The sequence below is a fragment of the Nitratidesulfovibrio oxamicus genome (genome assembly GCF_015731765.1).
GTDB classification, from domain to species: Bacteria; Desulfobacterota; Desulfovibrionia; order Desulfovibrionales; family Desulfovibrionaceae; genus Cupidesulfovibrio; species Cupidesulfovibrio oxamicus.
In genome coordinates this window covers 1-50,074 of the sequence record NZ_VRYY01000221.1, presented here as the reverse complement: position 1 = coordinate 50,074, position 50,074 = coordinate 1, and the positions used below count along the sequence as shown (strand labels likewise).

Below are 50,074 nucleotides of genomic sequence, written 5' to 3'. Positions count from 1 at the left end.
GCGAGCGCGGCGTGCAGGTGCTGGGGCCAGCCCCTTCGCCGCTGCCGCTGCTGCGCGGACGCAAGCGCTTCCAGTGCCTGCTGAAGGCCGACGACTGGCCGAGCATCCGTTCGCTGTTCGGGGCGGCGGGGGCCACGCCGGGCATCGGCCACCTGCGCATCTCGCTGGATCTGGATCCCGTCAATATGCTGTAACCCGCGCCGAGGCGCGGCGCCAAGGATACCCTCATGATCATCGTCGTCCGCAAGTGCAGCGACTGTCCCTTCTGCAGCCAGGGCGAACCCGCCCGCTGCAACCTTTCCACGCCCAAACACCGTCCGCTGGACATCGCGCTGGACCGCCCCACATGGTGCCCGTTGCGACGGGAGCAGGCCATCGTGCGCGAAGCCTCTTAGCCGTCTGGCGCGGAGGATTCTGGCGCGTCTGCGTGCAACGCCCCTATGCGCGCGCGGGCAGGCACGCATTCGGGCGTTGCACGCAGTGCCGCGTCTGGCATATGATGTATCCGGCGATCGTTCTTCAAACAGCGGTCGCCTGTTCCAAGAAGAGGCGCACCGGGCGGGGGAAGCATAGGGCAGTACGGGGTAGTTATGAACAATGCCGACATCCTCATTCTTGTGGTGGATGACGAAGAGATGGTGCGCGAAAACCTCGAGGCGTACCTCGAGGATGAAGGGTTCCGGGTGGTTACGGCAGGAAGCGGCGAAGACGCGCTTGATCTGCTGGAACGCCATAGGCCAGACGTGGGCATCATTGACATGCGCCTGCCGGGAATGAGCGGCAACGATTTCATCATTCGTGCCCATCAGGCGCTGCCCGCGTTGCGCTACCTCATCCACACCGGCTCGACCAACTACAAGCTGCCGTCGGAACTCATTGCCATCGGCGTGCAACGCGCCGACGTGTACATCAAGCCGTTGCAGAACATGGACGATCTGGTGCAGGGCATCATCCGCCGTCTTTCCGCGCCGGAGCGGGCATGAGTTCCGCCAACGGCTTTTCTGCCCCATCCGCTCCGCCCGGTACCTCCGGTTCGACATCCCCACCCGCCCCCCCCACCGTTGTCGTCATCGACGATGACACCATGGTGCGGCGCAGCATTACCGCCTACCTCGAAGACCTTGGCTACGACGTGCACGAAGGCACAGATGGCCGCACCGGCCTTGCGCTGGTGCGCGCGGTGCAGCCGGACGCTGTGCTCGTGGACCTGCGCATGCCCGGCATCGACGGCCTGGACGTGCTGCGCGAACTGGCGGTCGAGAGGCCGGACATGCCCACCATCGTGGTATCCGGCACCGGGGTCATGCAGGACGCCATAGAGGCGGTGCGCCGGGGGGCCTGGGACTTCATCCTCAAGCCCATCATGGATCTGGATGTGCTGGGCCATCGGGTACGCCTGGCCATCGAACAGGGGCGGCTGCGTGCGGAAAACCGTCGCTACCAGCAGAACCTGGCCGCAGAGGTGGCCGTGCGCACCCAGGAACTGGAGCAGGCCAGGATAGAGGCGGAATCGGCCAACCGCGCCAAGACCCAGTTCCTTGCCAACATCAGCCACGAACTGCGTACCCCGCTAAACGGCATCATCGGCCTGACCGAACTGCTTCTGGCCGCAGGACCGGCTGGCGAGCAGGAGGAGTGCCTGGGCATGGTGCGCCAGGCCGGGCTGGACTTGCTGTCCATCGTCAACAACCTGCTGGACATGTCCAGCATAGAGGCCGGTCGCATCACCCTCAACGAGGCCCCGTTCAACCTGCGCGAGACGGTGGGCGACCTGATCCGCGTCCTGGATGTGCAGGCTCGCTGGAAGAACCTGACCCTTGCCTGCCATGTGTCCCCGGATGTGCCCGACCGTTTGATGGGCGACGCCGCGCGGTTGCGCCAGGTGCTGACCAACCTGGTCATCAACGGCATCAAGTATACCGAGGTGGGCGGCGTCGCGCTGTCGGTGGAACTGGACGACGCTGCTCCAGGGGCGCCTGGTGCAGGGCAGGGAGCGCAGGCGGCACACGCGGGGGGAACGGTGGGGCTGCGCGTCACCGTTGAGGACACCGGGGTAGGCATTGCCGCCGAGAAGTGGGAGCGCATCTTCGAGCCGTTTACCCTGGCCGAGAATTTTCTTACCAAGAAGTACGGCGGCGCCGGGCTGGGCCTTGCCATCTCACGCGAGATAGCGCGGATGATGGGCGGCGACATCTCGGTGCGCAGCCAGGAAGGGGCGGGCAGTTCCTTCGCGCTGACCATGCGCTTTACCTTGGGGGAATCGGTCGCCCCGCGCCTGCGCGACGCCAGCCTGCCGGTGATTCGGGGCCTGAGCCGACGGCTGTGCATCATGGTGGCCGAAGACGACGTGATCAACCGCAAGTTGGCGGTGTATTTTTTCGAACGCATGGGGCACGACGTCATCACCGTGGCCAGCGGCATCGAGGTGCTTGCGGGGCTGGAACGCGAAGCCTGCGACCTGCTGCTGATGGACATCCAGATGCCCGAGATGGACGGCCTGGAAACGATACGCGCGTTGCGTGGCCGCAAGGGCGTTCCGTCGCAACTGCCTGTCATTGCCATGACGGCACATGCCATGGCGGGGGACCGGGAGCGCTTCCTGGCCGAAGGCATGGATGGCTACGTCTCGAAACCCGTGGATTTCGGGTGCCTGGTTGCCGAGATAGAGAACGTGCTGGGCGCGCGGGGCCTGCTGGACGGGCCTTTGGACAATCTGCGCGACGGCGCGCGGGATGGGACTGTGAACCGGCAGGACTGCCACGCCGAACCCGAATAGCGAAAGCACGTGGATGCCGCGCGCGCGGCATGCCGGGGCGCCGGGAAGGGACCAGGGGTCCGATTCCGGCGCCCCGATGTTTTGCGGGCGGGTAGGCCGCGGGGATGGCGGGTGGAGGGTGCAACGCTGCACCCGGTGCCGGATTGCAGGTGTGCAGTTTGGGCCGGGCCGGGGGCGGGACGTGCCAGAGATGTGCAAGAGCGCCGGGGTAGCACGGGCGAGCGTTACTTCTGTCGTGTTTCCGGGACGTTTCCGAATTGTTGCAAATCGTTGGCGAATCGGATAGCTAAAACCGATTGTGCTTAAGGGGTGCCGTGCTCCGGTACGTGCGTTCGGCCATTGGCCGAGAGGGAACGCGCGGGGGAACGGCAATCGTCATCCTGCCTGAAAAAGTCGGAACGTTCCGTGTGTACTCCCTTGGACGGTCAGCCGCGCCGGGGGGCTCTCTTCGCGCGTGCGCATCGTTCGGCGGCAGGCATACAAAACTCTAGGGGAGATCCATGAAGCGACTGAAATCGTTGGCTATGTCGTGCCTGCTGGTGTGCACCGCCATGGCGGGCACCGCGCAGGCCGAGGGCTTTGCCCTGTACGAATGGGGCGCGCGCGGCAACGCGCTGGCCGGCGCCATGGTGGCCCGCAAGCCCGATGCCTCTGCCGTGGCCTACAACCCGGCCCTGATGACCCAACTGGAAGGCACCCAGGTCATGGCTGGCGTGAGCGCCATCATCCCCAGCGCCAAGGTGGACGTGAAGTCCGGCGGCCAGACCTACACCGGTGAAGGTGCCGACAACGTGTGGACGCCCCCGCACGGCTACCTGACCACCCAACTCAAGGACAACCTGTGGCTGGGCATGGGCATCTACACCCGCTTCGGCCTGGGCACCGAATACGATGATGATCGCTGGGCTGGCCGCTACAACATCTACAATGCCGAAATCCAGACCATCTCGTACAATCCCAACATCGCGTTCAAGCTGACGGACAAGCTTTCCGCCGCCGTGGGGGTCGAGTTCATGACCCTGAAGCTGAACATGGACAAGAAGAGTGATCCCTCCGGCGGCAACAATCCCCTGAGGCCCGCCGCCGCCGAGGTGGATTCGAACCTTGAGGCCGACAGCTACGGCTGGGGCCTTACCGCCGGCCTGCACTACCAGTTCAACGACCAGTGGGCTGCGGGCGTGAGCTACAAGAGCCAGATCGAGCAGGAAGCCCGTGGCGACAACAACTTCACCATCGGGTCTTCGCTTACCAGCATTCCGCAGGTGGTTGGTGTCTATCAGGACTGCGACGTGAAGGGTTCGGTGACCCTGCCCGACATGGTGGCCTTCGGCGTGTCCTACACCCCCATTCCCGAACTGAGCATTGAAGTGGGGGCGCTGCTGACCCGCTGGTCCCTGTACGACAACCTGGCCATCTACCACGAGCCGCCCTTTTATGGCGGCCAGGGGGCGCTGGTAAACCAGGAGAAGGACTGGCGTGATGCCTGGCGCTATAGCATCGGCGTCGAGTACGCCGCCACTCCGTGGATGGATCTGCGCGCGGGCTACGTCTACGACGAATCGCCTGCCCGCAGCGGCAAGATCGACTACCTGATTCCCACCGATGACCGCCAGCTGTACAGCGTGGGTACCGGCTTCCACTGGGACAGCTACACCGTGGACCTGTCCTATACCTACATAGTGGCGTCCGACGCGGAATACGACAACCAGGGCGGCGGGATTTACGAAGGTTCCTCGCGCGATGGCCGTACCCACGTGTTCGGCCTTTCGCTGGGCTACAAGTTCTAGGCCGCCTTTTCACGCATGCACGGGGCCGCTCCTTCGGGGGCGGCCCTTTTGCGTTCGGGGTGGGGCAAGGCGGCAGACGGGCGCTGCACGCGTGGCGGCATGTACGAGGGGGGAAGGGATCGGCCTTTACCGCAGCGTGCAGGGGAGGAATCGGCGTGCACCGGGCGAGCAGTGGCGAAGTGGGCGTTTGTCGGAGGGGGGGCTGTCCTGCGCGTTTCAGTCACATGGCGCACTCCCATTGGCCGGTGCACGGCAGCGCGGGCATGAAGTCGCTGGTCTGACCGCCGCACATGGCCTTGGGACTCCCTGGCGGCGGGCAGGCACAGTGGCCAGTGCGGCGCCAGGCCGGTGACTGACCGCGCGTGGCATGGCGAATGCGTACGGAGCAGCGTCAGGGCATATGCTTGCACGGCAAACGGCACGCGACAGGCGGGCAAGGCCCTGCCGCCGGGGATATGCTGAGACGCTCCAGTAGATGCAGCACTGGGAGCCCCACTGGATGCGCTGGTGGAAGCGTGGGGGGGGGGCGCGACATGCGCCGCGTGGCGAGGCGGCCTTTCAGTAGCCTGCCGCACATGCATAAGGGCCCGTGCCGATACGGCACGGGCCCTTTGCGATCAGGTCGGGTCAGAACAGCGGCTAGAAGGTGCCCGCTTCCTTCTTCACGTCGAGGGCGATCTTCCACAGCACGGAAAGCACCATCAGGCCGATGGCGTAAACGCCCACGGTGACGAGAATTTCCGGGAAGGTGGGCGCGTACTCGGTCACCGTCTCGAAGGGGTTGGGGGTAAAGCCGCCGATCAAGAGGCCCAGGCCCTTGTCGATCCAGCTGGCGATGACCAGGATGCCCAGCGCCCAGGGCAGCACGCGCTCGTTGTCGCGGAACTGCGGGGGGATGAGCAGGCACAGCGACAGGATGGCCAGCACGGCCGCCGTCCACATCCAGCCCACCACCCACGAGGCGTGGCCATCGTGGCCCACGAACAGGAAGGTGAGCGGGTGCTGGTGGCCCGGCATGCCGCTGTAGAAGGCCGTGAACACTTCCAGCAGGAAGAAGAACACGTTGATGGCCATGGCGTAGGTGATGATCTTGGTCAGGGTCTGGATGGCTTCGCGGCCCGGATCGAACCCGGTCAGGCGGCGCAGCGCCATGACCAGCAACAGCAGGATGGCCGGACCGGAGGCAAAGGCCGAGGACAGGAAGCGGGCAGCCATGATGGCCGTCAGCCAGTAGTGGCGACCGGGCAGGCCCGCGTACAGGAAGGCGGTGACGGTGTGGATGGAGAACGCCCACACCACCGACAGATAGATGAAGAACTTGATCCACTTGGGCGGGTCAACATCGTGGCGCTCGGCTTCAAGGGTAACCCAGCCGACCAGTGCGTTGATGAACAGGTACCCCATCAGCACCATCATGTCGTAGAACATGATGGAGTTCGGCGTGGGGTGCAGGATGACGTTCAGCATGCGCTGCGGCTGCCCCATGTCGGTGACGATGAAGAGCATGCACATCAGCACGGCGGAAATCGCCATGAACTCGCCGAGGATGATCATCTTCTTGAACTTCTTGTAGTGATGGAAGTAGGCGGGCAACACCAGCATCACCGCCGAGGCCGCCACGCCGACGAAGTAGGTGAACTGCGAGATGTACAGCCCCCACGAAACGTCGCGGCTCATGCCGGTGATGGTCAGCCCGTACTGGAGCTGGAAGATGTACGCGAAGACGCCCAGGCCCGCGATGCTGCCGAGGAACAGCAGCCAGATGTAGAACGCCGGGGAGCCTTTCAGAACCTTCTCGATCATGGCTTCTCCTCCTACACGATGTAGTAGACGCCGGGCTGGGTCCCGATGGAGGGCTTGCGGCGAATGCTGAAGTTCTCGGCAAGGGCCTTGCGAACCGGCGAATTCGGGTCGTCGAGGTCGCCGAACAGGATGGCCCCGTTCGAAGCTTCGACGCAGGCGGGCAGCAGACCCACCTCAAGCCGTTCGGAGCAGAAGGTGCATTTTTCCACCACGCCGCGCATGCGGGTGGGGAAGGCGGGGTTCACGTCCTTCAGGTAGGGGCGCGGATCGCCGAAGTTGAAGCTGCGCGCGCCGTAAGGACACCCGGCCATGCAGAAGCGGCAGCCGATGCAGCGGTGGTAGTCCATCACCACGATGCCGTCGGCGCGCTTGAAGGTGGCCTTGGTGGGGCACACGCGCACGCAGGGCGGGTTTTCGCAGTGGTTGCAAAGCAGCAGGTAGTCCTTTTCGCGCACGGCGGGGGACAGGTGCTGGCTCATGTCGTCGGTGAACACCCGGTCGTACTTGTCGGTCCAGATCCACTTGATTTCCTGCTTGGTGGGAATCGAGGGGACGTTGTGGACGGAATGGCAGGCGTGGATGATGCGATCGTAGTCCTCGCGCGATTCCAGCTTGCGGGTGTCGATGACCATGGCCCAACGCTTGGCGGCAAGGTGCTTGCCGCCCACATCGTACTTGGCGCCCGGCATGTCCTTGGCGACGGCTTCGGCAGCGTCGAGCGCGCTCGAGGTGCCAAGGCCGAAGGCGGCAAGCCCGGCGATCTTCAGGAATTGTCTTCTGGTGGTGCTCATTACTGGTTCCCCCTCGGCGCCACATGGCAATCCCAGCAGTAGGGGCTCACGCTGTTGGAGTTGTGGCACTTGTCGCAGAAATCGGCCTTGTTGGCGTGACACTTCATGCAGGTGTTCTGCAGGCTGATGTCCCAGACCTTGCCGTTGGAGGCGACATAGGCGCGCTTGCCTTCGCGCAGGGCCTGGTCGCGCCACACGTCGAGAATGTGCATGTGCTCGGCGCGCATGTATTCGGCCGGTTCGATGCATTCCTTCTGGTCTGCGGGCATGGCCAGCTGCGGACGCTCGTACTTGGGCGTCAGCAGGTTGGACCAGAAGGGAAAGGTGAACAGCCCGACGAAGATCACGATGCCGGGGATGATGTATTTGCCGTTATACATGGTTATTCATCCTCCATACCGGGCAGTTCTTCCTGCCGCAGGTCCATGGTGCGCTTCTGTTCGCCGCGCATCACGAGGGCGTTGGCCACCAGCTCGTGGGTACCGTAGACCGTGACGCCGGGGGCCCAGTAGTTGGCCAGCGGGGGCAGGGTGGCCCGGTCGATGGCGCAGATGCAGGCCATGGTGTTCACGCCGTGCTTCTGCTGCACGTACCGCAGGGCATTGCCGCGGGGCAGGCCGCCGCGCATGCGGATTTCCATGATTTCGTCGGTGTTCAGGCCGGAGCCGCCGCCGCAGCAGAAGGTCTGCTCGCGGATGGTGTTCTCGGGCATGTCAACGTAGTTGTTGCACACGTTCTTGAGCACGTAGCGGGGTTCTTCAAGCAGGCCCATGCCGCGCGCCGGGTTGCACGAGTCGTGGAAGGTCACGGTCAGGTGGTCGTTGCGGCTGGGGTCGAGGCGCAGCTTGTTGTGCTTGATGAGGTCGGCCGTGAACTCGGCGATGTGCACCATCTTGGTGGACGCCGCGTTCTTGAACACCGTGCCGGTGATGGGCGACCTCGGCACTTCCATCTTGGGCGGGGTGGGGCCGTTGAAGGTGTCCATGTACTGGTGCACCACGCGCCACATGTGGCCGCATTCGCCGCCCAGGATCCACTTGGAGCCAAGGCGCTCTGCTTCGGCGTACATCTTGGCGTTCAGCTTCTTCGCCATGTCGAAGGTGGTGAACGAGCCGAAGTTGCCGCCTTCGGAAGCGTAGGTGGACAGGGTGTAGTCCAGCCCGATTTCATGGAACAGCATCAGGTAACCCATGAACGTGTAGATGCCGGGGTCGGCGAACACGTCACCAGAGGGCGTGATGAACACGATCTCGTGGCCCTTTTCGTTGAAGGGCGGGTTGATCTTGATGCCGGTCACCGTCTCGATGTCCTCGCAGAGGAACTCGACGATTTCCTTGAAGGCGTGCGGCTGGATGCCCAGGTGGTTGCCGGTGCGGTTGCAGTTGAACACCGGCTCCATGATCCAGTGGATGCCAAGGCCCAACTCGTGCAGCAGCTCACGCGCGATGGCGGTGATTTCGGCGGTGTCGATGCCGTAGGGGCAGAACAGCGAGCAGCGGCGGCATTCGGTGCACTGATAGAAGTAGTAGAACCACTCCTTGATGACATCCTTGTCCAGCTTGCGGGCGCCCGCCAGCTTGCCCAGCAGCTTGCCCGCCGTGGTGAAGTCGCGGCGGTAGACCGAGCGCAGCAGTTCGGCGCGCAGCACGGGCATGTTCTTGGGGTCGCCCGTGCCGATGAAGAAGTGACACTTGTCGGCGCAGGCGCCGCAGCGCACGCAGATGTCCATGAACACCTTGAGCGAGCGGTGCTTGGCCAGACGCGCCTTGAGGCCTTCGTAGATGATCTCTTCCCAGTTCTCGGGCAGGTTCCAGTCTTCCTGGTCGGCCGACCACTCGTGCGGGTTCGGCATGCCGAGGGCCTTCATGTTGTCGACCTTGGCCGGATAGCACCACGTGCCGGGCTTGAAGTCCGGCTTGGTGTCCATCCACCCTTCCATGGGGAAGGCGGGGATGGTCGCGATCAGCTTGTCGGGAGTTGGCAGTTTGGACATGTCGGCTCCTTACTCGGCGGCAGCGGCTTCTTCAGAGGTTTTGTCGACAGGCAGCCCCGCTTCTTCCATCAGTTCCCGGAACTCGTCTTCGTATTCCGCGTAGGTGCGGTACTTCTTGGGCGGATTCCAGGGGTTCACGTGGCGCACCGCGCGCGTGTTGTTGGGCAGGTTGCGCGTGGGGCTGAGGAAGACGCCGCCCATGTGCATCAGCTTGCTGAACGGGAAGTACGCAAGCAGGCACGAGAGCAGGAAGATGTGGATGAAGAACGCCGCACCGATGCCTTCCGGCAGCACGGGGTTCATGGTCACGAGGCCCATGGTCAGCACCTTGACCGCGGCGATGTCCACCTTGGCGAAGTAGCGCATCCAGATGCCGCTGCCCACGAGGCCCAGCAGCAGGAACAGCGGGAAGTAGTCGTTGGCCAGCGAGATGTAGCGTACCTTTTCGCTGAACAGGCGGCGGGCCAGCAGGAAGCCGAGCGCCGCTACTACCAGCACGTCGGACATGAACATGCGGGGCACGCCGATCTGCATGATGCCGTCAACGAACTCGATGGCCGTCAGGGCAAAGGGCACCGGCTCGAGGAAGAACCGGAAGTGCCGGATGAAGATCAACAGGAAACAGTAGTGGAACAGCAGCGCGAAAAGCCACAGCCACTTGGCCGAATAGTAGACCACGCGGGGGCCTTTCTGGATTTCGACCGAAGTGTTCCGGAAAAGCGACCGGAACAGCAGCACTTCGAGAAGCATGCGCCCCACGGTGCCAGCGGTGGTGAAGGGGCTGTCGAGCCGGGCGGGCTTGATCCAGTCCAGCGACTTCTGCTGGCCACCCGTGGTCGGGATGCGGAAGGGCACGGGCGATTTGGCCCAGTCCACCATCCGCCAGACGAAACCGCCGATGAACACGAGCACCGCGGCATACGGCAACACCACCCCGATAAGGTACTGGAAGCCTGAGGCCGCTCCCAGCCAGGCGATGCAACCCAGCGCAATGACCGCTAAAAGTGAAATGAACATTCCGTTACCTCGCTGCTAGGCTATCGGTTTCTGCGTGTCCGGTTCCCCTACCGGCTTGTCCAATATACGTTCAGCCCTGCGCAGGAGCTGGGCGTATCCACGTTTGAAGTCGTCTACCTTCATCATGTGCAGGCGCTCGCGACATGCGGCATACTTGCCGAAGGCCAGAAGCGCCACGGTGTCGATGCGCGATTCCACCTCCAGCTGCCCGTCGTGCAGCCCGTGCCGCACGATGGCGGACCGCAGCATCTGGCGGATCACCGTCTTCAGCACGAACAGCACGCCCACGGCCTGCTCGGGGGTGAAATTCTGGATGGCCCGGATGCGGATGACATCCTCTATGGCCTCGGAAAGGCGGGCCTCGTCCACGTCGTCGCCTGCGACGGCGTCGAAGATGACAACGGCGGATGCCGCGGTGGTGTGGCCCACGGGATTGGAGAACTGGTCCCTGCTGCTGCGCAGGAAACCCACGGTGTCAAACGGATAGGTGCCATACATGGCGTCTATCCATTTGTGGATGATGGCGTCCTTGTGCTCGGTGAGCAGGTCCCTGATGGTCATGTGAACTCTTTGCCGTTGCGGTTAGCGGGCACGCCTCTTTCGGCGCAACCCCCTATACGGCGTTTTTTACGCTTTGTCCAAGCGAAAAGGGGGGATGCGTCGCCTCCCCGGACAACCCCCGCGTACGGTGCGCGCGAGTGCGATGTCTGAAAAAATGATTTTTTTCACATAGTCTGAAACACCCGAAAGGTCAACAAATCTTGCTGGTTCTGATTGGTTGATCAATTTACTGGGGGCAACTTGGGGCGAGGGCGTCGGCGCCCTGTATGGACGCTCTGTGTCGACTGTGGTGCTGGTGCCTGCCGGAGGGGCGCGGCCAGGGAAAAGCCCGGTCGTTTCACGACCGGGCTTCTGGCGAATCAGCCTCGGGAGGCGGGAAGGGGGATGTGCTTTTGCCATCCCCACGAGGTGCGTGGGGACGGCAAGCCCCGCGCGACGCCTAGTTGCAGGTGGCGTTGCTGGCTGGTGTCTGCCCGCAGCCCGCGAAATCGTTGGTCAGGAACGGCAGGGCGGTGTCCTGTCCTGCGGGAACGGGGGCAGGCTTGCCTGCATGGCCCTGCACCGGAGATGACGGTCCCTGCTGCGGGGCCGCAGGGCGCGGAGCCTGCGAAGAGACGGGGCCGGACGCGGGAGGGGTGCCGTCTGCACCGTGGCCGAAGGGCAGGCGGGGCATGCCCGCGATCTGCATCACCGGCAGGCGGTCCGCGCCGGTGGAAAGCACACGGGCCTTGTTGCGCAGGAGCTTCCAGCGCAGCCTGGCCTGCTCGAACAGGGGCATTGCCGGGTTCGTCGCGGTGGTCGGCGCATCCACCACCTTGCGCAGGGCGTCCGCCACGGACGCGCCCTGTTCGACGGCACGCCGCATCTGTTCGATGGCCAGGATGTCGTCGTCGTTTTCGGCCACCGGGCGATAGGCCACCGTGTCCGGTGCCGCACCGGCCAGGGCGGCGATGGCCTGGCGGCAGGCCGGGCACGACGGCGAGAAATACAGGGTGACGGGGGCGTTGTCCGGTCCCTGAAGGTTCCAGGCGCCCGTGCGTTCCGTGGCCAGGGCCGCGCCGTTGGCAAAGAACAGGCCGCCCCACACCAGAAGCAGGATGGAGACGCGCTGTTGCCGGTCGCGGCGCAGTTCGCCGGGAATGGCCACGAAGGCCCCCGCGATGAGCGCGGCCACCACCAGGCAGGCCGCGCAGGGTGCGGTGAGGGCCATCAGCGCCAGCAACGCCGTATCGGCGGCCAGCATCAGCCAGACGAAACCGCGCGCGGCGGCCTGCTTGCCGAAGATGCAGAACAGGGCTAGGAGCGAGAACGCGCCCGTACCGTACCACCACAGGGGCAGTCCCCAGAAGGTCAGGTCGCGGTACAGCGAGCAGCCGGAGCTGACGCACAGCGACTCGGCAGGGGCGATGGCAGCCCAGGCGCAGAAGGCCGCGCCCAGCGCGGCGAGCAGAAAGCCGCCCCAGATGGGGGCGGAACGGTTTGACGCGAGCATGTCTCGAATCTCCAGTGCGGGTCTTGCGTAAAGGCCAGCCCGAGGCGACGCGATACTATGCGCTAAACAGGCACAGGTAAAGCCCCGTACCCATGAGCCCAATGTCCCCCCTGAAAGAGTTGATGCGGCGGTTTGCCGGAATCCGGTCCGGATGGCCGGAATCGGCGTCTGATACGGTGAGCGGCGCCGTGCCTGATGCCGCGCCTGATGCCGTTCCTGATGCCGTTCCTGATGCCGTTCCTAATGTCATGTCTGGCATCGTGTCCGGGGTAGTGCCCGACACCGGAAACGACTCCGGGCGCGAAGCCGGACGCGGCGACGGTGACGCCGACGTCGTCCCTTCGCCCTGTGACGTTGCCTGGCCGCCCCGGCATGACGTGCGCACCAGCCCACGGGCCCGGCGGGTGCGGTTGCGCATCGTGCCCCGGCGCGGGCTTGAGGTGGTGATACCGCCCGGATTCAGCGCCACGCGCATTCCTGAAGTGCTGGAAAGGCACCGCACATGGATCGTGCGAGCCCTGCTGCGGGCCGGGCTGGCCGAGGCGGTGCCCGGGGCTGACGGTGCGGCTGAAGGGTCTGGCGTCGGGGCTTTTCACGGCATGCCCTCCGGCGTCGGGGCGTTCCTGGGGCCGGGCGGCATCCGCAGCGTGCCCGGCGAGGTGCTTCTGCCCGCCGTGCAGGCGCGTTATGCCGTGGTCCGCGCACCACTTGCGCCGGGCATGCGCCCGGAATTGCGCGAGGTGGACGCAGCACTGCGTCTGCGCGTGCCGGAAGGAGGGGCAGGCGACGGTGTTGCCGTGGATCTCTTGCGCGACTGGCTGCGCGCCGTGGCTCGGCGGCGCCTGGCCCCGTGGCTGCACGGACTGGCCGTGGAGCACGGCTTTCACTACCAGCGCTGCGTGGTGCGCATGCAGCAGACCCGCTGGGGCAGTTGTTCCACGCGGGGCACCATCAGTTGCAACGCCAGCCTGCTGTTCCTGCCGCGTGAACTGGCCCGCCACGTGTTGCTGCACGAGCTTTGCCACACCGTGCACATGGACCATTCACCACGCTTTCATGCCTTGCTGGACGCGGTGGACCCCGATGCGGCGCTGTGGCGCGAGGGGCTGCGTTCCGGGTGGTCGCATGTTCCGTGGTGGGCCCGCTAGAAGTCTTTTGTTTTGCCTTTGGGCCGGAACAACCTGACGGCCATTCTGCGTGGCGTCAGCGTCTCGGTTCACACCACCCGTCTCCATCACGCGCAAGGGAACGTGGCCGCCTCCGGAGTCCATACGGGCGGCCATTTTTCCTGCGCGCAGGGCAGCCATCGCGTCCGCGCCGGGCGGCGCATCCACGAAAAAGGGGAGGCGCCTTGCGGCGCCTCCCCGATGTAGCGAGCGTTGAAGTAGCCGGAGCCTACTTCATCACGGAGCCGGAAGCGGCCTGCTGCATCTTGACCTCGACCTTTTCGGTCAGGCCTTCGTAGTAGGCGCGCAGGATTTCCAGCACTTCGTCGCGGCCGAAGTGGTCGGCAACCGGGGCGCCGTCGGACAGGGCCTTGCGCAGCTTGGTGCCGGACAGGATGACGCGGTCTTCCTTGCCGTGCGGGCAGGTACGCAGGGAGGCCATGCCGTCGCACTTGTAGCAGTAGAAGGTCCAGTCGATCTTCAGCGGGGTGCAGATCAGGGCCTTGCCGGGTTCGGGGCAGGCTTCGTTGGTGTAGGGGATCTTGTCGAAGATGGTCTGGGCTTCGAACATGCCGTAGAAGTCGCCCACGCCAGCGTGGTCACGGCCGATGATCATGCGGTTGATGCCGTAGTTCTGGCGGAAGGTGGCGTGCAGCAGGCCTTCGCGGGGACCGGCGTAACGCATGTCCAGGGGGTAGCCAGCCTGGATGACGTTCTGCTTCACGAAGTACTTTTCGACCAGGGTGTCGATGCACTTCACGCGCACTTCGGCGGGAATGTCGCCGGGTTTCAGGGCGCCCACCAGGGAGTGGATGACCACGCCGTCGCACACTTCGATGGCGATCTTGGCCAGGAATTCATGCGAGCGGTGCATGGGGTTGCGCAGCTGCAGGGCGGCAACGTTGGCCCAGCCGCGTTCTTCCATTTCGGCGCGCAGTTCGGCGGGGCGCTTGTACACGCCGGCGAACTTGGTGGGGAAGTCACCTTCGGACAGCACCTTCACGGTACCGGCGACGTTGAATTCCTTCTGTTCCATGACCATCTTCACGCCGGGGTGGTCTTCGAGGGCCACTTCCCAGAACTTCTGGGAGTCGGGGCCTTCGCCCTTGAAGACGAGTTCGCATTCCCACTTCTTGTCGGCTTCGGTCATTTCGTAGATTTCTTCGATCTTCATGGTGGCGAAGGTTTCACCCTTGCGCACCAGGGCCACTTCGTCGCCCACCTTGACGGCGGCGGCGTCTTCCTTGGAGATGTCCATGGTCACCGGCACGGGCCAGAAGGTGCCGTCGGCGGTGGTCATCTTTTCGCAGACGCTCTTCCAGTCGGCCTTCTTCATGAAGCCGTTCAGCGGAGAGAAGCCGCCGATGCCCATCATGATAAGGTCGCCCTTGGTGCGCGAGCTGATTTCGATCTGCTTCAGGCCAGCGGCCTTCTTGAGTTCGGCTTCGCGGGCGGCACCTTCGAGCAGGCAGCAGACGAGGCCCTTACCACCATGAGGGGGAACCAGCTTGGACATACCTTCCATCCTCCAAATGAATGTGTTGTTGCCATGGCGCGCCGCTCCGGGGGCGGCGGCGTACGAAAAAAGCTGTTCTCGTGCGAGAAGCATGCGGGAGCGGCGGTGCATTCGGGAGTGCATCTCGCCGTTCACGCATCCCTCTTGTGAAATATTTTACATAATGTCAAGCGGCAAATGGGAGAAAAGCGTCAGGCGGCTGATTTTGCCGTGGCGGGGGCGCGTACCCTGCGGCACAAGGGCGGCGGGGGATGGGCGGCGCAGGGGCGCAGGCAATCGCACTGGCGTCGGGATGACGCCCAGTGGCGCCACGTCCAGGAAGACGCTGTGCCCAGGTGGCGGCAAGAGGGGCGTGGCTTTGGATGAGCATGACTGGATGATGTTAGCTGTTTTTCTGTGAATATACTGTGTTATCACGTGGTTGATCCGGCAGGAGTGTGCGCCCGGGCGGCCATGCCGGGGCGGTGGTTGGGCATGGCGCTTGCCGCTTGAGCGAGCAGGAAGGTGACGATTGTCTGTCAACTTGGTTGTGATAAAATGACCAAGGGGCGGCGCGCGCGGGGTAGGGCGTGCGGCGCGTGCGGATGCATCATATATATATGCGGCATGCCCCGTGTCAGGGGGGGCGACTGGAGAACTGTGCTCCGTGAGGGCGGAAGGCGCGTGGGGGGGGGCATGCACGAAGGGTCACCCTGTGGTGTCGAAAAAACTTGTCCATCCGAAGGAAAAGGGATACAGAGACTGGGTTCAGGACCATGGTGGGCGATTTTGCGGGGATGCTTGGCTGCTGGAACCCCGCCCCACCGGAGCACTTGCGGTGCGTCCGGTAGCCCGTGTGACCGTGTGTTCGGCGTGAACCTGCCCGTAGGTGATGGGCGGGTTCCGTATCATGTTGCTTGACAACGGTCAGGCGCTGGGCTATGCCCATGCGCCTTTACCGATTGTTTCCGATCCACTTTCACGGAGGAGCAGAATGCCCACTATCAACCAGCTCATTCGCAAAGAGCGCAAGGCAGTGCTGAAGCGGAAGAAGACCCCCGCTCTTCAGGCCTGCCCGCAGCGCCGTGGCGTGTGCACCCGCGTGTACACCACCACCCCGAAAAAGCCGAACTCCGCCTTGCGTAAGGTTGCCCGCGTGCGCCTCACCAACGGTATCGAAGTTACCGCCTACATTCCCGGTGAAGGCCACAACCTGCAGGAGCACTCGGTCGTCATGATCCGCGGCGGCCGCGTGAAAGACTTGCCCGGTGTCCGCTACCACATCGTGCGCGGCACCCTCGACACTGCCGGCGTGCAGGATCGTCGCCAGGGCCGTTCCAAGTACGGCGCCAAGCGTCCCAAATAGCAAGGGAGTATTTCGATGCCTCGTAAAGGTCCCGTCCCCAGACGTGAAATTCTGCCCGATCCGGTGTACAACAGCCGGCTGGCCGCCCGTTTCATCAACCGCTTGATGTACGACGGCAAGAAGGGCGTTGCTGAAAAGCTGTTCTACAAGTCGCTCGAAACCCTGGGCGAAAAGACCGGTGAAGAGCCTCTGAAGGCGTTCGAACGCGCCGTCGAGTCCGTGAAGCCGCACCTTGAAGTGAAGGCCCGCCGCGTGGGCGGCGCCACCTACCAGGTGCCCATGGACGTGCGGCCCGATCGCCAGGTCTCTCTGGCCATCCGCTGGCTGATCAACTATGCCCGCTCGCGCGGCGAGAAGGGCATGTCCGCGAAGCTTTCCGCCGAGCTCATTGATGCCTTCAACAGTCGCGGCGGCGCCGTGAAGAAGAAGGAAGACACCCACCGCATGGCCGAAGCCAACAAGGCCTTCGCCCATTACCGCTGGTAGGGCGCCGGAGTACCCATCGTGTCCAGAACCGTCCCCCTCGAACGGCAGAGGAACATCGGGATCATGGCCCACATTGATGCGGGCAAGACCACGACCACCGAGCGCATCCTCTATTACACCGGCGTCTCCCACAAGATCGGCGAAGTCCATGACGGCGCGGCCACCATGGACTGGATGGAGCAGGAGCAGGAGCGCGGCATCACCATCACTTCCGCTGCAACCACGTGCAGCTGGAAGGATCACACCATCAACATCATCGACACGCCCGGCCACGTCGACTTCACCATCGAAGTCGAACGTTCGCTGCGCGTGCTTGACGGTGCCGTGGCCGTGTTCGACGCCGTTGCCGGCGTCGAGCCGCAGTCGGAAACGGTGTGGCGCCAGGCCAACCGTTACGGCGTTCCGCGCATCTGCTTCGTCAACAAGATGGACCGGATCGGCGCCAACTTCTTCCGTTGCGTCGACATGATGGTCGAGCGCCTGCGCGCCAAGCCCATCCCCATCCAGCTGCCCATCGGCAGCGAAGACAAGTTCGAAGGCGTGGTCGACCTCATCAGCGGCAAGGCCATCAAGTTCGACAAGTCCAGCAAGGGCGTGGAGTTCACGGAAGAAGACGTGCCCGCCGACATGATGGACCTGTACCTTGAAAAGCGCCTGGCCATGGTCGAAGCCGTGGCCGAAGAGGACGAAGCCCTGCTCGAGAAGTACCTGGGCGGCGAAGAGCTGACCGAGGAAGAAATCATCTCGTGCGTGCGCAAGGCCACCATTGCCCGCAACATCGTTCCGGTGTTCTGCGGCTCGGCCTTCCGCAACATGGGCGTGCAGCCGCTGCTTGACGCGGTGGTCGCCTTCCTGCCTTCGCCCCTGGACATCGAACAGATGAAGGGCATGAACCCGGACAACGAAGAGGAAACCATCGTCTGCCCCTGCAGCGACAAGGAACCTCTGGCCGGTCTGGTGTTCAAGCTGTTCTCGGACCCCTATATCGGCCACCTGTCCTTCTTCCGCATCTACTCCGGTTTCATCGAGTCCGGCATGACCGTGCTGAACTCGACCACCGGCAAGAAGGAACGCGTCGGCCGCCTGCTGCGCATGCACGCCAACAAGCGTGAAGAGATCAAGTGGGCGGGCGCTGGCGACATCGTGGCCGTGGTGGGCCTGAAGCAGGCCTCCACCGGTGATACCATGTGCGACGAAAAGCGCCCCGTGGTGCTCGAATCGCTGGATATTCCCGAGCCGGTCATCGAAGTGGCCATCGAGCCCAAGACCAAGGCCGACCGCGATGCGCTGTCCGCCGCCCTCGCCAAGCTGGCCAAGGAAGACCCGTCGTTCCGCGTGAAGGGCGACGAGGAAACCGGCCAGACCCTGATCGCGGGCATGGGCGAACTGCACCTCGAGATCATCGTCGACCGCCTGACCCGCGAGTTCAGCGTCAACGCCAACGTGGGCAAGCCCCAGGTTGCGTACCGCGAAACCATCACCGCTTCGTCCAAGTCGGACATGAAGCACGTGAAGCAGTCGGGTGGCCGTGGCCAGTACGGCCACGCGGTCATCGAAATCGAACCGAACCCCGGCAAGGGCTACGAGTTCGTCAACGCGATCACCGGCGGCGTCATTCCCAAGGAATACATCGCCCCGGTGGACAAGGGTATCCAGGACGCCATGAAGAGCGGCGTGCTGGCCGGGTTCCCCACCGTGGACATCAAGGTCACCCTGGTGTTCGGTTCGTACCACGACGTCGACTCCTCGGAGCAGGCGTTCTACGTTACCGGCTCCATGGCGATCAAGGATGCCGTCCACAAGGCCTCGCCGGTTCTGCTGGAACCGATCATGGACGTGGAAGTGGTGACCCCCGACGAATACCTCGGCGACGTCATGGGCGACCTGAACGGCCGCCGCGGCCGCGTGCAGAACATGGAAGCCCGCGTGGGTTCCCAGGCCGTGCGCGCCCAGGTGCCGCTGTCCGAGATGTTCGGCTACGCCACCGACCTGCGTTCCAAGACGCAGGGTCGCGCCACCTTCACCATGCAGTTCCATCATTACGAGCGGGTTCCGGCCCAGCTCGCCGAAGAAGTGATCAAGAAGAAGGGCTAGCCCTTCCTCTCGTGGAGAGCCGGAGCCATCGGTAAAGGACTCCGTAGAAAACAGAGCCCCGGGTGCTTGCCCGGGGCTCTTTTTTTGCAAAAATTCTTGACGGGGACAGGCGGCTGGGGTATCTATCCCTCTCGCGCCGGTTCTCCGGTGTGAAAAACGTGATCCCCGAAGCTTCGGGGGCCCCTGTAACGGCAGGGGAAGGGCGGGTTGAGCCTGTCCTGATGCGTTTGGCGCAAGCCAAGCTTTGACAATTGCAGGCGTTACCGAATGCCGCAATTATGTCATGCCGTTCCAGTCCGTCGTTAACCCCTTGTTGGCGGGCTGTAAGGTACTGTACGTGCGGGGCACTTTGTGCCCTATTCGGTGACCCCTGTGGACCACCTGCACTCGCCGGAGCATGCTCCGGCCTGGGCCAGGCTGGCGACAACATGGGTGATCTTCCCGGACGGATACCGCGAATGCGGTGCCGCGAGGCGACGAGAAGGCCTTTGGGTGTGCCAGCCGGCTCCCCTCCCGCCTTTTTCTCCATCGCTCCCAATCCTCGAAGATCACGGCACCCCGTCCCCCGCCGGACGGCAAGCCGCCATGGCGTCATATGCCACCTGAGCCCGCGTCGCGGAAGCGGCGTCCGGGTATCGCGTAGCTCCGGATGCTTATGGCGGGTCTCGGTGTGCCGCCACCGAACGTGAGGAACTCTGCAGCCTACGGTCCCTGCCTCTCACCTCATGGCAGTCAGGCGCCGGATGGCAAGGGTACGTTTGCCAGATAACGGAGTAATCAACAATGACGACAGTTAGCAGTGATCGTATCAGAATCAAGCTGAAAGCTTACGATTACCGCATCCTCGACAAGGCTGTGGCGGAAATCGTGGATACGGCGCGCAACACGGGCGCCGGGGTGGCTGGTCCCATCCCCCTGCCCACCAACATTCACAAGTACACCGTCAACCGGAGCGTGCACGTCGACAAGAAGTCGCGCGAGCAGTTCGAAATGCGCATCCACAAGCGGCTCATGGACATCCTCGAGCCTACGCAGCAGACCGTGGACGCACTGGGCAAGCTGAGCCTGCCCGCCGGTGTGGACGTCGAAATCAAGCTCTAGTGAGAGGAAGTCATGGCTGAGAAATTGGGTATCCTGGGTCGCAAGGTCGGCATGACCCGCATTTTCGCCAGTGATGGTTCCGCCGTGGCTGTTACGGTCATCCAGGCCGGTCCCTGTCCGGTCATCCAGGTTCGCAACGGCGAGACCGACGGCTACGACGCCGTCCAGATCGCTTTTGAGGAAGCCAAGGAAAAGCACGTGACCAAGCCCGCCCGTGGCCACTTCGCCAAGGCAGGCAAGGGTCTTTTCCGCAACCTCCGCGAAATTCGCCTGGAAGCGCCTGCCGAATTCGAAGTCGGCCAGGAACTCACCGTGTCCCTGTTCGCCGCTGGCGAAAAGGTGAAGGTGACCGGCACCAGCATAGGCAAGGGGTACCAGGGCGTCATGCGCCGCTGGAACTTCGCCGGCTCCAAGGACACGCACGGCTGCGAAAAGGTGCATCGTTCCGGTGGTTCCATCGGTAACAACACCTTCCCGGGCCATGTGTTCAAGGGCAAGAAGATGGCTGGCCACTGGGGTGACGAGCGCGTGACGGTCAAGAATCTCGAGATCGTCGACATCCGCGCCGAAGATAACGTCATTCTGGTGAAGGGTGCCGTTCCCGGCCCCAAGAACGGCCTGGTTCTGGTGCGCAAGCAGTAACGAAATGAGGATGATCACATGGCTGTGGTGAAAGTATACGATCAGAACAAGAAGGAAGCCGGCGAACTGACGCTCGCTCCCGAGGTGTTCGAGGTCGAGGTGAAGCCTGAGATTCTCAATCTCGTGGTCCGTGCGCACCGCGCCGGGCTGCGCTCCGGCACCCATGCCACCAAGACCCGCGCCTTCGTCTCCGGCGGCGGTGCAAAGCCCTGGCGCCAGAAAGGCACCGGCCGCGCACGTTCCGGTTCGAACCGCTCGCCCATCTGGCGTGGCGGGGCCGTCATTTTCGGCCCCCAGCCCCGCGAGTACGGCTTCAAGGTGAACAAGAAGGTCCGTCAGCTGGCCCTGAAAATGGCGCTCAGCTCGCGGCTTGCCGGCGAGAACCTGATGGTGGTCAAGGGCATCGAACTGCCCGAGATCAAGACCAAGCTGTTCGCCAAGGTGGCCGGTGCCCTGGGCCTCGAAAAGGCCCTGGTCATTACCGCCGAAGCGGATACCACCCTCGCCCTTTCGGCCCGCAACATTCCCGGCATTACCCTGATCACCGCCGACCAGCTCAGCGTCTACGAGATTCTGAAGCACCCGAAGCTGGTGATGTTCGAGGGCGCCGTCGAATCCGTCCAGGCCAGGCTGAAGTAGGGAGGTTGGTCATGGATTATACACAGATTCTCGTGAAGCCCCTGGTGTCCGAAAAGGCCACCTTCGTGAAGGAACAGGCCCAGCAGGTCGTGTTCTTCGTGAACCCCCGGGCCAACAAGATCGAAATCAAGAAGGCCGTCGAAGCCGCCTTCAAGGTCAAGGTGACCGACGTCAACGTCATCACCAAGAAGCCTTCCGACAAGGTCCGTCAGGGCCGCGTCGTGGGCCGGATCTCCGGCTGCAAGAAGGCCTATGTGACCCTGGCTCCCGGCGAAAAAATCGAATTCTTCGAGGGAGTGTAAGCAATGGCTGTTCGTAAGCTGAAACCGACATCTCCCGGTCGCCGCTTCCAGACCGTCTCGGATTTCGAGGAAGTCACCAGGAGCACGCCCGAGAAGTCCCTTACCGAAGGGCTGACCAAGAAGAGCGGTCGCAACAACAATGGCCGCGTGACCATGCGCCGTCGCGGCGGCGGTCACAAGCGCCTGTACCGCATCATCGACTTCCGTCGTAACAAGCTCGGTATCGCGGCCACCGTCGCGCACATCGAGTACGACCCCAACCGTACCGCCCGCATCGCGCTGTTGCACTATGCGGATGGCGAGAAGCGCTACATCCTCGCCCCGCTCGGCATCAAGCAGGGCGACATGGTGCAGGCTGGCGAAGGCGCGGACATCAAGCCTGGCAATGCCATGCCCATGGCCCGCATCCCGGTCGGTACCGTGCTGCACAACATCGAGCTCTACCCCGGTCGTGGCGGCCAGTTCTGCCGCGCCGCCGGTACCTACGCCCAGCTGGTGGCCAAGGAAGGCAAGTATGCCCTCCTGCGCATGCCTTCGGGCGAAGTGCGCAAGGTGCTTGCGGCCTGCTGCGCCACCATCGGCCAGGTCGGCAACGTGAACCACGAGAACATCTCGTTGGGCAAGGCGGGCCGCAATCGCTGGCTCGGTCGTCGTCCCAAGGTCCGCGGCGTCGCCATGAACCCCATCGACCACCCGTTGGGTGGTGGTGAAGGCCGCAGCTCCGGCGGTCGCCATCCGGTGACCCCGTGGGGCGTGCCTACCAAGGGGTACAAGACCCGCGATCGCAAGAAGGCTTCCACGAAGCTCATCGTCAAGCGTCGCGGTCAGAAGTAGGAGTAGAGCATGCCCAGATCCCTGAAGAAAGGTCCGTTCATCGACGACCATCTGATCAAGAAAGTGGAATTGGCCGTGTCGAACAGCGACCGCCGCGTCATCAAGACGTGGTCGCGTCGGTCCACCATCGCTCCCGAGATGGTCGGCCTGACGTTCGCGGTCCACAATGGGAAGAAGTTCATTCCCGTGTTCGTCACCGAGAACATGGTGGGTCACAAGCTGGGCGAATTCGCCCCGACCCGCACGTTCTACGGGCATGCCGCGGACAAGAAGAGCAAAGCAAAGAAGTAGTGGGTGAATCCGATGGAATCGAGAGCCACCGCGAAATTCATGCGTGTGTCGCCGCGTAAGGCCCGCCTGGTTGCCCAGAACGTGAACGGGCTGCCTGTCGAAGACGCCATGAATATCCTGAAGTTCACGCCCAACAAGCCCGCCGACATCATCTTCGGCGTGCTTCGTTCGGCCCTCGCCAACGCCGAGCAGCTGCCCGGCATCGACGTGGACGCCATGGTCGTGAAGCAGATCGTCATCAACGAAGGCCCCACCTGGAAGCGGTTTCTTCCGCGTGCGCAGGGTCGCGCCACCAAGATCCGGAAGCGTACCAGCCACATCACCGTGATTCTCGCAGAAGGGCAGGAATAGGTTATGGGTCAGAAAGTACATCCTTACGGCTTCCGGCTGGGGTACAACAAGAACTGGCAGTCGCGCTGGTTCAGCAAGAAGGAATACCCCGGCTTCGTCTTCGAGGATCACAACATCCGCAAGTTCGTGAAGAAGACGCTGTACCACGCCGGTCTTTCCAAGATCGAGATCGAGCGTGCCGGCGGCAAGGTGCGGCTGATCCTCTCCACCGCGCGTCCGGGCATCGTCATCGGCCGCAAGGGCGTGGAAATCGAAAAGCTCCGTGGCGACCTGCGCAAGAAGTTCAAGCGCGAGTTCTCCATCGAGGTGAACGAAATCCGTCGCCCCGAAGTGGAAGCCCAGCTCGTTGCCGAAAACATCGCGCTGCAGCTTGAACGCCGCGTGGCCTTCCGTCGCGCCATGAAGCGCACGGTGTCCATGTCGCGCAAGTTTGGCGCCGAAGGCATCAAGGTGACCTGTTCCGGCCGCCTCGCCGGGGCCGAAATCGCCCGTACCGAATGGTACCGCGATGGTCGGGTGCCCCTGCAGACCCTGCGTGCCGACATCGACTTCGGTTTTGCCGAGGCCCGCACCACTTACGGGGTGATCGGCGTCAAGGTCTGGATTTTCAAGGGTGAAATTCTGGACAACGAGGTAGAACAGTAATGCTGAGCCCCAGAAAGGTTAAATTCCGCAAGTGGCAGAAGGGCCGTCTGCGTGGCATGGCCACCCGCGGCGCCACTGTCTCCTTCGGTGATATCGGTCTTAAGGCAGTAGAACACGGCAAGCTGTCCAGCCAGCAGATCGAGGCCGCCCGTATCGCCATGATGCGCCACATCAAGCGCGGCGGTAAGGTCTGGATCCGCATCTTCCCCGACCACCCGGTCACCGCCAAGCCCCTCGAAACCCGCCAGGGTTCCGGTAAGGGCGCCCCGGTGGGCTGGTGCGCTCCGGTGAAGCCGGGCCGCGTGCTTTACGAAATCAAGGGCGTCAGCCTGGAGCTGGCCAAGGAAGCTCTGACGCGCGCCGCCCACAAGCTCCCCATCAAGACGACCATTGTCGTGCGGGAGGGCCTCTAGAATGAACGCCGCAGAACTGAGAAAGCTCAGCGCTGAACAGCTCAAGGACAAGTTGGCCGAATCCCGCAAGGAACTGTTCGATCTGCGCTTCCGCCACGCCACCGCGCAGTTGGAGAAGACCTCCAACCTCCCGGCGACCAAGCGCGAGATCGCCCGGATTCTGACCATCCTGAAGGAAAAGGGGTAAGCCCATGTCCGAAGAACTGATGAACCGCAAGGGCAGGGTGCTCACCGGGATCGTCGTCAGCGACAAGAACGACAAGACCATCGTCGTCCGCGTCGAGACGCTGGTGCAGCATCCCCTGCTGAAGAAGTACGTGCGCCGCCGCAACAAGTTCACCGCTCACGATCCCCAGAACGAGTGCGGCATCGGCGACAAGGTGAAGATCATCGAGTACCGTCCGCTCAGCCGCAACAAGCGCTGGCATCTGGTCTCCATTCTCGAAAAAGCCGTGTAGGGGTTTGCGATGATCCAGGTAGAATCCACGCTGCAGGTGGCGGACAATTCCGGTGCGAAGAAAGTCGCGTGCATCAAGGTGCTCGGCGGCTCCAAGCGCCGCTACGCCACCGTGGGCGACATCGTCGTCGTTTCCGTGAAGGAAGCCCTGCCGCACTGCAAGGTGAAGAAGGGCGACGTGATGCAGGCCGTCATCGTGCGCACCCGCAAGGAAGTTCGCCGCGTCGACGGTTCGTACATCAAGTTCGATTCCAATGCGGCCGTTCTGCTCAACAAGCAGGGCGAGCCGGTGGGCACCCGCATCTTCGGCCCTGTTGCCCGTGAACTGCGCGGCAAGAACTTCATGAAGATCGTCTCGCTGGCGCCCGAAGTGCTCTAGGAGCCCACAAATGAAACAGTTCCGTATCCGCAAGGACGACAAAGTGGTCGTCATCGCCGGCAAGGACAAGGGCAAGATCGGCAAGGTGCTGAAGGTTCTTCCCAAGAAGGACGGAGTGCTTGTCGAGAAGGTCAACATGGTCAAGCGCCACATGCGCGCCAATCCGTACCGGCAGCAGCCGGGCGGCATCATCGAGAAGGAGATGCCTCTTGACATCTCCAACGTGATGGTGATGTGCGATGCGTGCGCCAAGGCCACCAAGGTGGGCTACCGCTACACCGAGGACGGCAAGAAAGTTCGCTTCTGCAAGAAGTGCAACGAAATCATTGGATAGGGTGAGAGACGATGACGCGTCTTGAACAGATATACCGCGAGAAAGTGGTTCCGGTATTGCAGAAGGAGTTCAACTACACTTCTTCGATGCAGGTTCCCGGGATTGAAAAAGTCTCTCTGAATATCGGCCTCGGCGCCGCGAGCCAGAACAACAAGTTGATGGAAGAAGCCATCAAGGAGTTGACCGCCATCGCCGGGCAGAAGGCCGTCGTGACCCGTGCAAAGAAGTCCATCGCGTCGTTCAAGCTGCGCGAAGGCATGCCCATCGGCTGCCGCGTGACGCTTCGCAAGGAACGCATGTGGGACTTTCTGGACAAGCTGATGAACTTCGCGCTGCCCCGCGTGCGCGACTTCAGAGGGATTCCGGACCGTGGCTTCGATGGCCGGGGCAATTTTACCCTGGGCATCAAGGAACACACCATTTTCCCCGAGCTGGAAGTGGATCGCGTTGACAACCCCAAGGGGATGAACATCACGATCGTTACCACTGCCCAGACGGACAAGGAAGGCAAGCTGCTGCTCGACCAGCTCGGCATGCCTTTCAAGAAGTAAGGAGAAACGGCTTTGTCTCGTACATCGCTTGAAGTGAAGGCGCAGCGCAAGCCCAAGTTCTCCGCCCGCGCCTACAACCGTTGTCCGGTCTGCGGTCGCCCGCGTGCCTACATGCGCAAGTTCGGTCTTTGCCGTATCTGCTTCCGCAACATGGCCCTGCGCGGCGAACTGCCCGGCGTTCGCAAGTCGAGCTGGTAAGTCACCAAGGAGTAAGGAATGCTGACTGATCCTATTGCTGATATGCTTACGCGTATCCGCAACGCACACTTGGCCCTGCACAAGGAAGTGAGTGTGCCGCGCTCGAAGATCAAGGAATCCATCGCCGCCATCCTGAAGCAGGAAGGCTACATCGAAGATGTGGCGACGGAAGAGGCCGAGATCAAGATCTCCCTCAAGTATTTCAAAGGCAAGCCGGTCATTTCCGGTCTGAAGCGGGTGAGCAAGCCCGGCCGCCGGGTGTATGTCGGTTCCTCCGACATCCCCAAGGTCCAGAACGGCCTTGGCATCTGCATCCTGTCCACCTCCAGCGGTGTCCTTGCGGGCACGCAGGCCCGCGACCGCAAGGTCGGCGGTGAACTGCTCTGCGAAATCTGGTAGGGTACGGACATGTCGCGAATCGGTAAACTCCCCATCGCCATTCCTTCCGGCGTCGAAGTGAAGGTCGGGACCGAGGCCGTCGAGGTCAAGGGCCCGAAGGGCGTGCTTGTCACCCCTACCCACACGGAACTGAACTACGCGGTCGAAGACGGCCATGTCGTCATCACCCGCGCCACCGAAACCCGCACTGCGCGTGCCCAGCACGGCCTGCGCCGCACCCTGCTTGCCAACTGCATCCTGGGCGTGACCAAGGGCTTTTCCAAGACCCTGGAAGTCATCGGCGTCGGCTACAAGGTTGCCGTCAAGGGCAACCTGGTGGAACTCGCGGTCGGTTTCTCGCACCCGGTGATCATGGAAATGCCCGAAGGCGTCGAAGCCAAGGTGGAAGGCCAGAAGCTGACCATCTCGGGCACCAGCAAAGAAGTGGTCGGCGAGATCGCCGCACGCATCCGTCGCGTGCGTAAGCCTGAACCCTACAAGGGCAAGGGCATCAAGTACGACAACGAGCAGATTCGCCGCAAGGCCGGCAAGTCTGGTGGCAAATAGGCAGGTATGAGAAAATGACGATGACCAAGAACGATGCCAGAAAGCGGCGCAAAGTCCGCATTCGCAAGAAGATCGCCGGGAGCACCGAGCGTCCCCGGCTGGTTGTCTACCGCTCGAACCTGCACGTCTACGCCCAGATCGTGGACGACGCCACCGGTGCCACGCTTGTTGCCACCTCCACCCTTGCCATCGGCAAGGCCCAGGCCGGAGCGCACTGCAACAAGGCCGGGGCGGAACTTGTGGGCAAGGAAATCGCGCGTCTTGCTGGCGAAAAGAGCATCAAGCGCGTGGTGTTCGACCGTAACGGCTACCTGTATCACGGGCGCATCAAGGCTGTTGCCGACGGTGCCCGTGAGGGCGGCCTGGAATTCTAACGGGTGGTAGGTACTGGCATGGAACAGAATGAGTTCGGGTTGGTAGAGAAGATTGTCTACCTTAACCGAGTTGCCAAGGTTGTGAAGGGCGGTCGCCGCTTCAGCTTCAGCGCCCTCGTTGTCGTGGGCGACGCCAAGGGTGCCGTGGGCTTCGGCCTCGGCAAGGCCCAGGAAGTGCCGGAAGCCCTGCGCAAGGCCACCGAACGCGCGAAGAAGGACATGGTCCAGATTCCGCTGGTGGACGGCACCCTTCCGTACGAAATCCTGGGCGAGTTCGGCGCCGGCTGCGTAATGCTGAAGCCCGCCTCCAAGGGTACCGGCATCATCGCCGGTGGTGCGGTGCGCGCCGTCATGGAAGCCGTGGGCGTGACCGACGTGCTTGCCAAGGCCATCGGCACCAACAACCCGCACAACGTGCTGCGCGCCACCATGGCGGGGCTTACCTCGCTGCGCAGCGCCGAGTACGTGAGCCAGCTTCGCGGCATGAAGCTCGAAGCGCCCAGAAAGTAGGACGCAATCATGATCAAGGTGAAGCTCGTACGCAGCTGGATCGGCTGCAAACCCAAGCAGCGCAAGGTTCTTGACGCGCTTGGCCTGCGAAAGATCCGTTGCGAGAAGTCGTTTGAGGACAATGCCGCCATTCGCGGCATGATCGCCGAAGTCAAGCACCTGGTCGAGGTCAGTGAATAATGAGACTGCACGAACTCTATCCGTTCGCCGAAGAACGGGCATCGCGCAAGCGCGTGGGCCGCGGTTCCGGTTCGGGGCTCGGCTGCACCTCCGGCAAGGGTAACAAGGGCCAGAACGCCCGCGCTGGCGGCGGCGTCCGCCCCGGTTTCGAAGGCGGCCAGATGCCGCTGCAGCGTCGTCTGCCCAAGCGCGGCTTCAAGAACGCCCCCTTCAAGGCCACCTACGAAGTGATCAACCTTGATCGCCTTGTGGCGTCCTTTGAGGGCAAGACCGACATCACGCTGGAAGACATCTACGCGCGCGGCCTGTGCAAGGCCGGCGCCTCGGTGAAGATCCTCGGCGTGGGCGAAGTCAGCGTGGCCCTTACGGTGGAAGCGCACAAGTTCAGCGCCTCCGCCGCCGAAAAGATCCGCAACGCCGGTGGCGAAGCCAAGGCACTGGAAGGGTAAGCCGTGGCGCTTAGTGGTGTAGAAAACCTGGCGCGTCTGCCGGAGCTTCGCAAGAAGCTCTTCTGGACGTTCCTGTTGCTGGCCGCATACCGCATCGGGGTTCACGTCCCGGTTCCCGGGGTGGATTCCGGAGCGCTGGCCGACTTCTTCGCCAGCGTCCAGAACACCCTTTTCGGCCTCTTCGACATGTTCTCCGGGGGCGGGCTCCGCAATCTGTCGGTGTTCGCCCTCGGTATCATGCCCTACATCTCTGCCTCCATCATCATCCAGCTTCTGCAGGTCGTTAGCCCCGAGCTGAAGCGGATGGCCAAGGAGGAAGGGGCGGCGGGCCGCCGCAAGATCACCCAGTACACCCGGTATGCCACGGTGCTCATCACCGTGGTCCAGGGCTTCGGCATCGCCGTAGGCCTGGAGAACATGCACAGCCCCGCGGGTGCGCCCGTGGTGCTGGATGCGGGCTGGGCTTTCCGGATGATAACCATTGCAACCCTTACCGCCGGTACCGTGCTGATCATGTGGCTTGGCGAGCAGATTACCGAGAAGGGCATCGGCAACGGCATTTCGCTGATCATCTTCTCGGGCATCGTCGCCGGTATCCCCGGCGGCATCGTCAAGTCGGGCCAGCTCATCAAGGCCGGCGACATGAGCGTGTTCACGGCGATTCTGGTGCTGGCGCTGATGGCGGTGGTGCTTGGCTGCATCGTGTTCATGGAACGCGGGCAGCGGCGCATACCCATCCATTACGCCAAACGACAGGTTGGCCGTAAGATGTTCGGTGGGCAGAGCACGCATCTGCCGCTGCGCATCAATACGGCGGGCGTCATTCCGCCCATCTTCGCCTCGTCGCTGCTGCTGTTCCCCGCGACCATCGCCAGCTTCTCGGCCAACGAGACGCTTCAGCGGGTTGCCGCGTGGTTCGCGCCGCACACGGTGATGTACAACATCCTGTTCATCAGCCTTATCGTGTTCTTCTGCTTCTTCTACACGGCGATCATCTTCGACCCGAAGGACATCGCCGAAAACCTGAAGAAGGGCGGCGGGTTCATCCCCGGCATCCGCCCCGGGGACAAGACCCGGCAGTACATCGACAGGGTGCTTACCCGGATGACCATCTGGGGGGCCATCTACATATCCGCGATCTGCGTCCTGCCCATGATCCTCATCGCGCAGTTCAACGTGCCGTTCTACTTCGGCGGCACCAGCGTGCTGATTCTCGTGGGCGTGGCCATGGACTTCATGTCCCAGGTGGAATCGCACCTGATCTCACGGCAGTACGAGGGTCTCATGAACAAGACCCGCATCAAGGGACGGCAGTGAGTTGAAGAAGTTTCGCGGTGTCTTCATCAAGAATGACAACGAGATTGGCCTCCTTCGGGAGGCCAATCGAATCGTTGCCACGATACTGGATATTCTGGGTGAACACGTTCGCCCGGGCGTGTCGACGATGCATTTCGAAGAGCTGGCCCAGGCGGAATGCCGCAAGCACGGCGTCCGCCCGGCCTTTCAGGGGTATCACGGGTTTCCGTTTGCCCTGTGCTGCTCGGTGAACGAAGAGGTTGTGCATGGCTTTCCCTCGTCGAAGCGGATTCTCCAGGAAGGGGACATCGTCAGCTTCGACATGGGGGTCGTGTACGACGGCTTCTACGGCGACTCCGCCCGCACCTATCCGGTGGGGACGGTGAGCGACGAGGCCGAGCGACTCATCCGCGTAACGCGCGAATCGCTCTTTGCGGGCATTGCAGAGGCGCGGGTGGGCAACTCCCTGTACGACATTTCGGCAGCCGTGCAACGGCATGTCGAAGCGGCCGGTTTCGGGGTTGTGCGCAGGTTCGTGGGGCATGGCATTGGCCGTTCGCTGCACGAGAAGCCAGAAATTCCCAACTTCGTGCCGCGCGGCATGCCGGGCGTGCCCCTGAAACCCGGCATGGTGCTGGCCATCGAACCGATGGTCACCGTGGGTACGTACGAGGTGGAAATCCTTGCCGACAACTGGACCGCGGTTACCCGCGACCGCCAGCTGTCTGCCCACTTCGAACACAGCGTGGCCATCACGCCGGACGGGCCGATCATTCTCAGCCTGTCGCAGGCAGAGGCGGCGCGACTTGCCGGTTGACGGGCGCCGGTAGGGGTGATATGCACCCCTGTTCCGACGTTGCTCTTCCGTCATGTCGGGCCAAAGACAAACAACGGAGTCGAACATGAAAGTCAGGCCTTCCGTCAAGAAGATGTGCCCCAAGTGCAAGGTTATCCGCCGCCGGGGCATTCTCAGGGTCATTTGCGACAACCCCCGGCACAAGCAGCGCCAGGGCTAAGCCGTCAGGAGTAAACAGTGGCCAGAATTGCAGGTGTCGATCTGCCCCGTGGCAAGCGCGTTGACATCGCCCTTACCTATATCTACGGTATCGGGCGCACTACTGCGCTTCAGATTCTTGATGTTACCGGCGTCGACTGGAGCCGGAACATCGACGACCTGAGCGCCGACGAGGTCAACGAAATCCGTAAGGAACTCGAGCAGAACCACAAGGTTGAAGGCGATCTCCGTCGTGAGATTTCCAGCAACATCAAGCGTCTGATGGACGTTGGCTGCTACCGCGGCCTGCGTCATCGTCGCGGTTTGCCGGTTCACGGTCAGCGCACCCATACCAACGCCCGCACCCGCAAGGGCCCGCGTCGCGGCGCTGTCGGCAAGAAGAAGTAATCCAAGGCTAGCACAAAGGCGTGGAATCTCACCTGCGTCGCCAGGGCAAGCAAATTTCCCGGTGGCCAGCGCGGCACGGCTCTGTCATGACTGAGCTCGTTTTGAGGTTCCGGCTGCAAGCCCCCTAATTCTAGTCCGCAGAGAGTAAGTCATGGCAAGACCCAAGCGTACGGTCAAAAAGAAAGAGAAGAAGAACGTCCCGGTCGGGATTGTTCACATTCAGGCGACGTTCAACAACACCATCGTGACCTTCACGGACACGCGGGGAAACACCATCAGCTGGGCCAGCGCCGGGCAGAGCGGTTTCAAGGGCTCGCGCAAGAGCACCCCGTTCGCCGCGCAGGTGGCTGCCGAACAGGCGGCCAAGCGTGCCCAGGATCACGGCATGCGTACCGTGGGCATCTACGTCAAGGGCCCCGGCTCCGGCCGTGAAGCCGCCATGCGCGCAGTCAATGCCGCGGGCTTCAAGGTCGCCTTCATCCGTGACATCACCCCGATTCCCCACAACGGCTGCCGTCCGCCCAAGCGGCGCCGCGTCTAGTTAGGAGGATCCAGCCTTGGCTAAGTACAATGACGCAAAGTGCCGGATGTGCCGGCGTGAAGGCACCAAGCTTTTCCTCAAGGGCGACCGCTGCTACACCGACAAGTGCGCGTACGACCGTCGTCCTTACGCGCCCGGTCAGCATGGCCGTGCCCGCAAGAAGGTGAGCGATTACGCCGTCCAGCTGCGCGAGAAGCAGAAGGTCCGTCGCGTGTATGGCGTTCTTGAACGCCAGTTCCGCGGTTACTTCCACAAGGCCGACATGGCCAAGGGCGTGACCGGCGCCAACCTGCTGGCCATTCTCGAACGCCGCCTCGACAACGTGATCTACCGTCTCGGTTTCGCCAACTCGCGCCAGCAGGCGCGTCAGCTGGTGCGCCACGGCATCTTCACGCTGAACGGCCGCAAGGCGAACATTCCCTCGATGCAGGTTCGCGTTGGCGACATCATCGAAGTGCCCGAAGCCAGCCGCAAGATCCCCGTGATCGCCGAGGCCCAGGAAGTCATCGCCCGTCGCGGCTGCCCCTCGTGGCTGGAAGTGGACGGTCCGAACTTCAAGGGCACGGTCAAGGCCCTGCCGCAGCGCGAAGACATTCAGTTCCCGATCAACGAACACCTGATTGTCGAGCTTTACTCCAAATAAGCGGGTGTGAGCATGCTCATCAAACAAGGCGACAGGCTTATCAACACCCGGAACTGGTCGGAGCTGGTGAAGCCCGAACAGATCACCCGGGACAGCGACCCGGTCGATGCCATGTACGGCAAGTTCGTGTGCGAACCGCTCGAACGTGGCTACGGCACCACCATCGGCAATGCGCTGCGTCGGGTTCTGCTGTCGTCGCTTCAGGGCGCGGCGTTCGTATCGGTGAAGGTCTCGGGCGTGCAGCACGAGTTCACCACCATTCCCGGCGTGCTCGAGGACGTGACCGACATCGTCCTCAACCTGAAGCAGGTGCGTCTTGCCATGGACACGGACGAGCCCCAGTTCCTGGAGCTTTCCGTGAACAAGAAGGGCGCGGTGAAGGCCGGCGACATCAAGACCAACCAGCACGTGATGGTCCTCAACCCCGACCTGCACATCGCCACGCTGACCGAAGACCTGGAACTCACCTTCGAGTTCGAGGTGCGCATGGGCAAGGGCTACGTGCCCGCGGACATGCACGAAGGCCTCAGCGAAGAGATCGGGCTGATCAAGCTGGACTCCAGCTTCGCCCCGGTCCGCAAGGTCGCCTACACGGTGGAGCAGGCTCGCGTCGGCCAGATGACCAACTACGACAAGCTCATCATCGAGGTCTGGACCGATGGGTCCGTGACCCCCGAAGATGCGATTGCCTACAGTGCAAAGATCATCAAGGACCAGATTTCCGTCTTCATCAACTTCGATGAGCGCATTTCGGGTGAAAGTTCCGGCAATTCGTCGGGCAGCAGCGATCTTAACGAGAACCTGTTCAAGGGGATCGACGAGCTTGAGCTGTCCGTGCGGGCCACCAACTGCCTGAAGAGCGCCAACATCACCCTGGTGGGCGAACTGGTTCAGAAGTCCGAGAACGAAATGCTGAAGACCAAGAACTTCGGTCGCAAGTCCCTTGATGAAATCAAGCGGGTGCTGTGCGACATGAGCCTGGACTTCGGCATGAAGGTCGACGGCTTCGAGAAGAAATACCAGGAATGGAAGAGGAAGCAGCAAAATGAGGCATAGCAATTCCGGCAAGAAGCTGGGCAGAACGCCGTCCCACCGGAAGGCCCTGTTCCGCAACATGGCCAAGGCCCTGCTGACTTACGGCAAGATCCGCACGACCGAGACCAAGGCCAAGGAACTGCGCCGCATCGTCGAACCGCTGATCACCCTGGCCCTGCGCAACGACCTGCACTCCCGCCGCCTGGCGTACGACGTGCTGGCTTCGCACCAGCTGGTCAAGCGTCTGTTCGACGAGATCGGCCCCGCCTTTGTCGGCGTGTCCGGCGGCTTCACCCGCGTGGTGAAGCTGGGCCTGCCCCGCAAGGGCGACAACGCCCCGCTGGCGGTCATCGAACTGACCCACCAGCCCGCCGCTGCGGAAGCTCCGGCGGAAGAAAAGAAGGCCGCCGAGTAATCGGGAACGCCTTCGGCATCATGCACATCAACGGGGCGGACCGCAGGGTTCGCCCCGTTTTTTATTTCGAATGAGAAAGGCCGCCCCGTCCTGGGCGGCCCTTGTTCATTTCCGGTGCATGTGGCGTGTTGGGGGGGGGGCAGGGCGCGCTGCCCGCCGAGGCCGGGCGGTAAGGGGCTGCTGCGCCGTGCCTGCTAGCGCAGCACCAGTCGCACGCCGCCGGGCAGCGCCTCCAGCACTTCGCCAACGGGGTAGGCAGGGTCACCGGTTTCGGCCAGCAGCGCCGTCGCCCGGTCCACCTGGTCAGGCGCCACGGCCAGCACCATGCCGCCCGAAGTCTGGGCGTCGAAGGCCACGTCGGCCAGCACCGGGCTGACGCCGGGTGCCGTATGCACGTGCTTGTGGCAGTACGCGCGGTTGGCGTGGCTGCCTTCCGGGACCAGCCCCATGGCCGCCAGTTCCAGCACACCGGGCAGCACGGGCAGGGCGGCGGTGTCGAGGGCCACGGTGACCCCGGAGGCCCCGGCCATTTCCAGGCAGTGCCCGCCAAGGCCGAAGCCGGTGACGTCGGTGGCAGCCTTCAGGCGCAACTCGCGGATCACTCGGCCCGCGCCCTTGTTCAGGCGCGAAGCCCAGCGGAACAGTTCTTCCTCGTGGGCGTCGCAACCGGGCCAGTTGGCCTTGACGGCTGTGGCCAGAATGCCGGTGCCCAGCGGCTTGGTAAGCAGCAGCCGGTCGCCTGTGCGCAACCCGGCGTTGGAGGCGATGGCCTCTGGATCGATGAGGCCGGTGACGGACAGTCCGTACTTGATTTCGTCGTCTTCAACGCTGTGGCCGCCCACCAGCGCAGCGCCCGCCTCTCGCAACGCGTCGGACCCGCCGCGCAGGATGTCGGCCAGGATGGATTCCGGCAGCCGCTTCACCGGAAAGCAGACGATGTTCATGGCGCACCACGGCTCGCCGCCCATGGCGTAGACATCGGACAGGGCGTTGGCTGCGGCGATGCGCCCGAAGCGGTATGGGTCGTTGACGATGGGCGTGAAGAAATCCAGCGTCTGCACGATGGATTGCCCACCGGGCAGGCGCACCACGGCCGCGTCCTCGTTGTGCCGCGTGCCCACGATGACCCTGTCTTCGACGGACGGGTCGCGCGGCAGCCCCGCCAGGATGCGCTCCAGGTCCCCCGGAGCCACCTTGGCGGCTCAACCGGCGGCCTTGACCGAATCGACCAGACGGATGCGGCTCATGCCTTGTCCTTGTGACGGGTCTTGCTGTTGCCTGCCTCGGCGCCCGTTGCATGGCCGTTGCGCAGGTGGCGGGTATGCTCGCCGAGGTAGGCGGCAAAGGCCACCGCCGCCGGGAACTGGTGTCGCCGGGCATGGCGTACCGAGTGGAACTGGCGCGCCGGACGGCAATCGTCCAGTTGCAGTTCCACCAGTTCGCCACGGGCGATGCTTTCGGCCACGGCCAGGCGCGAGGTGGCGCTGACGCCAAGGCCCGCGCGCACGTACTGCACGACAGCCTGGGTGCTGTCCACCACCAGGGCCACCGGCAGCCGCCGCACGTCCATGCCTGCGACGGCCAGCGCCTCGGCAAAGGTGCGCCGGGTGCCGGACCCGGCCTCGCGCATGACCCACGGCCACTGGGCCAGTTCCTCCGTCTGGACGTGTCGCCTTCCGCCCGCCAGTTCCGGCGCGGCCACCACCACCAGTTCATCGTCCACCAGCGGTTCGAACACCAGATCGGGGTGCGAATCCACCGCGCCCACAAGGCCCAGCATCAGTTCGCCGTCGGTCACGCGCTGCACGATGTCCGCCGTGTCGCCCACGCGCAGGTGCACGCGCACTGCGGGGTAGGTGCGCACGAACCCGGCGATGACATCCGGCAGGACGTGGTGCGCGGGTATGGTGCTGCCGCCTACCACAAGGTCGCCGCTTACCTCGTCGCGCAACTGGCCGATTTCGGCCTCTGCGGCGGCAAGGCTGGCGAACGCCTCCGACGCGCGCCGGTACAGCACTTCTCCGGCGGGCGTGGGCAGCACCTGCCGACCCATGCGGTCCAGCAGGCGCACGCCCAGTTCCTTTTCCAGTGCAAGGACATGCGCGCTGATGGTGGGTTGGGACAGGAACAGGTCCGCCCCGGCCCGCGAGAAGCTGCGCAGTTCGTAAACCTTGCAGAACGCTTCGAGTCTTCTGAAATCCAGCATGCTGATTGTGTATATTGATGAAAGCGATACGTCAAGAAAGCTGGCGGGTTGGAAACCATCTTTCTCATGTGTTCCTTGGATGCCGTGCGGCAGGCGCGGGAGTGCCGTGGGGGGGGGGGGGGGGGCATGGGGGAAAAGGGCCGGACACGCCCGATCCTGCGGGCGCGTGGTACCCGTTCCAGTGTGACGCGGCTGTCCCGGCACAGGCTTGCGCTCTGCTGGCACAAATGGTAAAGGAGCGGGCTTTCCGAAGCGTTGCCGAACCGTCGTCAGGCCTCCTTCCGCAATGCGCACTGCCGCACGGCGAGGGCGTCGGGCTGGCGGCCAGGATCGCGCCGTCGCACTGCCGGGGTGGCGGAACTGGTATACGCGCTGGTCTTAGAAGCCAGTGGTTCACACCGTGCGGGTTCAATCCCCGCCCCCGGCACCAGCGCCGCCGCGCCGCTTTCCCGCCACGGGGCGGGCCGGGGCGCAGGGCACAAACAGACTTTCACAAGGAGCGCAGCACCATGGAATATACCGTCGAAGATATTTCCCCGGTCAAGAAAAAGGTCAACATCTCGGTGCCGGTTGAAGAGGTGGAGGCCGCCCTGTCCGCCGCCATCGCCATGTACCGCACCAACATGAGCCTCGACGGGTTCCGCAAGGGCAAGGTGCCCTCGAACCTGGTCGAAAGCCGCTTCCGCAAGGAAATCTACAACGAGGCCACCCAGGACCTCGTCAACGTGCATATCAATGAGGTGATGACGGCGCTGGACGCCAACCCCATTTCGCGCATCGACTTCGACGGCGGGCAACTGGAACGCGGCACCCCCTTTGAATACAGCATCTCCTTCGAAGTGCTGCCCGAATTCGACCTGCCCGACTACGACGGCTTTGCCGTGGAGCAGGAAAAGGCCGTGGTGGACGAGAAGGAAGTGGATGAAGTCATCACCCGCATCCGCACCAACATGGCCGAACTTGTGCCCGTGGCCGAAGCGCGCCCCGGCAAGGACGGCGACGTGGTGGTGCTGGACTTTGCCGCCTTCGAAAACGGCCAGCCCGTCGAAGGCATCAGCGCCGAAAACTTCCAGATGAACCTTGGCGACCGCCAGGCCCTGGAAGACTTCGAGAACCTGGTGAAGACCCTGGCCCCCGGCCAGGAGGGCGAAGGCCCCTTGAATTTTCCGGCGGACTTCATCAACCCCGACTTTGCGGGCAAGAGCCTGACCGTCAAGGTCAAGGTGCACGCCGTGAAGGAACGCCGCCTGCCCGAGGCCAACGACGACCTGGCCCAGAAGGCCGGCGGCTTCGAGTCCATGGACAAGATGCGCGAGGCGGTCACCTCTTCCTACATGCAAAGCCGCACCCAGCTGGTGAAGGCCACCGCCCAGAAGACCATGCTGGACAAGCTGCTGAAGATTGTGGACTTCCCCCTGCCCGAATCCATGGTGGACATGTATGTCGGTCATCTGCTGGACGACATGCGCTCCAAGCTGGAACGCCAGGGCAAGAGCATGGAATCCCTGGGCAAGAAGCCCGAGGAACTGCGCGCCGAAGTGCGCCCCGAAGCCGAGCAGGTGACCCGCACCCAGATATTCCTGCTGCGAGCCGCCCGCAAGGAAGGCGTGGAAGTGAACGAGCAGGAGATCGACGCCCAGATCCAGCAGATCGCCATGCGCTCCAGCCAGGACTACAATGCCCTGAAGGACCACTACATCAAGAACAACCTGATCTTCTCGCTGCGCGACCGCATGCTGGCCGACAAGGCCATGGACGCCATCTACGAGAAGGCCGCCGTGACCGAGGTGGAGCCCGCCGCGAAGTAGCGGCTGCTTGGCCCGAGCACGCGAACCGGCCTGCCCGGTTCATGCACGCACGTTCGGAGCAGGGGGGGTGCACCCGCACCTTCCCTGCCTTTGTTTTCGCGGGGTGGTTCGTAAAGCATCGCGGCTTTCAGCCGACAAGAAGGATGAAAGTCGCACTGCGCGAGCGCCCCGCCCCCGGAGTGCAGACGTGCAGCCGGGAGGCCGGGCCGTCACGGGCTTCTTGTGGTGCTGGGCGGTCTTCTGCTATCCTTTGGGCAACACGTCAGTTTCGCGCCGCCCACGCATCCGCCCCGGCGGTCGTTCCGGACATGTCAGGACATCTCCGGAGGCGATGCGGCACGCGCAGTCGCCGGGTGCGCGCCAACATCACGAACCCGGTCGATTGGCGGGCTGGCGGCGGAACCCGTACCCCGGGCCCGTGCTCCGGAATCCACCACCAGCCCGGACCCGGCATCACCAACGCACACGGCAGCACGCGCGGCGCGCGACAGTTCACGCCGATACACGCAGGAGAGGCACATGCCAGTTCCCATAGTCATCGAGACCTCGGGCCGTTCAGAACGCGCCTACGACATCTATTCGCGCTTGCTGAAGGATCGTATCATCCTGCTCGGCACCCCCATCGACGATCAGGTCGCCTCGCTCATCTGCGCGCAGCTGCTGTTCCTCGAATCGGAAAACCCCGAGAAGGAAATCTACCTGTACATCAACTCGCCGGGCGGCTCGGTGACGGCGGGCATGGCCATCTACGACACCATGCAGTACATCACCTCGCCCGTGGCCACCCTGTGCCTGGGCCAGGCCGCCAGCATGGGCGCGCTGCTGCTGGCCGCCGGTGCCCCCGGCATGCGCCACGCGCTGCCCAACAGCCGCATCATGATCCATCAGCCCTCGGGCGGCTTTCACGGCCAGGCCAGCGACATCGACATCCATGCCCGCGAAGTGCTGCGCATGAAGGCCAACCTGAACGAAATCATGGCCCGCCACACCGGCCAGCCCGTGGAGCGGGTTGCCGACGACACCGAGCGTGATTACTTCATGGGACCCGCCGAGGCCAAGGAATACGGCATCATCGACAGCATCCTCACCTCGCGGCGGGATGCCACGCAGAACCAAGCGAAGTAGGTACATCATGGCCAATACCAAGGGCGGCTCGGAACGCGAGCTGCGTTGTTCCTTCTGCGGCAAGGGGCAGGACGCCGTGCAGCGCCTCATTGCCGGGCCCGGCGTCTACATCTGCGACGAATGCGTCTCGTTGTGCAACGAGATCATCGCGCAGGAGCACATCACCGAAACGGTGGAAGAGGGCAAGCTGCTCACCCCCGCCGAGATCAAGGCCAAGCTAGACGAATACGTGATCGGCCAGCACCAGGCCAAGAAGATACTGTCCGTGGCGGTGCACAACCACTACAAGCGGGTCTTCTTCGCCAGCGCCCTTGGCGGCGAGGTGGAGCTGGAAAAGAGCAACATCCTGCTCATCGGTCCTTCCGGCAGCGGCAAGACCCTGCTGGCGAAAACCCTGGCCCGCGTGCTGAAGGTGCCCTTCGCCATTGCCGACGCCACCACCCTGACGGAAGCCGGCTACGTGGGCGAGGACGTGGAGAACATCCTGGTCCAGCTGCTCCAGAACGCCGACTACGACATCGAGGCGGCGTCCAAGGGCATCATCTACATCGATGAAATCGACAAGATCTCCCGCAAGGGCGACGGCCCCTCCATCACCCGCGACGTGTCGGGCGAAGGGGTGCAGCAGGCCCTCTTGAAGATCATCGAAGGCACAGAGGCCAACATCCCGCCCAAGGGCGGGCGCAAGCACCCGCAGCAGGAATTCATCAGGATGGACACCTCGAACATCCTGTTCATCCTCGGCGGGGCGTTCATCGGGCTGGACAAGCTGATCGGGCAGCGCATCGGCGGCGGGGCCATGGGCTTCGGCGCCAAGGTGGCCACCCGCAAGGATCTGCCCTTCGGCGAACTGCTGGGCCAGGTGCATCCGAACGACCTCGTCAAGTTCGGCCTGATTCCCGAGTTCGTGGGCCGCATCCCCGTGGTCACCCACGTGGAGGAGCTGAGCGAGGACGACCTGGTGCGCATCCTTACCGAGCCCAAGAACGCGCTGGTGCGCCAGTACCAGAAGCTGTTCGAACTGGACAAGGTGAACCTGCGCTTCACCGCCAACGCGCTGAAGAGCATCGCCACCCAGGCCATCGAACGCAAGACCGGCGCGCGCGGCCTGCGCAACGTCATGGAATCGGTGATGCTTGACATCATGTACAAGCTGCCCTCGCAGCAGGACATCAAGGAGTGCGTCATCAACCGCGCCGTGGTGGAGAAAAGCCGCGAACCGGTGATGATCTACCACACCGAGGCCAAGACCGGCTCCTAGTGAATGCAACGGCGCGGTCCGCAAGGGCCGCGCCGTCATGGTTTTGTCCCGCACCCGTGCGGATGCGGTTCCCTGACGCCCCTGACGCCCCTAAAGCCCCTAAAGCCCCTGACGCCCATGGGCAACCCGTCGGCCCCGTCGCCGGAGTCCGCCCCTTACCCCCGCATTTGGGGAAACTTTCCATGCGGTCATCCGTGCATCGGCCATCCGGCCTGGCGTCAACTGCGGATTTTCGTGCGGTACCCCGCAGGGAACCACGGCAATCCCCCGGCGGTCCATCGGTGGATGCGTTGACAACGGGAATCGGGACACTAGTTTGTGTGCATTGCGCCCCGTCTCGCATGCGGGGCTCCCGCGCCCCCTTCCGGCGCGCGGGCACCCGGCGGCTCCTGCCGCCGTTCTGGAGGAATGAATGAGCGATTTCGACGTTGATGGCGAAAAGGCCCGTCCCGTTCTGGACCTGCCGCTGATGTCGCTGCGCGAGGTGGTGATGTTCCCGCGCTCCATCGTGCCCCTGTTCGTGGGGCGCGAGGCGTCCATCCGGGCCATCGAGAACGCCATCTCCGATTACGGCAAGAAGATATTCCTGGTGGCCCAGCGCGAGCCCGAAGTGGAAAAGCCCGGCGGCGAGGACCTGTTCGAGGTCGGCACCGTCAGCAAGATACTGCAGTTGCTGCGACTGCCCGACGGCACCATCAAGGTGCTGTTCGAGGGCTTGTACCGCGCCCGCTGGGAAGCCCTTGGCGAAGAAGGCGAGGGCGAATTTCCCCGCGCCTCCATCCTGCCCCTGCGCGAATCCGACGCCCTGACCGCCGAGTCGGAGGCGCTGGTGCGCGCCACGCAGGAGGCCCTGGAGGAATACAGCAAGATCAACAAGAAGCTGGCGCAGGAAACCCTGCTGGCCATCACCGCCATCAACACGGCGGGTCGCCTCGCCGACGCGGTGATGCCCCACCTGAAGGTGGACTATCGCAAGAAGCAGGAAGTGCTGGAACTGGAAGACCCGGTGGTGCGCCTTGAAAAGGTGTACGAGCTGCTCCAGGGCGAGATCGCCATCTCGTCCATGGAAAAGCGCATCAAGAACCGCGTCAAGAACCAGATGGAGCGCAACCAGCGCGAGTACTACCTGAACGAGCAGATCAAGGCCATCCACAAGGAGATGGGCCGCGAGGAAGACCCCCAGGCCGAGGTCAACGAGCTTGAACAGCGCCTGGCGGAAAAGAACATGCCCGACGAGGCGCGCGAGAAGGCCCTGCGCGAGATGAAGAAGCTGCGCCAGATGCCCCCTTCGTCCGCCGAGTACACCGTGGTGCGCAACTACGTGGACTGGATCCTCGACCTGCCGTGGAACACCCTGAAGGAAACCGAGATCGACATCGAGAAGGCCCGTACGGTTCTCGACGCCGACCACTACGGCCTGGAAAAGCCCAAGGAGCGCATCCTTGAGTACCTGGCCGTGCAGAAGCTGGTGAACCGCCTGAAGGGCCCCATCCTGTGCCTTGTCGGCCCCCCCGGCGTGGGCAAGACCTCGCTGGCGAAATCCGTGGCCAAGGCCACGGGCCGCGAGTTCGTGCGTCTTTCCCTTGGCGGCGTGCGCGACGAAGCCGAAATCCGCGGCCATCGCCGCACCTACGTGGGTGCGCTGCCCGGCAAGATCATCCAGTCGCTGAAGCGGGTGAAGTTCAACAACCCCCTGTTCTGCCTGGACGAAATCGACAAGATGAGCATGGACTTCCGGGGCGACCCTTCCGCCGCCCTGCTGGAAGTGCTGGACCCCGAGCAGAACAATACCTTCAACGACCATTACCTGGACATGGACTACGACCTGTCGCAGGTGTTCTTCATCACCACGGCCAACAGCCTGCATTCCATCCCCCTGCCGTTGCAGGACCGCATGGAAATCATCCGGCTGCCCGGCTACCTCGAAACGGAAAAGCGCCGCATCGCGCGTGAATTCCTGCTGCCCAAGCAGATCGAGGCGCACGGCATCAAGCCCGAGAACGTGAAGATGTCGGACAACGCCGTGCTGGAGATGATCCGCACCTACACCCGCGAGGCCGGCGTGCGTAACCTCGAGCGCGAACTGGCGGGCGTGTGCCGCAAGGTGGCCATGCAGATCGTCGAGGCCGACGACCTGGACAAGACCGTCACCGTCACCCGGCAGAACCTGTCCCAGTTCCTGGGCGTGAAGAAGTTCCGCTACGGCGAGCGCGAGGCCAACGCGCAGGTGGGCGTGACCACCGGCCTTGCCTGGACTGAACTGGGCGGCGAACTGCTGATGGTGGAAACCGCCCTCATGCCCGGTACCGGCAAGGTGGTCATCACCGGCAAGCTCGGCGACGTCATGACCGAATCGGCCAAGGCCGCCCTGTCCTACGTGCGCTCGCGGTCCAACATGTTCGGCCTGCGCAGCGACTTCCACAAGGACATCGACATCCACGTGCACGTGCCCGAAGGCGCCACCCCCAAGGATGGCCCCTCGGCAGGCATCACCCTGGCCACCTCGCTGGTCTCGGCGCTGCTCGGCGTGCCCGTGCGCAACGACGTGGCCATGACCGGCGAGATCACCCTGCGCGGTCGCGTGCTGCCCATCGGCGGCCTGCGCGAAAAGCTGCTGGCCGCGCACCGGGGTCTGATCACCAAGGTGCTCGTGCCGCGTGACAACAAGAAGGACCTCAAGGACGTCCCCGACGAAATCCTCAAGGACCTGACCATCACCTTCGTGGACCACGTGGACGAAGTGCTGCCCCTGGCCCTGGAAAGCGAGGCCGAAGCCATCTTCTCCGGTCGCGCCGACGAAGGCCTGCCGCTCTTCCGCACCCTGCGCGAAGGCGCGGGCTGCGACGTGACCCCGCCCGTATCCACGGCGCACTAGGCGGCGTGGTAGTAAGGGTGATTTGATGTAAGAATAACCGGGGGAAGGAACCTTTTGACGCTCTGCGGTCGCCATCCGTAAGGTTCGCGCTTCGCGCTCACCTAACGGCTGTCGCAAAAGGTTCCTTCCCCCGGCCCCCCAATCTTTGCTGTCGCCAGCCGTAACACTCGCGCTTCACGCTCCTGTAACGGCTGCCGCTCCTCCCAAACCTTTCAGTTGGGGGTGGGGCACGATAACCATCCCGCCAAAACCGGCTCATGTTCGCATGGGCCGGTCTTTTGCGTTGTCGCATATGGGCTGCCGTCCTGCCCGCCGGAGGCAAACAGATAACTGCTCCCCGAAATAGGAGCCGCCCCGTCCTGAACGGCAGGGCGGGGCGGTCCGTATCCTGGGCGTGGTGCCCGGGCCCTGGCCCCGCTGGCGCGCGGGGCCGGGCGTCGGAATTTGTGTGTCAGCGCAGGCTGGTGCCCACGCTGGGCCGGATGGGACCAAGGCGCGAGGCGTCCACCAGCAGCGGGCGCAGTTCCTCGGAAACCGGCACCGTGGCGGTGCCCATGGCCAGCACCTCGTTGGATGGGGTGTGGATGAGCCGCATGTTGAAGCGCACGGCCTTGGGGGTGATGGTGTAGGTGCCCGCCAGAATGGCCACGCTGGACACGTTCTGGGTGCCCAGCAGTTCCGTCTTGCGGGTCAGCAGCAGTTCGCCCGTTTCCGGCTGGAACAGGATGGTGCGGCCCTTGCGGATTTCCTGCACCCGGTAGCCCGCCTGCACGAACCAGCGGGACATTTCTTCCGCCATCTGGCGGGCCAGCCCGTTGGCGCCTTCCAGGTCGCCAAGGTCCACCGGGGTGGTGACCATGATGCTGATGCCCTTGGCGGGCGGGGCTTCCTGCCCCAGTTTGCGGGCCATCTGCACGTCCATGGCCGCGGCCATGGCGTCGGCGGCTTCGGGCACGCTGGCGGCGGCCGCGGCCAGGGGCAGCAGCAGGCCTATGGTCAGTATGAGCAGGGCGAGGATGCGCTTCATGTGATGCTCCGGAATCGCCGCGTCAGCGCAGCGTCTTTATCTGGCGGTCCACCACGTCCACTTCGCGGGCCAGTGCGTCGCGCACGTCGTCGGAGCGCGCGGCGGCAAGGGCCAGCAGGTAGTGTTCGCGGGCCAGTTCGTAGCGGCCCTGGGCCTGATAGGTGCGGCCCTGGTGCCAGTTGTGCAGGGCCTCGTCGCTTTCCGGCACCGAGGCCACCTGCCTGCCGCACCCGGCAAGGGCGGGCAGGGCAAGGCTGGCCAGCAGCAGGAGGATGGCGGGGGTACGCATGGCAGGATTCCTCGCGGCTATTTCCGGGTGGTCCGGTCGAAATCGCCGATGTTCATGGAGCCGCCCATCAGCTTGCGCCCGGTGTTGGCCAACATGCGGCCCAGCAGGCCGTTGGCGGGCATCACCAGTTCCGCCGTGCGCAACACCAGCCCGTCCGCCGCGCGGATGAGCCGGGCGTTGATGAACACGCTGTACTTGTCGCGGTAGTAGGTGCCCGCCACGAACACGGCCCACCCTTCACGCGCGGGCAGCACGCCCACGTTGCGCGACAGCAGGAATTCCCCTTCGCCCTCGCGCGGGCGCAGGGTGCCGGGCAGGCGGTATTCGCGCACGGGAAAGCCGCGCTGGTTGAACTCGTAGAACAACTGCTCGGCGATGTATCGGCCCAGCGACGACGATTCGTCGAAGTCGTCCTGGTTCACGAACGACGTGGGCAGGGCGATGTACCCCATCAGGGCATCGTTGGGCACCGTGGCCAGCAGTTGGTCCACCAGTTCGCGCACTTTCAGCTTCAATTCGCGGGCCTCCAAGTAGTTGGGGTCCGCCTGGGGGCGGGGCGCGCCCTTGCTCCAGAACATGCCGCCCTGATTGTCGGGCACCATGAAGCCGTTGTCGTGGGTGACCACCGTGGACAGGGGCATGGTCTGCCCGTTCACGTTGGCCTCGCCCGATTCCCTGGCCTCCAGCGGGGCGCCGGGGTCCGCGCCGAGGCGCGGCGGCTGGGGTGTCATGGAGGCGGGCTGCGGCGGGACACCCTGCGACTGGCGCATCTCGGCCATTGCGGGTGTACCGCCGGGGGGCAGCAGGGGCAGGGCGGCAAACGCCAGCCCGGCCAGGATCAATCCGGTCAGAACGGGGCCCGTGCGAACCAGTGCCGCAACGCCCGCGCTTGCCGTCTTGTCCTGCCCCTTGCCGGGGTTCTTCTGCGGAATATGTGACTCGCGGGTCTCGCGGGACATGATTGCCTCCGGTGGTATCCGCGCGGCGCGGGGCCGCGCATCGCATGCCGTGGTACGCCTGTCTGGCCTGTCTGACCTGTCTGGCCGTTTGGCCGGGCGCAGCCTGCGGGATGCTTCGTTGTTCGTCCTATCGGCGGAAACACGAAAAGCTTGAGGTTGCAATCCCGACGGCAGGGCGGTTGCCCGTCATGTCTCAGGCGGGGCGGCGGCAAGTGGTTGTGCGGAAGGGATAACGGGCGTTGCATGCGCCAGCGGCAACCGGTGGTGCATGCAACGTTGTCCATGCGGGTTGCGTTGTTTGATAGAACAACTCGGAACGGTTATTGATGAAATCTATTTTCATGATAGGTTGCTTCGTGAAAAGTGTAGCACGAAATTGACATCAGTAGCACATGGGGGTAGTCACAATAAAAAACATGACACGAGGTCGTGACGTGCGGCGCACGGTGGTGCGCGGCGGAAATGGCGGCTTCGCGTGCAGGCTTGCGAATGTGGCCGGATTACCCTCCCAGTGGCGCAGCAAGGTTGCCCGTGTGCCGGGTGTGCGGTCGCCGTTGCGGGCCAAGGCCATCCCCGCGCCGCACCCTGCAGGCTGCCCCATGCCCTGCGGTGGGGCGTATGGACGGCGGTAAGGCGCGGTCGGCGCGCCCGGCGTATCCGGTGAAAATGACGAGACGGGGGGAGACGGGGCGGCGATGCAAGCCAACGGACAATGCAAGCGCGTGGGCGTGGTGGCGCTGCTGGTCGGCAACCGCGGGGCCTGTGCGGACAAGGTCAATGCCGTGATCAGCGAGTTCGGTTCACTGGTCATCGGGCGCATGGGGGTGCCGTACCGGGAGCGCGGAGTGGGCGTCATTTCGCTGATCGTGGACGGTACCACCGACGAACTGGGGGCGATGACGGGCAGGCTGGGGGCCATCCCCGGCGTGCGCATCAAGACGCTTCTGCTTACCGACGCGGCATGAGCCGCGCCGCCATACCGTGGAAGGAGCAGGACCATGGGCAAGGGAACGGATGCCGACAGGGACGTTTCGTGGCTTGATGACAGCCTCATCGCGGACACGCTGGCCCGCAACGCCGCCGAGGATGCGGGCAAGATCCGCGAGGTGCTGGCCAAGGCCCGTGAACTGGAAGGGCTGGACCGCGACGATGTGGCAGCGCTGATGCACGTGAAAAGCCCCGGCCTTGTCGACGAACTGTTCGACACAGCCCGCCGGGTCAAGGAAGAGATCTACGGCAACCGGCTGGTCATGTTCGCGCCGCTGTACATTTCCAACCTGTGCGCCAACGAATGTCTGTACTGTGCGTTCCGCGCCACCAACAAGGAACTGGACCGCCGCGCCCTGTCCATGGACGAGGTGGCCGCAGAAACCCGCGTGCTGGTGCGCCAGGGCCACAAGCGGGTGCTGCTGGTGGCGGGCGAATCGTACCCCGGGGAAGGCTTCGAGTACGTGCTGAAGGCCATCGACGCCGTGTACTCGGTGCGCGAGGAAAGCGGCGAGATACGGCGGGTCAACGTCAACGTGGCCCCGCTGACGGTGGAAGACTTCACCCGGTTGAAAGAACGCGGCATCGGCACCTACCAGCTGTTCCAGGAAACCTACCACCGGCCCACCTACACCCGCGTGCACGTGGGCGGCCTGAAGCGCGACTTCGACTGGCGCGCCTCTGCCATGGACCGGGCCATGCGCGCGGGCATCGACGACGTGGGCCTGGGCGTGCTGTACGGGCTGGCGGACTGGCGGTTCGACACCCTGGCGCTGATGAGCCACATCCGCCATCTGGAAGACCGCTTCGGCGTGGGCTGCCACACCATCAGCGTGCCGCGCATTGAGCCCGCCGTGGGTTCCGAGATGGCCAGCTGTCCGCCGCAGGCCGTGACCGACGACGAGTTCCGCAAGCTGGTGGCCATCCTGCGGCTGGCCGTGCCCTACACCGGCCTGATCATGTCCACGCGCGAAAACGCCGAGGTGCGCCATTCCACCCTTGCCCTTGGCGTATCGCAGATATCGGCGGGCAGCCGCACCAACCCCGGCGGCTACACGGAAGCCGAAAAGTTCGAATCCAGCCAGTTCCAGCTCGGCGACCATCGCAGCCTTTCAGAGGTCGTGGCCGACATCGGGCGGATGGGCTACATCCCCTCGTTCTGTACTGCCTGCTATCGGCTGGGCCGCACCGGGCAGGACTTCATGGATCTCGCCAAGCCCGGCCTGATCAAGGAAAAGTGCGCTCCCAACGCGCTGTCCACCTTCCTCGAATACCTCATCGACTACGGCAGCCCCATGGAGCGCGAGGTAGGCCAGGGAGTCATCGCCGCCGAACTCGGCTGCATGGACGACCGCACCCGCCGCGTGGCCGAACGCATGCTGGGCAAGGTGCAGGAAGGGCGCAGGGATGTCTTCTGCTGAACCCGTTGCCTCTGCTGGGCAGGGCATGGCGTCCGTGCCGTCCGTAACGGACGTGGGCGCCATCCCTCCATCCACCGCCGGCATCACCGGCACGGATAGCAAGATCGGCATCGCCGACCTGCCCTCGGATACCTGCGGGGCGTGCACCCGCGCGGCGAACGCACCCGTCCGCGCGGAACACGACCTGCTGGGCGAACTGTCCGTTCCCGCGGATGCCTACCACGGCATCCACACCCTGCGGGCTCTGGACAACTTCGCCGTTGCCGGGCGGCGCCTCCACCCGGGACTCGTGGAGGCGCATGCCCTGGTCAAGAAGGCCTGTGCCCGCGCCAATGCCGAACTGGGCTACCTGGACCCCCGCGTGGCCGCCGCCGTGTGCGCCGCCTGCGACGAGATGCTGCACGGCGATCTGGGTGCGCACGTGCTGGTGGATGCGTTGCAGGGGGGCGCGGGCACCTCGGCCAACATGAACGTCAACGAGGTGCTGGCCAACCGGGCGGAAGAATTCATGGGCGGCACGCGCGGCGCGTACCGGCTGGTGCGCCCGCTGGACCACGTGAACCTGCACCAGTCCACCAACGACGTCTTTCCCACGGCGTTGCGCGTGGCGGCCATGCGTGGCCTGCGCGAACTGGAGCGGGCCGTGGCCGCGCTGCAACGCGCCTTTCAGGACCGCGAACGCGATTTTGCCGGGGTGGTCAAGCTGGGCCGCACCCAGCTTCAGGATGCCGTGCCCATTACCCTGGGGGCGGAATGTTCCGCCTGGGCGGAAGCCCTGTCGCGTGACCGCTGGCGCATCTTCAAGTGCGAGGAGCGGCTGCGCGTGGTCAATCTGGGCGGAACGGCGGTGGGCACGGGCATCACCGCCCCGCGCGACTACATCTTTCTGGTGGTGGAGCGGCTGCGCGAGGTGACCGGACTCGGCCTTGCCCGCGCCGAGAATATGGTGGACGCCACCCAGAACGCCGACGTGTTCGTGGAGGTTTCCGGCATCCTGAAAGCGCACGCGGTGAACCTGCTGAAGATTTCCGCCGACCTGCGGCTGCTGGCCTCCGGCCCGCGCGGGGGACTGGGCGAACTGGCGCTGCCCGCCGTGCAGGCCGGGTCCAGCCTGATGCCCGGCAAGGTCAACCCGGTGATCTGCGAGGCGGTGGCCCAGGCGGCCATGCGCGCGCTGGGCAACGACGCGGCCCTGACCATGGCCGCGCAGGCCGGGCAACTGGAGCTGAACGCCTTCATGCCGCTGGTGGCCGATGCGCTGCTGGACACCATTTCCATCCTTGCCCGCGCCTGCGTCATGTTCCGCACCCGCTGCGTGGAAGGCATGCGGGCGGACGCGGCGGCCTGCGCGCGCCATGTGGACGATTCGTGGGGCACGGTGACCGCGCTGGTGCCGGTGCTGGGCTACGAGGGGGCCACCCGGCTGGTCGGCGTCATGCGCGAGCGGGATTGCGGCCTGCGCCAGGCGGCGCTCCACACCGGCCTGCTGGACGAGGCCGCGCTGGATGCGCTGCTGTCGCCCGAGGCCATGGCCCGGTTGGGAAGGCCCGCCGGGCAGGCAACGCAGTATGGTGGCCCTCGAAGCGGCAGAACAACGCCCCTGACAATGGCCGCGACAACGAACGAGGCGACAGGCGGGGGCGGCCATGATGCATCGTGACGAGATTCTCGGCCTGTTGTTCGAAACACCCTTCGACCAGCTTGCGGCCCGCGCAGACGCGGTGCGCCGCGAAGCCAAGGGTGATGTTGTCCATGTTCGCGGCATCGTGGAGTTTTCCAATCACTGCATCCGCAACTGCGTGTACTGCGGGCTGCGCCGCGACAACGCGCAGGTGCGCCGCTACCGGCTGTCCCTGCCGGAGGTGCTGGAGGCGGCGGACGAGGCCGCCGCTGCCGGGGCGGACACCGTGGTGCTGCAATCGGGCGACGATTACGGCATGCCCCCGCGCGATCTTGCCGACATCGTGGAAGCGGTGAAGACCCGGCTGGGCCTTGCCGTCACCCTGAGCGTGGGCGAACGCCCGGCGCGAGATTACGCGTTGTGGCGTTCCGCCGGTGCGGACCGCTTTCTGATGAAGCACGAGACGGCGGATGCCGCCCTGTACGCCCGCCTGCACCCCGGCAAGACCCTGGCCCAGCGGCTTGCGGCCCTGCGCCGCCTGCGCGACGCGGGCTACGAGGTGGGCAGCGGGTTCATCGTGGGGGTGCCGGGGCAGCGACCGGAAACGCTGGCCGACGACGTGCTGCTGGTGTGCGAACTGGCGGCGGACATGTGCGGGGCCGGTCCCTTCGTGCCCAACGGCGCAACACCGCTGGCCGGGGCTGCGCCCGGCCCGGTGGAACTGACCCTGCGCTGCATGGC

Annotated in this window: 58 protein-coding genes, 1 tRNA gene and 1 pseudogene; 47 read left to right on the top strand and 13 right to left on the bottom strand. The window is 64.1% G+C overall.

Annotated elements, in window-relative coordinates; all coding sequences use genetic code 11:
* The 5 genes from FVW20_RS08955 to FVW20_RS08935 all read left to right on the top strand — a co-directional run.
* Positions 1 to 194, top strand: a 194-nt coding sequence (locus tag FVW20_RS08955; protein ID WP_196609138.1) for a hypothetical protein, incomplete at its 5' end; no start/stop codon positions are given.
* Positions 195 to 227: 33 nt separating this feature from the next.
* Positions 228 to 395 carry a hypothetical protein gene (locus FVW20_RS08950; RefSeq protein WP_196609137.1) on the top strand — a complete coding sequence of 56 codons (168 nt, stop codon included), beginning with the start codon at positions 228 to 230 and terminating at the stop codon, positions 393 to 395.
* A 195-nt stretch (positions 396 to 590) separates the two neighbouring features.
* The gene (locus FVW20_RS08945; protein WP_196609136.1) at positions 591 to 983 is read left to right on the top strand and encodes a response regulator; all 393 of its coding nucleotides are present in this window, start codon (positions 591 to 593) and stop codon (positions 981 to 983) included.
* Positions 980 to 2,776, top strand: a complete 1,797-nt coding sequence (locus tag FVW20_RS08940) for a response regulator (RefSeq protein WP_196609135.1) — start codon at positions 980 to 982, stop codon at positions 2,774 to 2,776. The genes FVW20_RS08945 and FVW20_RS08940 overlap by 4 nt, the downstream gene beginning before the upstream one ends.
* A gap of 500 nt (positions 2,777 to 3,276) precedes the next feature.
* Entirely contained in the window at positions 3,277 to 4,563 is a 1,287-nt protein-coding gene (locus FVW20_RS08935) for an OmpP1/FadL family transporter (RefSeq protein WP_196609134.1), read from the top strand.
* A 639-nt stretch (positions 4,564 to 5,202) separates the two neighbouring features.
* Here FVW20_RS08935 and dsrP read toward each other — a convergent pair.
* From dsrP to FVW20_RS08900, 7 genes are all read right to left on the bottom strand, one after another.
* Complete coding sequence (gene dsrP / locus FVW20_RS08930) at positions 5,203 to 6,366, bottom strand: sulfate reduction electron transfer complex DsrMKJOP subunit DsrP (RefSeq protein WP_196609133.1); 1,164 nt, start codon at positions 6,364 to 6,366, stop codon at positions 5,203 to 5,205.
* 11 nt (positions 6,367 to 6,377) lie between these two features.
* The gene (gene dsrO, locus FVW20_RS08925; RefSeq protein WP_196609132.1) at positions 6,378 to 7,157 is read right to left on the bottom strand and encodes a sulfate reduction electron transfer complex DsrMKJOP subunit DsrO; all 780 of its coding nucleotides are present in this window, start codon (positions 7,155 to 7,157) and stop codon (positions 6,378 to 6,380) included.
* The gene (gene dsrJ, locus FVW20_RS08920) at positions 7,157 to 7,537 is read right to left on the bottom strand and encodes a sulfate reduction electron transfer complex DsrMKJOP subunit DsrJ (protein WP_012611237.1); all 381 of its coding nucleotides are present in this window, start codon (positions 7,535 to 7,537) and stop codon (positions 7,157 to 7,159) included. Before dsrJ ends, dsrO begins: the two co-directional genes overlap by 1 nt.
* Before the next feature lie 2 nt (positions 7,538 to 7,539).
* Positions 7,540 to 9,150, bottom strand: a complete 1,611-nt coding sequence (dsrK, locus tag FVW20_RS08915; RefSeq protein WP_196609131.1) for a sulfate reduction electron transfer complex DsrMKJOP subunit DsrK — start codon at positions 9,148 to 9,150, stop codon at positions 7,540 to 7,542.
* A gap of 9 nt (positions 9,151 to 9,159) precedes the next feature.
* Positions 9,160 to 10,167, bottom strand: coding sequence for a sulfate reduction electron transfer complex DsrMKJOP subunit DsrM (gene dsrM, locus FVW20_RS08910; protein ID WP_167126847.1), 1,008 nt, complete (start codon positions 10,165 to 10,167; stop codon positions 9,160 to 9,162).
* A gap of 15 nt (positions 10,168 to 10,182) precedes the next feature.
* On the bottom strand, positions 10,183 to 10,728 hold the full coding sequence (locus FVW20_RS08905; protein ID WP_196609130.1) for an RsbRD N-terminal domain-containing protein: 546 nt from the start codon (positions 10,726 to 10,728) through the stop codon (positions 10,183 to 10,185).
* A 439-nt stretch (positions 10,729 to 11,167) separates the two neighbouring features.
* On the bottom strand, positions 11,168 to 12,220 hold the full coding sequence (locus FVW20_RS08900) for a hypothetical protein (RefSeq protein WP_196609129.1): 1,053 nt from the start codon (positions 12,218 to 12,220) through the stop codon (positions 11,168 to 11,170).
* A gap of 248 nt (positions 12,221 to 12,468) precedes the next feature.
* Here FVW20_RS08900 and FVW20_RS08895 point away from each other — a divergent pair, with 248 nt between their 5' ends.
* Positions 12,469 to 13,368 carry a M48 family metallopeptidase gene (locus FVW20_RS08895; RefSeq protein ID WP_231038985.1) on the top strand — a complete coding sequence of 300 codons (900 nt, stop codon included), beginning with the start codon at positions 12,469 to 12,471 and terminating at the stop codon, positions 13,366 to 13,368.
* A gap of 247 nt (positions 13,369 to 13,615) precedes the next feature.
* On the opposite strand, the gene sat is transcribed toward FVW20_RS08895, so the two are convergent.
* Positions 13,616 to 14,902, bottom strand: a complete 1,287-nt coding sequence (gene sat / locus FVW20_RS08890; RefSeq protein WP_196609128.1) for a sulfate adenylyltransferase — start codon at positions 14,900 to 14,902, stop codon at positions 13,616 to 13,618.
* A 973-nt stretch (positions 14,903 to 15,875) separates the two neighbouring features.
* On the opposite strand from sat, the gene rpsL reads away from it, so the two are divergent.
* The 32 genes from rpsL (at position 15,876) to rplQ (ending at position 33,754) form a co-directional block, all read left to right on the top strand.
* Positions 15,876 to 16,247 carry a 30S ribosomal protein S12 gene (gene rpsL, locus FVW20_RS08885; protein ID WP_007521010.1) on the top strand — a complete coding sequence of 124 codons (372 nt, stop codon included), beginning with the start codon at positions 15,876 to 15,878 and terminating at the stop codon, positions 16,245 to 16,247.
* A gap of 15 nt (positions 16,248 to 16,262) precedes the next feature.
* Positions 16,263 to 16,733, top strand: a complete 471-nt coding sequence (gene rpsG / locus FVW20_RS08880; RefSeq protein ID WP_012611244.1) for a 30S ribosomal protein S7 — start codon at positions 16,263 to 16,265, stop codon at positions 16,731 to 16,733.
* Positions 16,734 to 16,751: 18 nt separating this feature from the next.
* Positions 16,752 to 18,827, top strand: a complete 2,076-nt coding sequence (fusA, locus tag FVW20_RS08875; protein ID WP_196609127.1) for an elongation factor G — start codon at positions 16,752 to 16,754, stop codon at positions 18,825 to 18,827.
* 783 nt (positions 18,828 to 19,610) lie between these two features.
* The gene (gene rpsJ / locus FVW20_RS08870) at positions 19,611 to 19,928 is read left to right on the top strand and encodes a 30S ribosomal protein S10 (RefSeq protein WP_007521013.1); all 318 of its coding nucleotides are present in this window, start codon (positions 19,611 to 19,613) and stop codon (positions 19,926 to 19,928) included.
* A gap of 12 nt (positions 19,929 to 19,940) precedes the next feature.
* Positions 19,941 to 20,570, top strand: a complete 630-nt coding sequence (gene rplC / locus FVW20_RS08865) for a 50S ribosomal protein L3 (RefSeq protein WP_012611246.1) — start codon at positions 19,941 to 19,943, stop codon at positions 20,568 to 20,570.
* An 18-nt stretch (positions 20,571 to 20,588) separates the two neighbouring features.
* Entirely contained in the window at positions 20,589 to 21,209 is a 621-nt protein-coding gene (rplD, locus tag FVW20_RS08860; RefSeq protein ID WP_012611247.1) for a 50S ribosomal protein L4, read from the top strand.
* Positions 21,210 to 21,220: 11 nt separating this feature from the next.
* Positions 21,221 to 21,511, top strand: a complete 291-nt coding sequence (gene rplW, locus FVW20_RS08855) for a 50S ribosomal protein L23 (protein ID WP_012611248.1) — start codon at positions 21,221 to 21,223, stop codon at positions 21,509 to 21,511.
* Between the two features lie 3 nt (positions 21,512 to 21,514).
* Complete coding sequence (gene rplB, locus FVW20_RS08850; RefSeq protein WP_012611249.1) at positions 21,515 to 22,345, top strand: 50S ribosomal protein L2; 831 nt, start codon at positions 21,515 to 21,517, stop codon at positions 22,343 to 22,345.
* Between the two features lie 9 nt (positions 22,346 to 22,354).
* Positions 22,355 to 22,636: a 30S ribosomal protein S19 gene (gene rpsS / locus FVW20_RS08845; RefSeq protein WP_007521020.1), complete on the top strand. Its 282-nt coding sequence runs from the start codon at positions 22,355 to 22,357 to the stop codon at positions 22,634 to 22,636.
* 12 nt (positions 22,637 to 22,648) lie between these two features.
* Positions 22,649 to 22,987, top strand: a complete 339-nt coding sequence (rplV, locus tag FVW20_RS08840; protein ID WP_012611250.1) for a 50S ribosomal protein L22 — start codon at positions 22,649 to 22,651, stop codon at positions 22,985 to 22,987.
* A 3-nt stretch (positions 22,988 to 22,990) separates the two neighbouring features.
* On the top strand, positions 22,991 to 23,632 hold the full coding sequence (rpsC, locus tag FVW20_RS08835; RefSeq protein ID WP_007521024.1) for a 30S ribosomal protein S3: 642 nt from the start codon (positions 22,991 to 22,993) through the stop codon (positions 23,630 to 23,632).
* Entirely contained in the window at positions 23,632 to 24,045 is a 414-nt protein-coding gene (rplP, locus tag FVW20_RS08830) for a 50S ribosomal protein L16 (RefSeq protein WP_012611251.1), read from the top strand. The genes rpsC and rplP overlap by 1 nt, the downstream gene beginning before the upstream one ends.
* Before the next feature lies 1 nt (position 24,046).
* A complete protein-coding gene (rpmC, locus tag FVW20_RS08825; protein ID WP_007521028.1) occupies positions 24,047 to 24,232 on the top strand; it encodes a 50S ribosomal protein L29 in 186 nt (61 codons plus the stop codon).
* Positions 24,233 to 24,236: 4 nt separating this feature from the next.
* Positions 24,237 to 24,503 (top strand): 30S ribosomal protein S17, encoded by a 267-nt coding sequence (gene rpsQ / locus FVW20_RS08820; protein ID WP_007521031.1) that lies wholly within the window; start codon positions 24,237 to 24,239, stop codon positions 24,501 to 24,503.
* Between the two features lie 9 nt (positions 24,504 to 24,512).
* Positions 24,513 to 24,881 carry a 50S ribosomal protein L14 gene (gene rplN, locus FVW20_RS08815; protein ID WP_007521033.1) on the top strand — a complete coding sequence of 123 codons (369 nt, stop codon included), beginning with the start codon at positions 24,513 to 24,515 and terminating at the stop codon, positions 24,879 to 24,881.
* 10 nt (positions 24,882 to 24,891) lie between these two features.
* On the top strand, positions 24,892 to 25,215 hold the full coding sequence (gene rplX / locus FVW20_RS08810; protein ID WP_012611253.1) for a 50S ribosomal protein L24: 324 nt from the start codon (positions 24,892 to 24,894) through the stop codon (positions 25,213 to 25,215).
* 11 nt (positions 25,216 to 25,226) lie between these two features.
* Positions 25,227 to 25,766 (top strand): 50S ribosomal protein L5, encoded by a 540-nt coding sequence (rplE, locus tag FVW20_RS08805; RefSeq protein ID WP_007521038.1) that lies wholly within the window; start codon positions 25,227 to 25,229, stop codon positions 25,764 to 25,766.
* Positions 25,767 to 25,778: 12 nt separating this feature from the next.
* On the top strand, positions 25,779 to 25,964 hold the full coding sequence (locus FVW20_RS08800) for a type Z 30S ribosomal protein S14 (RefSeq protein ID WP_007521040.1): 186 nt from the start codon (positions 25,779 to 25,781) through the stop codon (positions 25,962 to 25,964).
* A gap of 18 nt (positions 25,965 to 25,982) precedes the next feature.
* On the top strand, positions 25,983 to 26,363 hold the full coding sequence (rpsH, locus tag FVW20_RS08795) for a 30S ribosomal protein S8 (protein WP_196609126.1): 381 nt from the start codon (positions 25,983 to 25,985) through the stop codon (positions 26,361 to 26,363).
* A 9-nt stretch (positions 26,364 to 26,372) separates the two neighbouring features.
* Positions 26,373 to 26,909 (top strand): 50S ribosomal protein L6, encoded by a 537-nt coding sequence (gene rplF, locus FVW20_RS08790; protein WP_196609125.1) that lies wholly within the window; start codon positions 26,373 to 26,375, stop codon positions 26,907 to 26,909.
* Positions 26,910 to 26,923: 14 nt separating this feature from the next.
* Positions 26,924 to 27,283, top strand: coding sequence for a 50S ribosomal protein L18 (rplR, locus tag FVW20_RS08785; protein ID WP_007521046.1), 360 nt, complete (start codon positions 26,924 to 26,926; stop codon positions 27,281 to 27,283).
* Positions 27,284 to 27,301: 18 nt separating this feature from the next.
* Positions 27,302 to 27,793 carry a 30S ribosomal protein S5 gene (rpsE, locus tag FVW20_RS08780; RefSeq protein WP_012611256.1) on the top strand — a complete coding sequence of 164 codons (492 nt, stop codon included), beginning with the start codon at positions 27,302 to 27,304 and terminating at the stop codon, positions 27,791 to 27,793.
* 9 nt (positions 27,794 to 27,802) lie between these two features.
* Positions 27,803 to 27,973: a 50S ribosomal protein L30 gene (rpmD, locus tag FVW20_RS08775; RefSeq protein WP_007521049.1), complete on the top strand. Its 171-nt coding sequence runs from the start codon at positions 27,803 to 27,805 to the stop codon at positions 27,971 to 27,973.
* Positions 27,973 to 28,422: a 50S ribosomal protein L15 gene (gene rplO / locus FVW20_RS08770; protein ID WP_012611257.1), complete on the top strand. Its 450-nt coding sequence runs from the start codon at positions 27,973 to 27,975 to the stop codon at positions 28,420 to 28,422. The genes rpmD and rplO overlap by 1 nt, the downstream gene beginning before the upstream one ends.
* 3 nt (positions 28,423 to 28,425) lie before the next feature.
* Positions 28,426 to 29,739 (top strand): preprotein translocase subunit SecY, encoded by a 1,314-nt coding sequence (secY, locus tag FVW20_RS08765; protein ID WP_196609124.1) that lies wholly within the window; start codon positions 28,426 to 28,428, stop codon positions 29,737 to 29,739.
* Between the two features lies 1 nt (position 29,740).
* On the top strand, positions 29,741 to 30,535 hold the full coding sequence (gene map, locus FVW20_RS08760) for a type I methionyl aminopeptidase (RefSeq protein ID WP_196609123.1): 795 nt from the start codon (positions 29,741 to 29,743) through the stop codon (positions 30,533 to 30,535).
* Positions 30,536 to 30,620: 85 nt separating this feature from the next.
* Positions 30,621 to 30,734 carry a 50S ribosomal protein L36 gene (gene rpmJ, locus FVW20_RS08755; RefSeq protein ID WP_007521055.1) on the top strand — a complete coding sequence of 38 codons (114 nt, stop codon included), beginning with the start codon at positions 30,621 to 30,623 and terminating at the stop codon, positions 30,732 to 30,734.
* A gap of 17 nt (positions 30,735 to 30,751) precedes the next feature.
* Positions 30,752 to 31,120, top strand: a complete 369-nt coding sequence (gene rpsM / locus FVW20_RS08750) for a 30S ribosomal protein S13 (protein ID WP_196609122.1) — start codon at positions 30,752 to 30,754, stop codon at positions 31,118 to 31,120.
* A gap of 151 nt (positions 31,121 to 31,271) precedes the next feature.
* A complete protein-coding gene (gene rpsK / locus FVW20_RS08745) occupies positions 31,272 to 31,661 on the top strand; it encodes a 30S ribosomal protein S11 (protein WP_007521058.1) in 390 nt (129 codons plus the stop codon).
* 16 nt (positions 31,662 to 31,677) lie between these two features.
* Positions 31,678 to 32,304 carry a 30S ribosomal protein S4 gene (gene rpsD, locus FVW20_RS08740; RefSeq protein WP_196609121.1) on the top strand — a complete coding sequence of 209 codons (627 nt, stop codon included), beginning with the start codon at positions 31,678 to 31,680 and terminating at the stop codon, positions 32,302 to 32,304.
* A gap of 12 nt (positions 32,305 to 32,316) precedes the next feature.
* Complete coding sequence (locus FVW20_RS08735; RefSeq protein WP_196609120.1) at positions 32,317 to 33,360, top strand: DNA-directed RNA polymerase subunit alpha; 1,044 nt, start codon at positions 32,317 to 32,319, stop codon at positions 33,358 to 33,360.
* Complete coding sequence (gene rplQ / locus FVW20_RS08730) at positions 33,350 to 33,754, top strand: 50S ribosomal protein L17 (protein ID WP_196609119.1); 405 nt, start codon at positions 33,350 to 33,352, stop codon at positions 33,752 to 33,754. The genes FVW20_RS08735 and rplQ overlap by 11 nt, the downstream gene beginning before the upstream one ends.
* 194 nt (positions 33,755 to 33,948) lie before the next feature.
* Here rplQ and selD read toward each other — a convergent pair whose 3' ends face one another.
* The gene (gene selD / locus FVW20_RS08725; protein WP_196609118.1) at positions 33,949 to 35,001 is read right to left on the bottom strand and encodes a selenide, water dikinase SelD; all 1,053 of its coding nucleotides are present in this window, start codon (positions 34,999 to 35,001) and stop codon (positions 33,949 to 33,951) included.
* The gene (locus FVW20_RS08720) at positions 34,998 to 35,960 is read right to left on the bottom strand and encodes a selenium metabolism-associated LysR family transcriptional regulator (RefSeq protein WP_196609117.1); all 963 of its coding nucleotides are present in this window, start codon (positions 35,958 to 35,960) and stop codon (positions 34,998 to 35,000) included. Before FVW20_RS08720 ends, selD begins: the two co-directional genes overlap by 4 nt.
* Before the next feature lie 345 nt (positions 35,961 to 36,305).
* On the opposite strand from FVW20_RS08720, the gene FVW20_RS08715 reads away from it, so the two are divergent.
* From FVW20_RS08715 to lon, 5 genes and pseudogenes are all read left to right on the top strand, one after another.
* Positions 36,306 to 36,390, top strand: a tRNA-Leu gene (locus tag FVW20_RS08715).
* A 79-nt stretch (positions 36,391 to 36,469) separates the two neighbouring features.
* A complete protein-coding gene (tig, locus tag FVW20_RS08710; protein ID WP_196609116.1) occupies positions 36,470 to 37,768 on the top strand; it encodes a trigger factor in 1,299 nt (432 codons plus the stop codon).
* Positions 37,769 to 38,284: 516 nt separating this feature from the next.
* Positions 38,285 to 38,893, top strand: a pseudogene (gene clpP / locus FVW20_RS08705) (ATP-dependent Clp endopeptidase proteolytic subunit ClpP); the annotation flags it as partial.
* 7 nt (positions 38,894 to 38,900) lie between these two features.
* On the top strand, positions 38,901 to 40,154 hold the full coding sequence (gene clpX / locus FVW20_RS08700; protein WP_196609115.1) for an ATP-dependent Clp protease ATP-binding subunit ClpX: 1,254 nt from the start codon (positions 38,901 to 38,903) through the stop codon (positions 40,152 to 40,154).
* A gap of 412 nt (positions 40,155 to 40,566) precedes the next feature.
* Positions 40,567 to 43,029 (top strand): endopeptidase La, encoded by a 2,463-nt coding sequence (gene lon / locus FVW20_RS08695; RefSeq protein ID WP_196609114.1) that lies wholly within the window; start codon positions 40,567 to 40,569, stop codon positions 43,027 to 43,029.
* Positions 43,030 to 43,480: 451 nt separating this feature from the next.
* Here the strand turns inward: lon and FVW20_RS08690 are convergent, their stop codons facing one another.
* Genes FVW20_RS08690 through FVW20_RS08680 form a run of 3 tightly spaced genes read right to left on the bottom strand, consistent with a single transcriptional unit; the run spans position 43,481 to position 45,304 of the window.
* Positions 43,481 to 44,056, bottom strand: coding sequence for a FlgO family outer membrane protein (locus FVW20_RS08690; RefSeq protein ID WP_196609113.1), 576 nt, complete (start codon positions 44,054 to 44,056; stop codon positions 43,481 to 43,483).
* 22 nt (positions 44,057 to 44,078) lie between these two features.
* Positions 44,079 to 44,345, bottom strand: coding sequence for a hypothetical protein (locus FVW20_RS08685; RefSeq protein WP_196609112.1), 267 nt, complete (start codon positions 44,343 to 44,345; stop codon positions 44,079 to 44,081).
* A gap of 17 nt (positions 44,346 to 44,362) precedes the next feature.
* Positions 44,363 to 45,304, bottom strand: coding sequence for a FlgO family outer membrane protein (locus FVW20_RS08680; RefSeq protein WP_196609111.1), 942 nt, complete (start codon positions 45,302 to 45,304; stop codon positions 44,363 to 44,365).
* 695 nt (positions 45,305 to 45,999) lie between these two features.
* On the opposite strand from FVW20_RS08680, the gene FVW20_RS08675 reads away from it, so the two are divergent.
* From FVW20_RS08675 to FVW20_RS08660, 4 genes are all read left to right on the top strand, one after another.
* A complete protein-coding gene (locus FVW20_RS08675) occupies positions 46,000 to 46,269 on the top strand; it encodes a TM1266 family iron-only hydrogenase system putative regulator (RefSeq protein ID WP_196609110.1) in 270 nt (89 codons plus the stop codon).
* A gap of 33 nt (positions 46,270 to 46,302) precedes the next feature.
* Positions 46,303 to 47,712, top strand: coding sequence for a [FeFe] hydrogenase H-cluster radical SAM maturase HydG (gene hydG / locus FVW20_RS08670; RefSeq protein ID WP_196609109.1), 1,410 nt, complete (start codon positions 46,303 to 46,305; stop codon positions 47,710 to 47,712).
* A complete protein-coding gene (locus FVW20_RS08665) occupies positions 47,699 to 49,372 on the top strand; it encodes an aspartate ammonia-lyase (protein ID WP_231038983.1) in 1,674 nt (557 codons plus the stop codon). Before hydG ends, FVW20_RS08665 begins: the two co-directional genes overlap by 14 nt.
* Positions 49,359 to 50,074, top strand: a 716-nt coding sequence (locus FVW20_RS08660) for a radical SAM protein (RefSeq protein ID WP_196609108.1), incomplete at its 3' end; no start/stop codon positions are given. The genes FVW20_RS08665 and FVW20_RS08660, both read left to right, overlap by 14 nt.

What these genes read in the sequence shown, in the direction of transcription:
- rplW (WP_012611248.1), top strand. Translation starts at nt 21,221, where the DNA reads ATGGATTATACACAGATTCTCGTGAAGCCCCTGGTGTCCGAAAAGGCC.
- tig (WP_196609116.1), top strand. Translation starts at nt 36,470, where the DNA reads ATGGAATATACCGTCGAAGATATTTCCCCGGTCAAGAAAAAGGTCAAC.
- rpmD (WP_007521049.1), top strand. Translation starts at nt 27,803, where the DNA reads ATGATCAAGGTGAAGCTCGTACGCAGCTGGATCGGCTGCAAACCCAAG.
- rplP (WP_012611251.1), top strand. Translation starts at nt 23,632, where the DNA reads ATGCTGAGCCCCAGAAAGGTTAAATTCCGCAAGTGGCAGAAGGGCCGT.
- dsrM (WP_167126847.1), bottom strand. Translation starts at nt 10,167, where the DNA reads ATGTTCATTTCACTTTTAGCGGTCATTGCGCTGGGTTGCATCGCCTGG.
- sat (WP_196609128.1), bottom strand. Translation starts at nt 14,902, where the DNA reads ATGTCCAAGCTGGTTCCCCCTCATGGTGGTAAGGGCCTCGTCTGCTGC.
- rpsJ (WP_007521013.1), top strand. Translation starts at nt 19,611, where the DNA reads ATGACGACAGTTAGCAGTGATCGTATCAGAATCAAGCTGAAAGCTTAC.
- FVW20_RS08935 (WP_196609134.1), top strand. Translation starts at nt 3,277, where the DNA reads ATGAAGCGACTGAAATCGTTGGCTATGTCGTGCCTGCTGGTGTGCACC.
- rplX (WP_012611253.1), top strand. Translation starts at nt 24,892, where the DNA reads ATGAAACAGTTCCGTATCCGCAAGGACGACAAAGTGGTCGTCATCGCC.
- rplV (WP_012611250.1), top strand. Translation starts at nt 22,649, where the DNA reads ATGGAATCGAGAGCCACCGCGAAATTCATGCGTGTGTCGCCGCGTAAG.
- rplC (WP_012611246.1), top strand. Translation starts at nt 19,941, where the DNA reads ATGGCTGAGAAATTGGGTATCCTGGGTCGCAAGGTCGGCATGACCCGC.
- rpmC (WP_007521028.1), top strand. Translation starts at nt 24,047, where the DNA reads ATGAACGCCGCAGAACTGAGAAAGCTCAGCGCTGAACAGCTCAAGGAC.
- rplR (WP_007521046.1), top strand. Translation starts at nt 26,924, where the DNA reads ATGACGATGACCAAGAACGATGCCAGAAAGCGGCGCAAAGTCCGCATT.
- hydG (WP_196609109.1), top strand. Translation starts at nt 46,303, where the DNA reads ATGGGCAAGGGAACGGATGCCGACAGGGACGTTTCGTGGCTTGATGAC.
- rpsG (WP_012611244.1), top strand. Translation starts at nt 16,263, where the DNA reads ATGCCTCGTAAAGGTCCCGTCCCCAGACGTGAAATTCTGCCCGATCCG.
- rplQ (WP_196609119.1), top strand. Translation starts at nt 33,350, where the DNA reads ATGAGGCATAGCAATTCCGGCAAGAAGCTGGGCAGAACGCCGTCCCAC.
- rplB (WP_012611249.1), top strand. Translation starts at nt 21,515, where the DNA reads ATGGCTGTTCGTAAGCTGAAACCGACATCTCCCGGTCGCCGCTTCCAG.
- rplE (WP_007521038.1), top strand. Translation starts at nt 25,227, where the DNA reads ATGACGCGTCTTGAACAGATATACCGCGAGAAAGTGGTTCCGGTATTG.
- FVW20_RS08905 (WP_196609130.1), bottom strand. Translation starts at nt 10,728, where the DNA reads ATGACCATCAGGGACCTGCTCACCGAGCACAAGGACGCCATCATCCAC.
- FVW20_RS08680 (WP_196609111.1), bottom strand. Translation starts at nt 45,304, where the DNA reads ATGTCCCGCGAGACCCGCGAGTCACATATTCCGCAGAAGAACCCCGGC.
- dsrP (WP_196609133.1), bottom strand. Translation starts at nt 6,366, where the DNA reads ATGATCGAGAAGGTTCTGAAAGGCTCCCCGGCGTTCTACATCTGGCTG.
- rpsS (WP_007521020.1), top strand. Translation starts at nt 22,355, where the DNA reads ATGCCCAGATCCCTGAAGAAAGGTCCGTTCATCGACGACCATCTGATC.
- rpsH (WP_196609126.1), top strand. Translation starts at nt 25,983, where the DNA reads ATGCTGACTGATCCTATTGCTGATATGCTTACGCGTATCCGCAACGCA.
- FVW20_RS08950 (WP_196609137.1), top strand. Translation starts at nt 228, where the DNA reads ATGATCATCGTCGTCCGCAAGTGCAGCGACTGTCCCTTCTGCAGCCAG.
- FVW20_RS08735 (WP_196609120.1), top strand. Translation starts at nt 32,317, where the DNA reads ATGCTCATCAAACAAGGCGACAGGCTTATCAACACCCGGAACTGGTCG.
- rpsE (WP_012611256.1), top strand. Translation starts at nt 27,302, where the DNA reads ATGGAACAGAATGAGTTCGGGTTGGTAGAGAAGATTGTCTACCTTAAC.
- FVW20_RS08690 (WP_196609113.1), bottom strand. Translation starts at nt 44,056, where the DNA reads ATGAAGCGCATCCTCGCCCTGCTCATACTGACCATAGGCCTGCTGCTG.
- rpsQ (WP_007521031.1), top strand. Translation starts at nt 24,237, where the DNA reads ATGTCCGAAGAACTGATGAACCGCAAGGGCAGGGTGCTCACCGGGATC.
- clpX (WP_196609115.1), top strand. Translation starts at nt 38,901, where the DNA reads ATGGCCAATACCAAGGGCGGCTCGGAACGCGAGCTGCGTTGTTCCTTC.
- dsrJ (WP_012611237.1), bottom strand. Translation starts at nt 7,537, where the DNA reads ATGTATAACGGCAAATACATCATCCCCGGCATCGTGATCTTCGTCGGG.
- rplO (WP_012611257.1), top strand. Translation starts at nt 27,973, where the DNA reads ATGAGACTGCACGAACTCTATCCGTTCGCCGAAGAACGGGCATCGCGC.
- FVW20_RS08940 (WP_196609135.1), top strand. Translation starts at nt 980, where the DNA reads ATGAGTTCCGCCAACGGCTTTTCTGCCCCATCCGCTCCGCCCGGTACC.
- rpmJ (WP_007521055.1), top strand. Translation starts at nt 30,621, where the DNA reads ATGAAAGTCAGGCCTTCCGTCAAGAAGATGTGCCCCAAGTGCAAGGTT.
- rpsC (WP_007521024.1), top strand. Translation starts at nt 22,991, where the DNA reads ATGGGTCAGAAAGTACATCCTTACGGCTTCCGGCTGGGGTACAACAAG.
- rplN (WP_007521033.1), top strand. Translation starts at nt 24,513, where the DNA reads ATGATCCAGGTAGAATCCACGCTGCAGGTGGCGGACAATTCCGGTGCG.
- FVW20_RS08720 (WP_196609117.1), bottom strand. Translation starts at nt 35,960, where the DNA reads ATGCTGGATTTCAGAAGACTCGAAGCGTTCTGCAAGGTTTACGAACTG.
- dsrO (WP_196609132.1), bottom strand. Translation starts at nt 7,157, where the DNA reads ATGAGCACCACCAGAAGACAATTCCTGAAGATCGCCGGGCTTGCCGCC.
- FVW20_RS08945 (WP_196609136.1), top strand. Translation starts at nt 591, where the DNA reads ATGAACAATGCCGACATCCTCATTCTTGTGGTGGATGACGAAGAGATG.
- rpsL (WP_007521010.1), top strand. Translation starts at nt 15,876, where the DNA reads ATGCCCACTATCAACCAGCTCATTCGCAAAGAGCGCAAGGCAGTGCTG.
- FVW20_RS08675 (WP_196609110.1), top strand. Translation starts at nt 46,000, where the DNA reads ATGCAAGCCAACGGACAATGCAAGCGCGTGGGCGTGGTGGCGCTGCTG.
- FVW20_RS08895 (WP_231038985.1), top strand. Translation starts at nt 12,469, where the DNA reads ATGTCTGGCATCGTGTCCGGGGTAGTGCCCGACACCGGAAACGACTCC.
- FVW20_RS08665 (WP_231038983.1), top strand. Translation starts at nt 47,699, where the DNA reads ATGTCTTCTGCTGAACCCGTTGCCTCTGCTGGGCAGGGCATGGCGTCC.
- rpsK (WP_007521058.1), top strand. Translation starts at nt 31,272, where the DNA reads ATGGCAAGACCCAAGCGTACGGTCAAAAAGAAAGAGAAGAAGAACGTC.
- dsrK (WP_196609131.1), bottom strand. Translation starts at nt 9,150, where the DNA reads ATGTCCAAACTGCCAACTCCCGACAAGCTGATCGCGACCATCCCCGCC.
- rplD (WP_012611247.1), top strand. Translation starts at nt 20,589, where the DNA reads ATGGCTGTGGTGAAAGTATACGATCAGAACAAGAAGGAAGCCGGCGAA.
- lon (WP_196609114.1), top strand. Translation starts at nt 40,567, where the DNA reads ATGAGCGATTTCGACGTTGATGGCGAAAAGGCCCGTCCCGTTCTGGAC.
- rplF (WP_196609125.1), top strand. Translation starts at nt 26,373, where the DNA reads ATGTCGCGAATCGGTAAACTCCCCATCGCCATTCCTTCCGGCGTCGAA.
- FVW20_RS08900 (WP_196609129.1), bottom strand. Translation starts at nt 12,220, where the DNA reads ATGCTCGCGTCAAACCGTTCCGCCCCCATCTGGGGCGGCTTTCTGCTC.
- FVW20_RS08685 (WP_196609112.1), bottom strand. Translation starts at nt 44,345, where the DNA reads ATGCGTACCCCCGCCATCCTCCTGCTGCTGGCCAGCCTTGCCCTGCCC.